Raw genomic sequence first — 54,637 nt, 5'->3', positions numbered from 1 at the left:
ATCCATCCTTCCACGGCCATTTCAATGTCTTGCGCGGCTACGTCGCGCCACTCGATACAGCGGGTGTGAAAATCGTCGGCGACTACGTCGACAACTACCTGCACGGCCTGCCCTCGGAATTCGGCATCCTCAATTTGTTCGATCCGCGCACCGGTGTGCCGCGCGCCATTCTCGACGCCACCGTCATCACCGACATGCGCACGGGCGCCGTCACCGCCATCGGCGCCAAACATCTGGCGCGCAAGAATTCCAAGGTGCTGGCCCATATCGGCGCACGCGGCACCGCCTACTGGAACGTACGCCTGCTCGATCATCTCTTCGACTTTGACGAAATCCGCGTCCATTCGCGCCGCCCGGAGAGCCGCGACGGCTTTGCCGCCAAGCTCTCCGCCGATCTCGGCAAGAAGGTCACGGCCGTGGCCGACTGGAAGAGCTGCGTCGAAGGCGCCGACATCGTCGTCGAGGCTTCGCGCCTGCCGGAGCCGCAACCGCTGCTCAAGACCGAATGGATCAAGCCTGGCGCGCTGGTCGTGCCCTACGGCACGATGAGCGCGGTCGAGCTATCGCTGACCGACATCATGCAGAAGACGGTCGTCGACGACTGGGGCCAGTGCAAGGGCGGCAAGTTCGGCTCGCTGCGCGCCCATGTCGAGACCGGCCGGCTGAGCGAAAAGACGCTGCATGCCGAACTCGGCCAGATCGCCGCCGGCCTCAAGCCCGGACGCCAGAGCGATGACGAAACCATCCTGTTCTGGCATCGCGGCCTGTCGCTGTCCGACATTGCGCTGGGCAAGGCAATGCTGGCCAAGGCAGGAGAAAAAGGCATCGGCCAGAGGCTGCGCTTCGCATGAGCGCGCTCGTCCTCACCGGAACCGGCGTCAGCACAAGCGATGTCGCCACCGTCGCTCGCGAGGCGCGCAAGGTAGAGATCGGACCCGATGTCATCGGCAGGCTGGAGAAGGCGCGAAAGGTGCTCGACCAGGCCGCCGCCTCCGGCCAGCAGATCTATGGCCTGAACACCGGGCTCGGCGCCAATCTCGGCACGACAGTCGAGGGCGACGCCAGTGCCTTCCAGCGCCAGTTGCTGGAAGGGCGCAGCGCCGCGGTCGGCGAAGTGCTGCCGGTGGAAGCCGTGCGGGCAACCATGGTCGCCCGCGCCGCGATGCTGTCCACCGGCGGCTCCGGCCTGTCGCCTGCCGTGTTTGTCGCCCTGGTCGACGCACTCAATGCCGGCGTCCATCCGGTGATGCCATCGCTCGGCTCGATCGGTGCCGGCGACCTTGTGCTGATGACCGCACTAGCCCGTCTCTTGATCGGCGAAGGCGAGGCCGACTATCAGGGCCGCCGCATGCCGGCCGCCAAGGCGCTGATGATGGCCCGCCTCGCCCCGATCGGCCTGGCGCCCAAGGACGGGCTATCGCTGATCAACGCCTCGGCGGTTTCGGTAGGCAGCGGCGCGCTTGCGGTGACCGATGCGCTATCGGCGCTGGCCCAGCAGCAGCATGCAGGCGCACTGACCATGGAAGGTTTTGGCGCCAACCGCACCATCCTCGATCCGCGCCTGCACATGGCCCGGCCGGCCGCCGGACAAGCTGAAGCCGCCAAGGCGCTGCATGATCTCCTCGCCCGCGAAGAGGCACCGGCCCCGACCACCATACAGGACCCGCTGTCGATCCGCTGCATGCCGTCGATCCATGGCGCGCTGATCGAGGCTATCGGTCAGGCAAAGCGCGCCGTCGAGATCGAGCTCAACGCCGCCGCCGACAACCCGCTGGTGCTCGGTGACGACGAGCTCGTGCTGTCGACCGGCAATTTCCACACCGCCGCACTTTCGCTCGCCTTCGAGACGCTTGGCCTGGCAATCGCGCAATGCGCCGCCGCTAGCGTCGCCCGCTTCATCCAGCTCACTGGTTCGGGCCGCAACGGCCTGCCCAAATATCTGTCGCCGGTCGGCGGGGCCTCTGCTGGTTTCGTGCCGCTGCAGAAGACGGCGACATCGATCCTGGCCAGCATCCGCCACAAGGCCAATCCGGTGATGCTCGATTTCCTGCCTGTGTCGGAAGGCGTCGAGGATCATGCCACGCAGACGCCCCTCGCCGTTTCGAAATGCGCCGGGATCATCGCGCTGTGGCGACGGCTGATCACCTTCGAACTAATGGCCGCCGCCCAGGCCGTCGATTTACGCGACGGTTTGGTGCTCGCGCCGCGCACGGAGGCAGTCCACGCAGCGATACGCACGCTCGTCCCTTTCCTGAAAGAGGACCGGCCGCTCGGCATCGATGCCGAAGCACTCCATGCCGCGCTTGCCGGCGGACATTGGCAGCCGGGTCTACTTCCGGCCGACCTTGTCGAGGAACAGGCGTAGCTCGGCCGGATCCATGTGCACGACGTGCCTGTCCTCGGGATAGGCGCCGCTGTTGACGTCGGCGACATATTCGGAAAATGCCGCCACCCGCTCCGCCTGCAGCCGATCATATTCGGCGGCGAAATTGCGATAGACCTTGGAATGGCGGGGCATGTGGCCCCGGTTCTGGCCAAGAATATCGTCGGCGAACAGATATTGTGCGTCACAACCGGTGCCCGCCCCCATCGACAGCATGATCAGCGAGGTGCGCTCGGAGATCGCCTTGGCCACTTCGACCGGCACCACTTCGATCTCGGCGCCGATGGCGCCGGCCGCCTCCAGTTGCTTCACCGCCTCGAAGACCTGCATGGCGGCATCGGCGGTCTTGCCGACCGCCTTGAAGCCGCCGGTCCAGGTCGCGCGGGAGGGAATGAGGCCGACATGGCCGATGACGGGGATGGCGTCGTCGGCCATCCGCTTGATGGTGGCATAGCCGGCGCTGCAATAGACCGCGTCGGCACTTGCCTTGTAGAGCCTGAAGGCCCAGCGGACGAAGTCGTCCGCCGTACCGATCTCGAAGAAATTCTCGCCGGGCATGGTGAACAGGCTGGGTGCTGCATCGCGGTATTGAGGGTTGAGCACCAGTTCGGGCGGCACCGAGACGATGTCGACCCCCGCCCGCTCGGCGGCCTCCGCCTCGTCCAGGTTGAGCACGCGCAGCATGGTCAGCTGGCGCTTGCCCTTCATCGCACGCAGATCGGCGACGGTCGGTCTCTTTCGGCTCATTTAGATGTCCCCTGGATCGGTTGCCACACGTCAAATCTCGATCATCACCTTACCGGCCTCGATCTTCACCGGATAGGTCGCGAGATTGACGCAGACCGGCGCGCCCTTGGCCTGGCCGGTCTTGTAATTGAAGCGGCCATTGTGCTTGGGGCATTCGATGATGTCGTCCATCACCAGCCCGTCGGCCAGATGCGCCTTCTCATGCGTGCAAAAGCCGTCAGTGGCGAAGAACTCGTCATCCGGCGAGCGATAGATCGCAAAGGTGCGGCCGCCATGATCGAAGCGGATGACATCCTCTTCCTCGATGTCATCAACCGCGCATGCTTCAACCCAGTCGGCCATCTCTGTCTCCTCAGCTATTCGGCCGCCGCCGACATATCGACCTCGTGGAATTCGCCGCGATAGGGTCTCGCCGTCGGCGGCAATTCGCGCTTGAGATAATAATCCTCGTACTTCAGCTGCCTGAGCAGGACCGGCCAGACCTCGCGATAGGCATGCCACATGGAAGGGTTCGGCTCGGGCAGGTCGTGCTTGATCAGTTCGTGCAGCCTGGGCAGCGCGTGATAGGGCACCATCGGGAACATGTGATGCTCCACGTGGTAGTTCATGTTCCAGTAGATGAACCGGCTGATCGGGTTCATGTAGACCGTGCGGGTGTTGAGCCGGTGGTCGATGACATTGTCGGCAAGGCCGATATGCTGCAGCAGGCCGGTCGTCACCATGTGCCAGGTGCCATAGAGGCGCGGCAGGCCGACCAGCACCAGCGGCACCCATGACCCCAGCGCGATCGCTAGGGCGATCGTCGCGACATAGATGGCCACATGCCAGCGGGCGGCGACTACGGCCTTGTGCTGTTCCATTTCGGGGATGTAGCTCTTCTCCTCCTCCGACAGCGTGCCAAAGGCCTGGCGCACCAAGGTCGGCAGCGAATAGCGGAAATCGAGGATGCCGGTGAAGGCCAACGCCGCCTTCAGCAGGTCCGGCGGACGCATGACGGCGATTTCGGCATCGCGGCCGACGATGATGGTGTCGGTGTGGTGGCGCGCATGGCTCCAGCGCCATTGCACGGGATTGCGCATCAGCATGAAGGAGGCGACATGGTAGACCATGTCGTTCATCCAGCGCGTGCGGAAAGCCGTGCCGTGGCCGCATTCGTGCCAGCGCGAGTCGCTCGACGAGCCGTAGAGCACGCCGTAGACGAACAGGAACGGCACCACCCACCACGAGCCCCAGAACCAGACGATGCCGGCGGCGGAGCCCAGTATGACGGCGAGCCAGATCACCGTGTCGCGGATCGCCGGACCGTCGGAGCGCTGCATCAGCTCCTTCATCGCCTTGCGCGGCACATCGGTGTGGTACCACTCGGCCGAAGCCAGGCCGGTCTCGACCGCAAGCCGCGTGCTTTCGCCGACCAGACTGTAGTCGCGTTTTTTGCCCATCACACCGGCCTCCGCTTTCCGGCCCGCCAGCCGGAGCATTCCTGTCGCATCATGCCCTCAATCTCGCAAAATTTCCCGACGGTTGCGGATAATCCTGCCGCGGCTGCCTGGCGATAGAGGTAATCCTGCTTTCGGCCGCGGCAATCTCGCCGGCACCATCGAGGACGCGAAACACCGCATCGTAGCCCCGGCTTTCGCCATGCTCCAGCCAGATCATCTCGCCGCGTTCGCGCGCGGCGAGATCGCCGAGCACATGATGGGTCGAAGGCTCTATACCCAGCGCATACTGCCCGGCCTGGAAATTCTGCCATTGATAGGCGCAAGGCAATTGGTCCTTGCGCGTCACCACTTCGAAGCCGAGACCGAGCCGGTCGTTCACCACCGCCACCGGCACCTCCCCATTGGCGTCAGCCGTCATCTCATGCTGCCAGACCTGTTCGCTGAAACCGAGCTGCGGCGGCGGCACCGTGCGGTAGCCGACCTTCTGCGCTTCGTAATGCTCGCCGGCATGGCCGGCCCAGACAATTTCGCGGATCGGCGCCAGATAGCGCGACCCTTCGTCGAGCAAGGGATGGCTGACATTGACGTGGTAGAAATACATATGCGGCGTGCGGTTGAAGCCGTGATTGACGACACGGTCGGACAGCCGGATCTCGTTGCCGCCGACATCGGCCTCGATGCGCCGGATCAGATGCAGATCCTCGCCGAACACCGCCGATTGCTGGACGACACCTTCGGCCCACAGCACGCAGCGGTCGCCATCCCAGCGCTCGCCATAGCCGGTCAGCCGCGCCGGGATCGTGCCGACACGGCCATGCAGCGAATGGACCGCGGTCGTCTTGCCGGGGTAGTTGTAAGTGTCGACAGGTACTTCTTCCCGGCCCAGTATGTGGTCGAGCCCGCAGGTGACGAGCAGGCCGGAAAAGGAGCGCGCCCAGGCGAGCCCTCTCTCCCCCTCATACTCGTGCAAGCCCGGATGGCGAAAACCGCTCGGCGAATGCCAGCCGATCGCCTGGCCCCTATAGTCGCAGTCGGCGATGTCGAGCGCACGATCGACCAGCGCGGTGAAGCGCAGGCCCGAACCGGTACGGAACTCAAGCATGCGGATGCCGCGCTCCACCCCATCGCCAAGCGTCATCAGCCGCACCCCGGCGAATTGCGATAGCATGCCGGACCGCTCGGCGACTTGCCTTCGCGACAGCGTCTTGCCGTAAAGCTCTACCATGCGACGTCCTTCACTTTGCCCTCGCCTCCTTGAGCAAGGCCGACATGTCGGCGCCGGTGATGATGCTTTCCACGGTCAAGAGGTCGGTGTCGGCGACCGTCTGTTCGGCGACGATCTCGCCACGCCGCATGACGATAATGCGATCGGCGACCTGGAACACGTGGTGGATGTTGTGGGTGATGAGCAGCACCGAATGGCCGGCGTCGCGCACCTCCTTGACGAAGCGCAGCACGCCATGGGTTTCCTCGACACCGAGATTGTTGGTCGGCTCGTCCAAGATGATCACCTTGGCGGCGAACTGCATGGCGCGCGAAATGGCGATCGACTGGCGTTCGCCGCCCGACAGCGTCGAGACCAGCGCATCGGCGTCCAGTTTCTTCGAGATGCCGACGCGCTTGAGCAGTTCGGAGGCGGCCTTGCGCAACTTGGCAAGATCGAGCGGCGCGAACACGCCGAGCCAGCCGAAACTGACCGGCTCGCGGCCGAGGAAAAGGTTGCGCGCGATGCTGAGATCCGGCGCCAGCGAGGTATCCTGGTGGATGGTCTCGATGCCCAAGTCCATCGCATCGCGGGTCGAGCGGATCGAGACCTTCTCGCCGCGCACGAAGATGTCGCCACGGTCGACGGGGAACACGCCCGAGATCGCCTTGATCAGCGTCGACTTGCCGGCGCCATTGTCGCCGAGCAGCGCCACCACCTCGCCCTCCCTCAGCGTCAGCGAGGCATTCTTCAGCGCGCGCACGCTGCCGAAGGATTTTTGCAGATTCTGCAGCCGAAGCACTTCCATCGTCAGCCCCTTGCGGCGTTCTTCTGCAGCAGAGCGTGCAGGATAAGCATGGCGAGGATGATGAGGCCGACGAAAATATTGTAGGCAAGCCCCGGTACGCCGATCAGCACGATGCCGTTGCGGATGGCGCGCAGCATCAGCGCGCCGACGATGGTGCCCAGGATTGTGCCGCGCCCGCCGGTCAGCGCCGTGCCGCCGACCACCACCATGGCGATCACTTCCAGCTCGTAGCCGGTGCCGGCAACCGGCGAGGCGGCGGAGATGCGGAAGGCGCTGATCATGCCGGCAAGCCCGGCCAGCACCGAGGTCGCGATGAACAGCCAGATCTTGACGGCGTCCGCCGGCACACCGCGCGCCACCGCCGCGTTGCGGTTCGAACCGATGGCGCTGATCCAGTTGCCGAGCTTGGCGTAGCGCAGGATGTAGATGGCAAACAGCGACAGGCCGATGAACCACCACAGCGAGGTGTAGAAGCGGAACGAGCCGATGTTGAAGCTGCCGGCGAGCAGCGTCACGAAGAAGCCGGGCTGGTCCCAGGATTTCAGCGGAAATCCCTGCGTGATGTAGAGCGCTGCCCCGCGCACGACGAGCAGCATCGACAGCGTGACCAGGAAGGACGAGATGCCGATCTTGGTGACGATCAGCCCGTTGATCGCGCCGATCGCGATGCACAGGAGAAGCCCGGCCAGAAGGGCGACGCCGATATCAACCCCGCCGTTCTGCACCAAAAGCATGACCACGACCGGTGCCAGCCCGAACACCGCGCCGACGGAAAGGTCGAACTCGCCTGCCGTCAGGAGCAGCGTCATGCCGAGCGCGATGATGCCGAGCTCAGGCAGGAATGCCATCATGTTGGAGATGTTGAGAGGCGACAGGAAATTGGCGTCTGCGATGGCGAACGCCACCAGCAGGACGACGAGGATGACGAAGGAGGAGAATTGCGGCGAGCGCAGCAGGCTCGATCTGCCCTTCGCTCCCGGCGCGTCATCTTCTGCGGCGATTGTCATGACTGCTTGGACCATGCTTTGGAAAACGCCCGCCGCTTTTTCCGGCGGGCGCCGGTTTCTCACTTCTTGTCGTAGAGCTTCAGGATCGGGTCGACGCTGGAGGCGTCGTAGAGACCGAAGGTGTGGATGTCGTAGCCGATCGGCTCACCCGCGGCGGCGAGCCCGAGCAGCGCCACCGGCATGAAGCCCTGCGCCGACGGGTACTGCCAGGCGGCGGCGTTGACGAAGCCGTCCTTGACCGCCTGCGCCGTCTCCTTGGAATTGCCCCAGCCGACGACCGGGATCTTGCCGGCCGGCACACCCGCGCCGTCGAACACCCGCTTAACGCTGGCCGCCACGGAATCGCCGAGCGCGATGATCGCCGGCGGATTGTTGGCCACCATGTAGTCGGTCATCTTGGCGATGATGCCGGCCGGATCGGTGCCGCAATCGACCACATCGTATTTGATCCCCAGTGGATCGAACACGCTGGCGATGCCCTCGGTTTCAAGCTGCTGGTAGCTGGCGCCGGGCACTTCCACCGGCAAGAACACCTTGTCGCCTTGCTTTACCATCTTGTGGTCGACGAGATACTTGGCCCAGATCGCGCCGGCTTCCTTGAGGTCGGCCCCGACATAGGCCTGACGCCCCGTCGCCGGATCGTCGGTGTTGAAGAACACGATCGGGATGCCGGCCGCCTTGGCGGCCTTGACTTCCTCTGTCCACAGGCCCGGCTGCGCCGAGGTCGTGGCGATGCCGTCAGGCTTGGCGGCGAGCGCCGAGTTGAAGGCCTCCTTCTGCGCCGCCATGTCGCCGCCGCTGAAGGAGATCTTGCAGGTCACCTTGAGCTGGTCGCAGGCCTTGGTCGCGCCGGCGTTCCAGTCGATCCAGAACGCGTCAGACGGGCCGCCATGCGACAGGAGATAGAAGGTCTTCTGGCCATCTTGCGCCTGCGCTGCCGATCCGAACGCGACGCCGGCAAGCACTGTCGCGGCGGCCGCCAATTTCAATGCAAATTTCAACATTCTTTCCTCCCTTGTTTGGAACCGCGCCGCCGCGAATCGGCAGCGCGGAGTGATCATCAGAGGCCGTTGGCGCGGAACTTCCCGTCGAGGAATGTCTTGGCGCGCGGCACGTCGTCTTCGGACAGATGCTCGATGATCACCGGGATGTTCGGGTGCTTTTCCGCCAGCCGCTTGAGATAGAGATCGTAGTTGAGCGAGCCGAGGCCCGGCGCCGGCAGTTCGATTTCGCCGACGCCGCGGAACGTATGGCTTTCCATCGCATCGGCGTCGCCGATATCGGCGTGCTTCTCCGACTTGTCATCGCCAGAACGCTTGACGTCCTTGGCGTGCGCAATCCTGATCTTGTCGGTCAGCGTGTCGAACACCTGGTTCAGGATCTGGTCCATCCGGTCGATGTTGTGCGTCTCGAAATAGTTGGTCGGGTCCATCAGCAGTCCAAGGCCGGGATGGTCGACCTGCGCGAACATCCGCACCGTTTCCTCGACAGAGCCGACGACGTTGTTGACATAGGTTTCAAGCAGGAAGACCGCGCCGTGGTCATAGGCTGTCTGCGCGAGGTCCGCGATCACCTTGCGGCATTCCTCGAAACCTTCCTCGGTCTTGTTCTTGGGGTGATGCACCCAATCGGATTCGGTGTTGTAGGTCCCGGTCTCCGAGATCACGTAAGGCGAGCCGAAATGGCGGGCATTGCGGATGATCTCCTTGAGGTAGCCGACGCGCCTGTCGCGCTCGGCCTTGTCCGGATGGATGATGTTGGTGTAGCCCGACACGCAGCAGACAGGCAGATTGTGGTCGCGGAACACGTCGCGCACCTTCTTCGCCTTGTCCTTGGTGATCTGGCCTGCCGACAGGTCGACATCCCTGAAATGCAGGTCGAGCTGCACCGTGTTGAAACCGAGCCCGCGGATCTTCTTCGCCGTCTCTTCGAGACCGTACGGGAAATAGCCCGTGAAAATACCTGCCTGCATCATGACGTGAATTCCTCCCTGTAAGCGATTCAGTTGTCTGGTGTTTCAGTTGCGGTGATCAGGTAGCGATCTCGGACAGCTTGACCGTGCGGCCCTCGTCGATCGAGCGGTAGCCCGCTTCGACCAGCGCCATGGTCTTGACGTTGTCGGCGACCGACAGCGCCGGTGGCGTGCCTGTCTTCACCGCGTGCTGCAGCTGCTCCATCACGCCGATGAAGGCATGCGGGAACCACATCGTGTCCCAGCTTGGGCTCACCCATTCGCCGCCGGTGGTCTCGGTCGAGGCGTAGGTCAAGGTCGAGGCAGCGCCCGTCGGCCAGCCGATCGTGCCCTTGGCGACGCCCTTGGTGCCGTCGACGCGCCAGTTGATATGCTGGTCGTCCTTGTAGCCTTCCTGGCGCGGGCCGGACCAGACATCCTCCAGCGACACGGCGAGCACCCCGGACGGGAAGCGCAGTGTCGACACGGTGATGCCGTCGGAGTGATCGAACTTCGTGCGCGGATCCTTGCGCGTCAGCGTGGTGATTTCCTCGGGATCGCCGAACAGGAAGCGCAGCACGTCGAGATGATGCACGCTCATATTGGCGAGCGTCAGCCGGTCGTAATCCTCGAGGAATGTCTGCCAGTGCGGGATGGCATGCATGTCGATCTGCGCGAACACGATGTCGCCGAGCGCGCCGCTGTCCATGATCTGCTTCAGCACGCGCATCGACTGGTCGTAGCGCATGTTCTGGTTGACCGAGAGGATCTTGCCGGCCTTCGCCGCCTCGTCGCGCAGCTTGACGGCTTCCTCGACCGAAAGCGCCAACGGCTTCTGCGCCAGGATCGCCTTGATGTGCTTCTGCTTCAGCGCATGGCGGATCAGCGCCGGCTGCTGGTCCGGCGGAAAGGCAAGGTCGATGATCTCGACATCAGTGTCCTCGATCAGCTGTTCCGGTGTATCGTGGACGATCGGGATGCCCCAGCGTGTCGCCACCTTCTCGGCGCTTGCCTTGGTGCGCGAAGCGATCGCCACCACAGGAAACCCGGCCTCCTTGTAGGCAGCCAGATGGCACTCGGCCATGATCATGCCGGCGCCGACGCAGCCGATCCTGTATTCTTTCGTGCGGACCTTCACGTCCGGCTCGAAACCCTTGCCTGTCATGTCTTCCTCCCGAAACTCTGTCCTCGCGGCCGCAATCATCTCGCCAACGCGCCTCCGCTCTGCCCGAAATAATGCACCCGGGCCGGCTCGCAGGATATCGCCACCACCGCATCGGGCCTGATGTCGGGTTGACCGCGCAAGAGTGCCTTCAGCCGCGCCTGCCCGGCGGCGAGCGTCACCACGGTATAGCCGCCGAGCGGCTCGACCTCGAACACCCGCGCCGGGTGGCCCGGCCCTCCATCGCCCCACGGTCTAACCTTGATGTCTTCCGGTCTCAGCCCAATCTCGACGGCATCAACGGGGGCAGCCTTGTCGGCAATCCGGATCGTGCCTTCAGCCGCCTCGACGCCGCCCTCGCCGCGCGTCGATTTCAGGATGTTCATGACAGGCGAACCGAGCAACCGCGCCACATAGGTGCTGGCCGGGCGGTCGTAGATCTCGGCCGGCGCACCGATCTGCCTGATCGTGCCAGTGTCCAGTATGGCGATGCGGTCGGCGATCGACATCGCCTCTTCCTGGTCGTGGGTGACATAGATCAGCGTCTTGCCGAGCTCGCGCTGGATGCGCTTCAGCTCGACCCGCGTTTCCTCGCGCAGCCTGGCATCGAGCGCCGAGATCGGGTCGTCCATCAGATAGGCATTGGGGTCGCGCACCAGCGCCCGCGCGATCGCCACGCGCTGCCGCTCGCCGCCCGAAAGCTGCGCCGGCGGCTTGTGCAGGATGTGACCGATATGCAGCTTGGCGGCGACATCGGCGACGCGCTTTTCGATCTGGGTCTCGGCGACCCGGCGCTCGACCAGCGGGAAACGCACATTGTCCAGCGCGCTCATATGCGGGAACAGCGCCAGGTTCTGGAACACCATCGCCACATTGCGCTCGGCCGGCGATACCGTATTGACCGGCTTGCCGCCGATCAGGATTTCGCCGGCATCCGGCGTCTCAAGCCCGAGCACCAGGCGCAGGATCGTCGACTTGCCCGACAGCGGCGGCCCGAAGAAGCAGAAGAACTCGTTGTCGTTGACGGTGAACGAGGCGTCGTCGACGGCAAGCGTTGCGCCATAGCGTTTCGTGACATTGCGAAAGATGATGTCGGCCATGGCTCAGCCCATCCTCATCGCAAGGCCGCTGGCGGCGTCGAAGACACGCACCGACGAAGCCGCGGGCGCGACGACAGCCATCTGCCCGATCGACAGCCCGACATCATTGTCGAACACCGCCTTCACGGCGCCCTCGCCTTCGCCGAGATGGACGATGGTGCGCGCACCGATCCGCTCGACGAAGGTGACAGGCATGGCGAGCCCGCGCCCGTCCTGCGCCAACGCCACCTGCTCCGGCCGAAAACCGTAGAGCACGTCGCCGCGCGCGCCGCGCAACGCAGCCGCGAGATCGTCGGGCAAGGGCGGCGTCACACCCAGCGGTCCGAGATCGATGACCAACCCGCGGTCGCTCTCCGCGGGCTTGCCCTTGAGCAGGTTCATGCCCGGCGCGCCGATGAAGCGGGCGACGAAGACATTCGCCGGGTTGTTGTAGACCTCGAGCGGGGTGCCGACCTGCTGCAGCACGCCATGATCCATCACCGCAATGCGGTCGGCCATGGTCATGGCCTCGAGCTGGTCGTGAGTGACGTAGACCATGGTCTGCCTGAACTGGCGCTGTAGCTGCTTCAGCTCGGTGCGCATCACAGCCCGGAAGGCGGCATCGACATTGGACAGCGGCTCGTCGAGCAGGAAGATCGCAGGCTCCATGATGGCCGAGCGGCCGATCGCCACGCGCTGCAATATGTTGACCGAGAGCCGGTCGGCCTTGCGGTCGAGCAGCGGCGCCAGTTGCAGCAGCTTGGCAATGGCGCCGACGCGGCGGTCGATCTCGGCTTTGTCCGCGCCGCGCATCCTCGGGCCATAGGCAAGGTTCTGGCGCACCGTCATGTGGGTGAAGATGGCGTAGTTCTGGAACACGAAGCCGACGCCGCGCCGGCCCATCGGCACGCCGGCCATGTCGCGCTCGCCGAACAGGATCTTGCCGCTGGTCGGTTCTTCCATGCCGGCGATCATGTTCATCGTCGTCGACTTGCCGCAGCCCGAGGGTCCGAGCAGCGCCATGAACTCGCCATCGGATATTTCGAGGTCCATGGTCTTCAGCGCGGTGAAATCGCCGAATGCCTTGGTGAGGTTACGCAGCTGGATCGCGCTCATGCCAGCACCTGCCTTGCCCGCGCCATCCGCTTCATGGCGAACACGGCAACGATGGAGAGCACGATCAGGATGGCGAGTGCGATCGCCGCCACATAACCCCAGATCAGATCCTGCGTGGTGACCTTGTAGATGTAGACCGAGATCGTTTCCGTGGCGACGCCGGGGCCGCCGCCGGTCATGATGTAGAGCGTGTCGAAAATCTTGAAGTTCTCGATCACACGGATCGCCAGCGCGATGATGATGATCGTCTTCATCTTCGGCAGCACAATGGTGACGAAGCGCTGCCACGGATTGGCGCCGAGCAGTGTCGCCGCCTTGATCTGATCCTCCGGCACGCCGACCAGGCCGGCGAGCAGGATGAGGAACATCAGCGGCGTCCACTGCCAGATATCGGCGATCATCACCGCAACCAGCGCCAGCGTCGGGTCCGACAGCCAGGCAATGGTGACGCGTGTACCCGTGATGGTGGACAGGATATCGTTCACCGGGCCACCCGACTGGAACAGCATGAAGAACATGTAGCCGGCCACCGCCGGCACCACCATCATCGGCATCAGCAGGATCGAATAGAAGATGCGCTTGCCCGGAAAATCGTCGGCGAACAGCGTCGCCAATGCTAGACCCAACAGGAATTCGGCCGGCACGCAGACGACCATGACGATTGCCGTGCGCTTCAGCGCGCTCCAGAAGCGGGCATCGGCGGCAAGGTCGGTGTAGTTGGCAAAGCTGTTCCACATCTCCCAGGCGTTCCACCAGCCGATGCCCGAGAGCGGCGACCAGTCGGTGACGCTGATGTAGAGCTGCATCAAGAGCGGAAAGACGGAGATGAACAGGACCAGGATCTGCGCCGGCAGAGTCAGCCGGAATCCCAGCCGCGCGCCCTCGTCCCGCAGGGCCGGCTTCGCACGCGCGGCACCCATTTCGTCCTCCGAAACAGTCACTGTCACCGCGCTCATTGCTTGAGCGCCCCAAAAGTCAGCCCACGCACCAGATGGCGCTGGATGGCGATGCCCATGATGACGGGCGGCACGGCGGCGATGAGGCCAAGCGCTGCCTTGGCGCCATAGAGCTGGCCGGTCATCGAGGATGACAGCGAGGCCATGTAGACGGGGATCGTCACCCATTCGCGCGTCGTCAGAAGCAGCGCGATCAGATAGTCCGACCAGTTGAGGATGAAGACGAACAATGCCGCACTCGCAAGCGGCGCGCGCATCATCGGCAGCGTGATGCGGGTGAAGACACGCAGCCGCGAACAGCCTTCGACCAGGGCGGCCTCCTCGATCTCGCGCGGCATGTCGTCGAAGAAGGTCTTCATCAGCCAGAAGGCGAACGGCAAGGTGACGATGCCGTAGATCAGCGCCAGGCCCCACCAGCTGTCGGTGAAGTTCAGGAACGCCCACATGATCATCACCGGGATCATCACCGCCATCGGCGGAAACAGCCTGAGCTGGATCAGCGCCAGCGGCAGGTTCTGGCCCGAGCCGAAGCGCGACAGTCCGTAAGCCGCCGCCGTGCCCGCCGACATGGCGATCGCGGTGCCGAACACAGCCGACAGCAGCGACGACAGGATCGGCTTCAGCGCGGTGCGGTCGAGCGCCACGATCAGGCTGTTGGTGGACTCACCGAACACGAACTGGAAATTGCTGAGCGTCGGGTTCTTCGGCCACCATGTCAGGTCGGCTCCCGTCGCCGACCATTCGGCGATTGGCTTGAAGGCCATCGACACCATCCACAGGATCGGCACCAGCGTCACCGCCATTGCCGCGAGGATCGCGGCGTAGCGGAATATCTCGAAGGGGACGGAACGCTTCATCTGGCTGCTTCTGCTGGTGGCGTTGACTACGGAGGGGAAGAGCTTTCGCTCCTCCCCTTCGCTCCTGATCCAGGGAGATGGATCAGCTGATGGGATCGAGAACGGTCGGCCATGCCTCCTTGTTGGTCCTGATGGCTTCCAGCAGCTTGTCCTCGCCGATGCGCCGGGCGATCTTCTTCCACTCGGTCTCGGTATCGGCCATCGCCTGCTCTGCGGTCTTGGCCTTGGTCAGCGAGGCCATGAGGTTTTCGTCCAGTGCGTTATGGAAGGCGGTGGCGCCGGGATAGTTGATGGTCGGGACGGTGCGGGCGACCGTCTCGCGCACCACGTCCATGTGGTAGGCATGGTAGGTCTGGCGCACCAGCGGATCGGAGAAATCCGAAAGCCGGAACGGATCGAGATAGCCGCCGGGATTGGCGCTCATCCAGGCGTAGATGCGGGCCGAGCCCAGCCATTGCAGCAGGAGATAGGCGACTTCCTGGTTCTTCGACTGCGAGGAGACCATGCCGGTCAGCGAGAACCACAGCACGGAGCGGCTGATCAGCTTGCCATCGATCTCGCGGCCGGGTGGCAGCATCGTGCCGATCTTGCCGGTGACAGCCGAATCCTTGTTGCCGGCATTGTCGAGGAATTTCGGCAGGTTGGAGAAGGCGCAGGTCATCGCCGCACCGCCCTTGGCGAAATTGCCATACTGCTCCGGCCAGCCCCACGAGATCGCATCCGGCGAGTGATGGGCGAGCGATTCCACATATTCGTTGGTGGCGGCGATGCCGTGCTCGGAATTGATCAGCGGCTTGCCGTCGTCGCCGAACAGGAACTGGTTGGGCGAGGCCATCGAGACATAGCGCTGGTACCAGTTGGTGTAACCCCAGCCCTGGTTGCGCAGGTCGGTCGAGCCGAACAGGCCCTTGTCCGGACGCTGGAAGAAGGCGGCGATATCGCCGTGCTGCTTCCAGGTTTTCGGCGGCGCCAGATCGTAGCCGTATTTGTCCTTGAAGGCTTTCTGCTCGCCGGCGTCGCCGAACAGGTCGGAGCGGTAGACCCAGGTCTGGAAGTCGCCGTCCAGCGACACGCCATAGTTCGAGCCACGGTATTTGTTGAGCAGCGACACGCCTTTGGCGCCGTCGACATAGCCGGTCTTGGGGTCGTCCCATTCGGGCTTGTACTGCGCGACGAAGTCGTCGAGCTTGGCGATGCCGCCGGTCTCGGCGAGATCGCCGAGGCGGTTCCATTCGGTCGAATAGATGTCATAGGCCCCACCCTTGGTGGAGATGTCCTGCATCGTCTTGGTGAATTCCTGGCCGTTCGGCAGGCCGACGATCTCGATCGGAATGCCGGTTTCCTTTTCCCACAGTTCCTTGATCGACGGCGCGCCGGCCGGGAAAGGCTGCGTGAGCTGGCCGATCGAGCCGTCCGACAGGCCGAGCACGATCTTGGCCGGCGCCTTGCCGGCGCCCTTCAGCGCCTTGGCCGCCTCGATAGCGCGGCCTTCCGGCGTGTCGGCGCCATACTGGTAGCGCTCGGCGCCCTCGAAACCGGTCGGGCCGCCGATCATGCCCGGCGCCAGCGCGTCCGCCGCATAGGCACGGCCGGGACGGATGAATTGGGGTGCGATACCTGCCGCGGCTACGAACACCGCCGCCTTTCCTCCGGACGCCAACAATCGGCGTCGCGACATGCGGATCAGATCAGACATTGGAATTCCTCCCTCAGGCCCAATGTTTCCTCCACGAGCCCATGAGGGATATTGACGGCAGGATCGGAAGGCTGTCAACATCATAAATAATCAAAACACCTCACAACATCGCAATGGGGCGAGGAAATGCGTCACACCAAGATCCATACAGCGCTCTCCATGCCTCGATTTGATGGGAAATGTATCTTCCCGCTCCGGTGTCGTCGTGCCGGGCGAGTTGATTTAGCCCGACGGCTTGCGCATCGGCCAAGGCCGGATACATCATTTCCCATCAGAATCGCGGATAGCGAGGAGCCGTTGCCATCAGGCCGGCCGCGGACAATGTGTGATCCTGATGCGTCGAGGAGATGAAAGACGGTGCGTTCCACCCTGACTGACATAGCCCGGGAAGCCGGCGTCTCCGCCGCCACCGTCGACCGCGTGCTCAACAATCGGCCCGGCGTGCGGGCGCGCACCCGCGAGGTCGTGCTCGAAATGGCGCAGCGCCTCGGCTACATCGCCGACAGCCCGAACGGAGCGCCTCCACGGCCTTCGCCCAGCGAGATCATCCGGCTCGACTTCGCGCTGCCGGCCGGCACCAATTCCTTCATCAAGATGCTGCACCGCCACATCGAGTCGCAGGCCCTGGCGCGGCCCGATCTCGACGTCCACATCGCCACCATAGAGGGTTTCAATCCCGATCGGCTCGCCCGTCTGCTGCAGGATCTGCGCGGACAGACGCAAGGCGTCGGCGTCATCGCGCTCGACCATCCGACGGTGCGCGAGGCGATCCGCTCGCTGTCGGCCAACGACGTCAAGGTGGTGACCATCGCCTCCGACATCCTGCATGTGCCCAGGGTCGCCTATATCGGCATCGACAACCGCGCCGCCGGCCGGCTGGCCGGCTATCTGCTCAACCGCTTCATGGGGTCGGAACGTCCCGGCAAGGTGGCGCTGTTCGCCGGCTCGCTCTCCTATCGCGGCCATGAGGAACGCGAGATGGGGTTCCGGCACATATTGACCGAGGAATCGCCCAATCTCGAGATCGTCGAAATGCGCGAAATGCTGGACGACCGCGAAAAGGCCTATTCGGAAGCATCAGCGCTTTTGGAACGGCATCCCGACCTTGCCGCGATCTACAATGTCGGCGCCGGCAACACCGGCATTGCGCGTGCGCTCAAGGAGCGCGGCCACGCGCAATCCATGGTCTTCCTCGGCCATGAGGTGACCGACGGCACCAAGGACCTGCTGCTCGACGGCACGCTCGACGCGGTCATCGACCAAAACCCGCGCGTCGAGGCGCGCGAGGCGCTCAACACCTTGACCCATGCGGTCCGGGGACTGCCCTATGAATTGCACCAGCCGAGGCTGCAAGTGATCTTCAAGGAGAACATCCCGGAGATCTGAGCGGCTGCCCTTCTGTTTGAACCCTGGTGATCGCGCGGCCATCCTTGCCTGAGCCGATCGCGATCCTGTCACCAGTCGCAATGCCGCCAATCTCACACACCACCAACGGCATGCGTATCCCATAGAGAAATTCGGCAACGATGGCGCCGACCGCCAGGATCGGGTCCGGCCGCTCCAGAAGAATGCCGGCCGGCGCCTTGCCCTTGCGGATCGCCTCGGCCAGCACCGAGGAGGAAGATGACGAGCCGCGCCCGCTCGGCATGACCAGGATCTTGCCGGCGACATTCTGGCCGAGCCCCGGATGCGAATGGTCGACGATGTCTCCGGTCTCCGCATCGATCCCGCCCCAGAAACTGAGCGGCTGCGAAAACGCCAGCGCCCGACCTTCGGCCTCGCCGGCCAGCTGAAAGATGCCTGCTCTTTCAAACGCTTCCGCCAGTTGTGTCATGTGCCGCTCCGCACGACATGGCCGACCGCGGCGGAACGGATACAATCCTTCATGTCGGCAAAGGCGACGGTCACGCCGATATTGCCCGGCGCGTAATGCGCCCATTTGCCGGAATTGGTCATCACCACGCCGTCAAGCCGTTCCATGATCGAGGTGACATAGGTGCAGGTGTCGGCAACCGGAACCAGGCCGAACGCCTCCATCCCAGCCAGGGCGCCCTCTTGCTGCAGCCGTGTCAGTGTCGCGCGGCCGGTGTTGACATAGATCGGGATGCCCCTGCCCGGCGCTGCCTCGCGCAGCAGCGGCAACAGGCGCATCCATTCCTCATGGGAGAAATGCGGTGTGCCCAACGAGACCGCCGCGAGCCGCGAGCCATCCGGCACCGTCGATAGCCTGGCCAGCGCACGGTCGACATCGGAACGGCCGATGCGGATCGTCTCCTCCGGCGCCTCGCCATGAAACGCCTCGCCGAACGTTCCGGCTTCCGGCGTGATGCCGACCGCATGGAACAGCGCCACAGCACCCGTCGTTGCCGCCGCAGCACCGAGTGCCTTCAACTGGTCCTCGTCGCGCGGCTGCGGCAGGCCGGCAATCACCGGAATTCGATCGCCGCTGGCTTGTCCGATGATCAGCCCGACGCCGACGAACAGGCTGTCGCTCGGCTCTGGATCAGGAACGTCCAATTCGAACAGGATGCGGCCGCGCCGGTTCTCGCTCAGATGCAGGCCCCAGGCCGGCGCGCGTCCGGTCATGGCGCAGCACAGGTCGATGAAATCGCCATAGCGGTTCGTGCGTGCGCCGATCACCGAATTGGCGAAGACGATGGCGTTGGATTCGCCCCAGGCGATCTGCTGGCCGAATTCAGGCCGGAACCGTGTCTGGTAGGGCGCGCAGGTGAACGTCGCCTGGCAGCCGAGTTCCATATGCGCCTTCATCAGCCGCCGTGCCGGCACCTCCTCCGCTGACGGCATCTTCACCATTCCGGGATGGATGAGGTCGAACGAGCCGACATTGAGCGTCGTCGGCACCTTGACACGCCCGCCGCCCTCGGCGAGCCGTTCGACGAAATCGAGGCCGGCCTTGCCGTGGTAGAGGCATCCATCGATGTGGGCGCTGGTAATGTCGAGCAGGCCGTCCGCCCCGACGGCGTTGGAGAAGGCGACGAGAATCTTCATGGCGGCAGCCGCGGATGGACCTTGCTCGCCATCGAGCATGGATTGGTCGCGCGTGCTCAGTTCCAGGGTCATTGTAGCTCCGGGCTCGCAATCAGAAAGGACGGAGGGACAGCACCCCCCTCTGCCTTGCCAGGCATCTCCCCCGCAAGGGGGGAGATTGGCAGGCCTCACCGCTTTCGCAAATTTTCGACGTTGGAGAAAGGGCAGCGACGCTGAAACCGCCAATCTCCCCCCTTGCGGGGGAGATGTCCGGCAGGACAGAGGGGGGTGCGAAGGAACGCCACAGTCCCAGTTATCGAACCGCGCGGCCTAACCCGCCGCGATCAGCACCGTACTCTCCGGCGACCAGCGCAGCACCACATCCTGCCCTTCCGCCAGCCTGTCCGCGCCGGTGTTCTGCACGATGACCTTCAGCGTCTGGCCGGCCCGCTCGACGAAGTAGGTGCTGTTGTTGCCGGCGAAAATGCGCTTGGAGACCTGGCCCTTCAGGCTATTGGCATCGCCGTCCGAAATGCCTGCATCCGTGGCAATCCGAATGCGCTCGGGCCGAACGGCGCAGCTGGCCTTCGCGCCGGCCGCAAGCGTCGCGCCCACGCCGGCGGCGATCGCCGTGCCGTCCGGCAGCCGGATGCCGTTGCCGGTCGAATCGCCGCGAAAGATGTTGGCGTCGCCGAGGAAGGTTGCTGCGAATTCGCTTTTCGGCCGGTCGTAGATCTCCTCCGGCGGCCCTTCCTGCACCAGCCTGCCGTCGCGCAGTATGCCGATGCGGTCGCTCATCGTCAGCGCTTCTTCCTGATCGTGGGTGACGAAGATGGTGGTGATGCCGATCTCGCGCTGGATGCGCTTCAGTTCGATCTGCATGTCGACGCGCAGCGCCTTGTCGAGCGCGCCGAGCGGCTCGTCGAGCAAAAGCACGCGCGGCTTGGTGACGATGGCCCGCGCCAGCGCCACGCGTTGGCGTTGGCCGCCGGAGAGCTGATGCGACCGGCGGCCGCCGAGCTTGCCCAATTGCACGAGATCGAGCGCGCGCTGCACTTCCGTCGCGATCACCGCCTTGGCCTCGCCGCGCACCGATAGGCCGAAGGCGACATTGTCGGCGACGTTCATATTGGGAAACAGCGCGTAGTTCTGGAACACCATGCCGATGCGGCGCTTTTCGACCGGCACCCGTTCGACACTCTCGCCACCAATGGCGATGCGGCCGGAGTCGGGAAAATCGAAGCCGGCTATCTGGCGCAGCAGCGTGGTCTTGCCGCTGCCCGACGGCCCGAGCAACGCATAGAAACCGCCATCGGCGAAATCGATGGAGACGTCGTCCAGCGCCTTGTGCGCGCCAAAGCTGCGCGAGATGTTCGATACCTGCACGCCGGCCATTATTTCTCTCCGCCGAATTTGAAGAAGCGCGCCGTCAGCAACATCAGCGCCATCGACACCACGATGATGATCGTCGAGACCGCGTTGATCTCGGGCGTAAAACCCTTGCGGATCGCGGCGTAGATTTCGACCGGCAGCGTCGTCTGGCCAGGCGTCGCCAGAAAGTAGGAGACGACGAACTGGTCGAACGACACAGCGAAGGCAAACAGCCCGCCGGCGATGACGCCAGGCATGATCCAGGGCAGCGTGACGCGGTTGGTCACCTGCCACTGGTTGGCGCCGAGCGAACGCGCCGCCTCTTCCAGTTCGGGCGCGAAGGTCTGCAGCCGCGCCGAGACGACGACGATGACATAGGGCAGCGCCAGCGCGACATGGCCAAGCAGGATGGCGAACAGGCCTCGCCCGATGCCGACGCCGAAGAAAAAGATCAGCATCGCTGTTCCCGTGATCAGCCACGGGATGGCGATCGGCGGAAACAGCAGCGCCTGCAGGAACTTCTTGCCCCGGAATTCATAGCGGTAGAGCGCAAGCGACGCGGCCGAGCCAAGCACCACGCTGATGACAGTGGTGATGACGGCGATCTCAAGGCTGTTCCAGGTGGCCGAGATCAGCTGGTCGTTCTGCCACAGCGAGGCATACCACTCGGTCGTCCATTCGAACGGCAACTGGTAGAAGGGCGAGACGTTGAACGACATCAGCGCCATGATGATGATCGGCAAATAGAGGAAGGCGAGCAGCAGCCCGACATAGAGGCGGCCAAGTCCTTCGAGGATGCGGGTGGTCATCATCATCACGCGGCCCTCCGCAACACCGGAGAGGCAACCGCCAGGATGACCAGCACGACGGCCAGCAGGATGAAGGAGAGTGCCGCGCCCAGCGGCCAATTGAACACGGCGACGAACTGGTCCTCGATCACCGTGCCGTAAAAGGTTCCAGTACGGCCGCCCAGAATGCGCGGCTCCATGAACGAGCCGACGACCGGCACGAAGATGAGCGCCGCGCCCGCCACCAGTCCCGGCATCGACAGCGGGATGATCACCCGCTTCAGCACCTGCAGCCGTGAGGCTCCGAGCGAGCGCCCGGCCTCGATCAGCGAATCGTCGATCGCCTGCAGGGTGAGATAGCAGGTCAACACCATGTAGGGCACGTAGGAGTGCACCAGCCCGATGATGATGGCCGGGTAGGAATACATCAGATCGATGTTGATCTTGAACGGCAGCACCGCGTTGAGCGCCGTATCGAGGATGCCGCCCTCGCGCAGCACCATCGCCCAGGAGAAGATGCGCACCAGCCCATTCGACCAGAACGGCAGGATGACGAGCAGGAAGATCGCCTCGCGGCTGCGGCCCTTCAGCACCTTGGCCAGCATATAGGCCGCAGGATAGCCGATCACGATGCACCACAGCGTCACCTCGAGGCCAAGCCGCAGCGAGGCGAGCAGCAGTGTCAGATAAAGGCTCTGCGAGAAGAAGGCGGCATAATTGCCAAGGGTGAAGGCCCACGGCTTTCCCGACAGCGGCAGGTCGATCATGAAGGAGAAGAAGACCATGGCCGAGAGCGGCAGGAAGATCGCCACCGTCAGCCAGAGATAGGCTGGCGCCAGTAGCGGCAGCGCCGATTTCAGCCCGCTGCGCGACGCGGCCGCACCTGCCATCATGCACTCCTCCCCAGGGCTGAAGAACCAGCCGGCGAAGATCGTCGGCCGGCCCTGACGTCTGCTATTTACTTCACGTCGACCTTGAGCTGCTGCCACAGCGCCAGATAGGCTTCGCGCTGTTTGTCGGTGATCGGCGCCTGGAATTGGATGCGCTTGGCGACCTCGGGATCGCCCATCACCTTGCGGTTGAAGGCATCCTCGGGCAGCGCGTCCACCGCCTTGGTGTTGGCCGACACGGGCGCGCCGACCTTGGTGACCCATTCGACATAGAATTTCGGGTCGATCATGTAGTTGATGAAAGCCTCCGCGCCCGCGACATTCTTGGAACCGACCGGAATGGAAAACGCATCGAGCCAGGCGACGGCGCCTTCCTGCGGAATGACCAGCGAGACCGGCAGCTTGAAGTGCGTCTTGGCGCGGTCGGCCGAGCCGCTCCAGTAGGTGCCGATGTCGATCTGGTTGGAGGCGACCATCTGGTTCCAGTCGTTTTCCGAACTCCAGAAAGTCTTGATCTGCGGCATCAGCGAGGTGAGCTTCGTCTTGACCGCGTCCATGTCCTTGATGTCGTTGATGTTCTGGCCGGTGGCGATGGCGCCGAACTGCACCGCCTCGACGGCGTCGTCGCGGATGACGACACGGCCCTTGTGTGCGGGATCCCACATTTCGGCGATGCTGGTCGGCGGCTTGTCGAAGGATTTTTCATTGATGGCGAGCGCCGTCAGGCCCCACACCCACGGCACACCATAGACCTTGCCGTCATGGTCGAGCATTGGCGAACCGGCCTTGTCCTTGCTGATGTCGGCATAGTTCGGCAGCTTCGAGGTGTCGATCGGCTGGATCAGCTTTTCCGCCATCGCCTGGTCGTTGAAAGCGGCGTTGATCATGACCACGTCATAGAGACCGGGATTGGTCCGGATCTTGGTCAGCATTTCCTGTTCGGAATTGAAGAAATCGTTGACGACCTTGTTGCCGGTCGCCTTTTCGAAGGCCTCGACGGCCCACGGCTCGTCAGCGCCATAGCCCTTCCAGTTGAGCACATGCACTTCGGCGGCACTGGCGGCCAGCGTGAGCGCGGTGGTGAAGACGGCGGTCGCCGTCAAGAGAGCAGTCAGTCTTGGCATGCGCATGTTGGTTCCTCTCTTTGGTTTGCCCGCTTCCCGGGCTTGTCAGGCTGTTCAGGCTGTCTGATGGGCCTTCTGGTTCTGGCCCGGCGTGCCGGTCGCGGCGGCCTGGCTCAGGAAAGTCTGGATTTCCGCATCGTTTGGCGCCGACGAGCCGCCATGGCGGGTAACCGAAATGGCGGCCGCCGCATTGGCGTAGCGCGCTGCCTCAAAGCAGTGCACGCCGCGCGCCAGCGCACTGACGAAAGCGCCGATATGGGTGTCGCCGGCGCCGTTGGTGTCGACCGCCGCCACCTTGAAACCTGGAATGGTTTGGGCCGAACCCGTTGCCAACCTGATATGGCAGCCCTTGGCGGCGCTGCGGATGACGACACCATCGGCGTTTGGACAATGATCCGTCAGAAGCCGTGCCGCGAGCGCCTCGACATCGCCTGACCCGGCAATGTCGGCCGCTTCCGTTGTATTGCAGCTCAGCCAGGTGGTGCGGGCGAGCACCCGCAACAGGACGGCACGCGGAATGTCCGCTATGACCGGTGTCGGATCGAAGACGAAAAATATCCCCGCCGGCAACGCCTCGATCCAGTCGGCAAGCGCATCGCGGCTGTTGGGATAGCTCAGCGTATAGCCTGACGTGAACACCCAATCCCCCGGTCCCACCGACACCGGCGTCATCATGTCGAGGCTGAGAATGCTCTCCGCCCCCGGCCACGACACGAACGTGCGTTCGGCGTCGCTCGAGATCATGGCGACGCAATTGCCGCTGTCCATGACCGGCGATGGCGGTGTCAGCGTCTCGATGCCCTCCGTGGCGAAGGCAGCGCGCAGGAAGTCGCCATTCGGCCCGCTGCCGAGCTGCCCGCCGAACACCACCTTCATGCCCGTGCGGCTGGCCGCGACCATCATGTTGAAACCGCCGCCGGCGACCTGCGTGTAGCTCGACGCCGTCTTCTCGGTGCCTGGCGCCGGCAAGGCATCGATGCGGTAGACATGATCGACCACCGCGCTGCCGACATGGACCAGACGCCGGCTCATGCCGCGGCGTCCTTGCCGGAGCCGGTTTTCTGCGCACCGCTCCTGGCCACCCTCGCCGCGACAAGGTCGGCGGCCAGCGCCCGAACGTCCGCCATGTCGATGCCCTTGAGATCAGCGACACGCTGCCGTGGCAATCGCGAGAAGCCGGCACAGGCACCTGCCATACCGGCCGCGATGGCGCCGATCGTGTCGGTATCGCCGCCGAGATTGGCACTGATGACCGCCGCCTGCCAGGGATCACCGCCCGCGACTTCCAGAACAGCGAAGGCTGCCGGAACCGATTCCTGGCTGGCGACGCCGGTGCCGACCAGATCGATGATCATCCGGATCGCATCCCTTTTCGTCTTGCCGCGCACGATATCCTGCGCCCAGACGATGCGAGCTGCGATGTCGCCACCGGTCACCCAATGGCCGAGCGTTGCCCCTCGCCTCGCCGCCGCGACGGCGCTGTCGGATGCGGCGCGCCAGTCGCCACCGGCGATGCCACGGCTGACGGCCGCCGCAACGGCAGCGGCCGAGGCGATGGCGATCGACGTGTTATGCGTTGCGCGGCAGGTTTCGGCTACCTTGGCGACGAACGCGTCCAGCGGTTCCAGCGGCATCATGATGCCGACCGGGGCGATGCGCATGGCCGCGCCATTGGTATCGCCACTGCGCCCCGCCTCTTCCGCCGGCACGCCATTGTTGATGGCGTCGATGGCGCGCTTGGTCGACGGCCCCAAGAGATCGTAGCTGCCGCGTGCCTTGACCTCGCGCTCCCAGTCGAGCAGCGCGTTGACCCAACGCGCATGGTCGAAGCGCTCGCCCGATTCGACGAGGATGCGGCCGAGCAGCAGCGCCTGTTCGGTATCGTCGGTAATGGTTCCGGCCAGAAGTCCCTTCGACACCGGATGGTCGGCGAAAGGCGCGATGAAATCCTCGACATGGCCGTGGAGTTCGGCAATCCGGGCCGGTGACAGAAGCTGCGTCGGCATGCCGAGCGCGTCGCCCAGCGCTCCGCCGACAAACGCGCCCATCGCCCGATCGAGTGTCGTGCTATCCGGCATCGCTCAGAACCTCATATGCAGCGCGAAGTGCGCCGGGTTGAGCAGGCTGGTGACATATTCGATCGGCCGGTCATCGGCGGCGCGGGTCAATCGGCGGCCGCGCAGGAAAGGCGTACCTTGCGGGCAGCCGAGGATGGCGGCGTCCTCCGCATTGAGCATCTCGATGCCCACCCATTCCTCGCCATGGTCGGGAATGAGGCCGGCGGCGCGCAGCGTCTGGTGCAGCGAGCCTTCGCGCAGGCCGCGAAGCGGCACGTCTTCCAGCTCGGGCGATAACGGCAGGCGGCTGCGCTCGATGGAGATCGCATGGCCGTCGCTGGCATTGGTGCGCACCCGGTCGACGGCAATGAAGAACGGGCTTTCGATCTCCAGCATGGCAGCCAGATCGGCGTCCTCGATAACCTCCAGCCGCAGCGTCCGCGTCTCGGCATTGGCGCCGGCATTGGCCAGCGCCCGCGACCAGCCGATGGCATCGTCGACCGGCTTGCCATCGAAAGTGACGAAGGAACCGATGCCGACCTTTGTGGTGATCAGCCCGCGGCTGGACAGCTCCTCGAGCCCCTTGCGGACCGTGTTGCGGCTGACGGAGAAGCGCTGGACGAGCTCGTTCTCGCTTTGCAGCCGGTCGCCGAAGCCGAGCACGCCGGAACGGATTTCATGTTCGAGAACGGTGGCGATCTGCTCGGGCTTTCCCGTGCCGGGAGACAATTGAACCGCGCGCCGCTTCATATGCGTACCTGTTCAGTAAACCTGTATAGTCCTGTTCAATATCTCAATGCGGCAATTGTGTCAACGATTGGCAGGTGGATGTTTCTCGACGATACGGACCGCCATGAAGGAAGGCCTCGTAGCGCTCTGCCAGAAAGTGTCCGCGATCGCGGACGACACACCGCTAGGCGAAAAAAGAAAGCCCGCTCCGGGATGCCGGGGCGGGCCTTGGAGGAGGACAAGGGGTGGGACCCTCTCCTCTTGTTTCCACGGGGGGTGTGGACCGAAATCACCATACCTCAGTCGCACGAAATGCCGGATCACAAGCCGGCCTGCTTCCATCACAATGCGGTGCGCGGCCCTGCCGATGGGGTCACGAGAATGCGAGCGACTGACGACGGCGGAACCGCACCGCTAGATACGCCCGAGCAGAACAAGGATGATGATGATCAGCAGCACAAGGCCGAGCCCGCCGCCACCATAATAACCGGTTCCGTAGAACGGTCCGCCGCCGAGCCCGCTGAAGCCGCCAAGCAGCGCAATGACAAGAATGATGATGAGTATGGTGCCTAAGCTCATGGTTCCCGCTCCCTGTGCGCCTGCGTGCCGATCTCACGTCACGCTTGGCGATGTTGCCTGGAGATGAACGCCTCTGGGGCATTTGCGTTCCGCCGGATGGCTTGATGCCACGACAACAACCGGCATCGAGAAACGCAGAGAGCCCGCCTGGGCGGCGGGCTTTCCAACCGGCGGGCCAGGATCCCGGCACTCTGGCCTCAGCGGTGTGCGATCAGCAGGCAGAGCTGACGCGGGCGCCATGTCCTTAGGCACCGCAAGCGCGGAAAACGCTTTCCAATGCCGGCCAGGGCAAAAGATTCCAAACGGCCTCAGTCAGTCCGAAGCAGTTTGGCTTCCGTCTGGGACGGGAACTATCAGGCGATCCCGTAGAACAGCCTGTAGCGCACGCGGCTCATGTAGTCGCGGTATTCCGGCAACGCCGCCAGCAGGGCCTCTTCACGCAGGATTCGGTAAAGCTGAAGATAGGTTATCACGGCGTAGACAGCGAGATTGTAGAAGGAGAAGGCCGACAGCAGGAACAGGATATGGCCGGCAAGGTAGCCGGCATAGATTGGATGCCGTACCAGGCGGTAGGCACCGCCGGTCATCACGCCGCGATTGCCGGGCAGCAAGGCAAACGAACGCCCCAGCGATGCTTTCCCCCAAATGACAAACGACACCGCCAGTATCTGCAGCGGGGCTGCGACATACACCGGAATGATGGCCGCTCCCGGTTCCAGCGTGATGAAGCCGGCGCCAAAACTGGCAATCATGGTGACAATCACGGTGAGCGGGTTCCAGTCGCGTGTCACCGGGCGCCGCGACAGCATCAGCCATGTGAAGGTGAGCACCTCGGAGATTGCCAGCAACGCGATGTTGAGTCGGGTCGGATCCTCGATGAGATGGGATACGCCGCGGTAGACGAACATGCCAGCAAAGGCCAACGCACACACACGAAAGAAGCCTTCGCGCAGGTCGATCAGGATTTCACGCTTTCGGGCCGCGGACAGAATCCCGCTCTCATTGGCGCTCGAAAGGGTTTCACTTTTAGACATGAGCAAGCCAAGCACCCCAATGATCCCTCCGGGTGACCTTTGCACGCAACCATTGCCGGGCCGTTAACCGAGAAGCTCAGATCGGCACTAAATAGGGCCTCCGAAAGGGGTGCGAGCACCAGGAAGTGCCGATCGTCTCAGCTGTATTGCAATTTATGCTTGCATTTTTGGAACAAATAAAGAACAATAAGTCGATTGTCATTGAAACGGATCAAAGGTTTTCGGGGGAGGACCGGCGAATGGTGAGCTGGAAGGCTGCGGGGCTGGTCGCCGCCGCGATCGGATCGTGCTTGCTGGCGAGAGCTTTGCGCCGAGGGTGGCCGGCAGGCCTTGCCGCTTTTCTCGCACTGAACACGGCCGCGCTCGGCGCCGGCAAGGACTACGCCGTCTGCTTCAGCGACGGCAAGGTCGATGCCGACCAACTCATTGCCGCCTGCACGCCGATTGCCGAGGACAAGACGGAGTCGTCGCGGAACCGCGTTATCGCCTATTTCAACCGCGGGACTGCCTGGTACAACAAGGGGGAAAACGACCGCGCCATTGCTGACTTCAACGTCACCATCAGTCTCGAGCCGGACTCGAGTGATCCCTACTACAGCCGCGGCCTGGCCTTCTTCCGCAAAGGCAAGACCGACGCGGCCATTGTCGATTTCGAACAGGCGATCGCGGCCGATCCGAACAATGGCAAAGCGCACAACAATCTTGGCGTGGTCTGGCAGCAAAAGGGCGACCATGACCGGGCGATCACCGAATATGGCGAGGCGATCCGGAGCGATCCGCGGGATGTCCAGGCGTATGTCAACCGCGGCATAGCCCGCGCTTCCAGGGGCGACTTCGACCTTGCCATCGCCGATTTCGACGCGGCCACGGGCTTCGATCCCGAGAGCGTGGATGCCTATGCCAGTCGCAGCGCCGCCTGGATCGCCAAGAGCGACTGGGCTCGTGCCTTTGCAGACGCCGATCGGGCGGTCGGGCTCGATTCCACCAGCATCGACGGCTATTACAACAGAGCCGTTGCCTTGACCAACAGCGGCGACGACGACCGCGCCATCGCCGATTTCGACAAGGTGATCGCCCTCAAACCGACGGACGCCGACGCCTATTTCGGCCGTTCGCTCACGCGCGCTCGCAGCGGCAACACCGTCGGTGCAGTCGCCGATTGCCGTAAGGCCATCGAGCTCGATCCGAAGAAGGCAGGTCTTTGTGACCCAGGACCGGTCGGCACAAAGGCGCCGGCTGTGTCGCAATCGCTCAATCCTGGCGCATCCCCGGTGTACGAACCGCTACAACTATACCCCAAAGAGGATCACTCCGAACGCGTTGCCTGGAACCTCAAACGGGGGCTGGAGCAGCAGATGCACGGCGACGTCGCGGGCGCGATAGACTCATTCAGCTTCGCGATCCAGCTGGATCCTTACAATGCCGAAGCCTTTTACGACCGGGCGTTCGCCGAGGCATCGCAAGGAAACCACGCCATTGCCGCCACAGACTGTCGGCGCGCCGTCGAACTCGACCCGAAGCGCGCAGGCTCTTGCAGCCAACGCGCTCCTGGCGAAACAGCTCCGCCGGCTGTCACGGAGACAAGAAACCCGGCAGCCGCAAAAGCCTTGCTTGAGCGCGCCGAGACGCGGCTTGCAAAGTATGGTGTCGAAGGCGCGCTTCTCGATTTCGACAAGGCGATCAGCCTCGATCCGGAGAGCGCTGAAGCCTATTTCAGCCGGGCCGGCGCCAGGGCACTGAAGGGCGATACGGCCGGTGCTGCGGCGGATTGCCGTCGCGCCGCCGAACTCGATCCAAAGCGGGCGGCAAGCTGCAGTGAACGGGTTGTGGGCAATGAGAGCAAGTCGGCTCCACCGCCAGACACACAACGGCCGAAGCTTCGAGCCGTCGTTCCGAATATCACGGCCACACAAGACACGCTGGCCGCGAGGGCCATGGAGGCGACCGATCCGCAAACCCTGGAAGCGGTCCTTGGCGGCGATGCCTTCCTGGACATGGGCAAGTACGATCAGGCGATCGGCGCCTACAACCAGGCGATCTCGCTCGATGCGAACGACCGGTTTGCCTATTTCGGCCGCGGCAAGGCCTGGGCTGCCAAACGCGCTTACAAGCAGGCGATCGCAGACTACGACAAGGTCATCGAACTCGCCCCCAATTTTGCCGCGGCGCATTTTCGCCGGGGTCTCGCCAAGGTTACGTCAGGCGATGCCGAGGGCGCGCTTGCCGATTGCAGCCGGGCTGCAACACTCGATGCAAAGGCGCGTGACGCATACTTCTGCAAGGGCATGGCATGGCAAGCGAAGGGCGACGCTGCCCGCGCGGTTGCCGCTTATTCGGTGGCGCTCGAGATCGATCCGAAGGATGACGCGAGCTATTACGGGCGCGGCATGGCTAGGGCCGGCAGGAAAGACTATGACGGCGCCATTGCCGATTTCGACAAGGCGATCGGGCTTGATCCAGGCAATGCGGACTATCTCGCCAGCCGCAGGGCAGCGGTGGCGACGAAAGCCGAGCTGCAACCCGGCGCCGAACCTGCGGTCCTGCAGGACGTCGACAATGATAGCCAGCCCGAGGCCAGGCTTTCGACCGCTGAGATGGCGAAGCTCATTCAGGCGACCGACCCGCGCGTTCTGGCCGCGGTACGGCAGGGCGACAGCCTGTCGGATGCCGGCAAGTATGACCAGGCAATCAGCGCGTATGGCAAGGCGATCGCGCTCGACCCCGACAGCCCCCTCGCCTATTTCGGCCGCGGCAACGCCTGGAACGACAAGCGCGCCTATGATCGGGCGATTGACGACTATGACCGCGTGATCGAGCTCCTGCCAAATATGGTCTCTGCTTATGTTCGCCGAGGCATGGCCAAGGCCACCACCGAGGATGCCGAAGGTGCCCTCGCCGATTGCGGTCGGGCCGCCGCGTTCGATCCGAAGCTGGTGGATGCCTATTTCTGCATGGGCATGGCATGGCACGTGAATGGCGATTCCCAGCGAGCGATCACAGCCTATTCGGCGGCGATCGAGATCGATGCCAAGGATGCCCCCAGCTACTACGGGCGCGGCATAGAACGGGCCGATAGCAAGGATTACAGCGGCGCGATTGCCGATTTCGACCAGGCGATAAGACTCTATCCGGGCAATCCGGACTACGCGGTCGCCCGCAAGGCGGCCGTGGCCGCCTTGAAGAAAGGCGGCGCCGCGCCGCTCGCCGTCGGTTCGGATCCCAGGAACCTCCAAGCCTTCATGGATCGTGGCAATGCGTTCTACGGGAAGCGCAAATACGATCGTGCCATCGCCGAGTACAGCCGCGCGATCGCCCTCGATCCAAGGAAAGCCTCGGCCTATGTCGGCCGCGGTACGTCGCTTGTCGCGAAAGGCAAATATGACGCAGCCATCACGGACTATGGCAAGGTTATTGAACTCTATCCCGCTTATGTCGACGCTTACATCGGCCGCGCCGTCGCCTGGAGCAAAAAGAACGAACTGGATCGTGCCATCGCGGACTACAGTCGCGTGATCGAACTCGACCCGCAATATGCTCCGGTTTATTTCGGGCGCGGCAGCGTCTGGTTCACCAAGGGCGAGTACGACCAGGCCATTGCCGACTACGATCAAGCGCTGAGGCTCGATCCAAAGCTTGCCCTCGCCCGCAAGGGCCGCCAGATCGCCATGGCGGCGAAAGCGAACGCCTCGAAGAGGCCAGGCAAAGCCGTTGGCGAGGCGCCGGCCAAGCCAAGCAGCGCTTCGCCAGCCGCGCAGGCGTTCAGCAAGGGCTGGACGCTGCATGAGAAGAACGACTATGACGGCGCCATAGCCCTGTACGGCAAAGCGATTGCATTCTTTCCGGCGTTCCACGACGCCTATCTGGCCCGAGCAATGGCCTGGGAGGCCAAGCGGGACTACGCTCATGCCGTCGCTGACTACAGCCAGGCGATCGCGCTCAATCCGAATCTTGCCGAGACCTACTACGACCGCGGCCAGAACCTCGGTTTCCAGGGAGATTACGACGGTGCGCTTGCGGACTACGACAAGGCCATCAGTCTCAATACCAGGGACGCAAAGGTCTATGCCGATCGGGGCCTCATATGGATGGGTAGACATGAGGACGCCGCAGCGCTGCGCGATTTCGAAAAGGCGCTCGGCCTCGACCGCAAGAACCCTTTCGCCTATTTGGGCCGGGGCGTGATCCGGATCAGCAAGGCGGACTATGACGGGGCCATCGCCGATCTGAGCCAGACGATAAAGCTCAAACCAGATTTCGCCACCGCCTACAAAGTGCGCAGCAAGGCGTGGGCCGCCAAGGGTAACCACAAGCGTGCCGAGGCCGACCGCAAGAAAGCGCTGAGCCTCGGCGGGAAATAGACAGTTTAGGGAGGGTCGGCGATGGCGCGTTGGAGAAGCTTGGGCGTGGCGGCGGTCGCCGCTTTGTCTTTCGTTGCGGTAAAGATATTGCCTTGGGCGCTCGGCTTTGCCGGCGGCAAATATCTCTACCAGACAGTGGCGGGCTCGCCCGATCCGCAGACCCTGACCACAGCTCAGGTGAGCGAACAGATTCAGAGCCAGGGAAGCCAGATATTCATGGCAATCCAGCAGGAGTTTCCAGACGACTATGACGCCGTCGTGGAAAAGATCACTGCCGCGGCCAGACTTGGAAGCGTGGAGCAAGTGCGAAACACGAGCAGGATGGCGGTCGCCGGCCTCAGGCAAAGATACGCATCCCTGCTGTCTTCGTCCCCAGACAGCAATGCCGCCGAGGCGCTGCGTGCACAATTGGCCATGCTCAACCATGTCATGGCGCGGGAAGCCCCAGTCACTTGCAACAACTACCTTCGCAACGGGCCGGACGCGCTCAGCATGCCGGATCGGGATTTCCTGACCGACATGGACAAGATCGGAGCCACCCTGTTCCACGCCTTCGGCGCGGCGAAGAAGAGCGGTCTGGCTGCCGCTTCAGCCAGCGATGAGGACTGGTCACTGCTGGCCGACGCCTTCATCAACGCTGGCGGCACTCCCACCGAGATGAATGCAATTGCCAATGTCAGCCCGGAATTCGAAGGTCTCTGCCCGGCAGTCGCGAAACTATATACATCCGCTCTTTCACTGCAGGGCGAGCCCGGGCGGCACGTCAAAACAACTTTGCTCTATGAGATCGCCCGGAATTAGCCGAGGTCTGCGCATCCGCGCGATTGATGAGGACCCATCAGTTCCGAGAGCCGGATTGGCCGCCTAGCCCAGAGTTGAATTGCTGAAATACTTCGTGAAATCAGGGTGTTGCGTCAGAACCTTGCCATCGGCGTCATGCAGAATGCCCGCAGTGAAGAGATAGTCGCCGATCGCGTCCATCTTGGCCGGATCCATCCCGCCGATGGCGCCGTTTTCCGCGCGCAGATAGTGCCCGTCGATCAGCGCCTTCAGCGAGGCCTTGATCAGCGCCGGATTGGTCAGCGCATCCTTGTTGGCGGTGATGAGCAGCGCGGCCGCTTCATCGGGATGCTCAACGGCGAACCGGTAGCCGCGCTGCGTCGCCTCGATGAAGGCCTCCGCAAGCTTAGGGTTCGCTGACAGATACGCCTCGCTCGACGAGATCAGCATCGTGTGCTCGTCGGGCACGCCATAGTCGGCATAGACGAAGCTGCGCTGATGGACGCCTTTGAGTTCCGCCTCGACGCCCTCCCAGGTCAAAACCTCCAGCGTGAAGTCGACGGTGCCGTTGGCAAGGGCTTCGTAGGCGGAGGTGCCGAGCGTCACCGTTTCGAAATTGCCCTTGCCGCCATCATGGCGGATGATGGTCGAGATCAGCGCGTTTTCCCAGGCGCTGCCAAAACCGCCATAGGTCAGGCCTTCAAGGTCCTTCGGGCTCTTGATGTCGCTGCGCGCGGCATTGAACACCAGCCGGCCGGTTTCGGATTGCACCACGGCGTAGACGGCTTTCAAGTCCGCTCCGGCGGTTTTCTGGGTGAACAGGCTGATGGTGCCGTTGATGCCGAAATCGGCGACACGGTTGGCGACCAGCGTGCCGGCGCCGGTATCGCTGTAGGGCAGAATGTCGACCTCGAGGCCGGCGTCGGAATAAAACCCCTTGTCGCGGGCGACGAACAGCCCGATGTGGTTGGTGTTGACCGTCCAGTCCAAAGCGACGGTGATTTTCTGCATCGCCGCGAAAGAGCGGCCCGGTCCGGCGATCAGCGGAAGACCGCTGGCGAGGGTAAGCAGCAAGGCCTGCCGGCGCGTCAGATCAGTCATGGTCATGTCCTTTGGAGGGTTGAGGGTTGAGCAAAATGTCGAGGATCTCGGCCTCGAGTGCGATGGCCTGGCGCGCGGCGGCACCGGTCGGGTCGCGCGGACGCGGCAACGGCACCCTGATCTCACGCAGCACACGGGCCGGGCGCGCCGACAGCACATAGATGCGGTCGGACAGGTATACGGCTTCGCGCACATCGTGGGTGATCAGCAGTGCCGTCCAGCGATGGTGCCGCCACATCTGCTCGAGCCAACGCTGCATGGCGGCGCGGGTCAGTGCGTCGAGCGCGCCGAAAGGCTCGTCGAGCAAAAGCATGTCGCGCTCCTGCACAACCGTGCGCAACAGCGCCGCGCGCTGGCGCATGCCGCCCGAAAGCTGCGCCGGAAAATGCCGCTCGAAGCCGGCAAGTCCGAATTCGGCGAACAGCGGCGCGACCCGCGCCCGTGCTGCCTTGCGCTTGATGCCTTGCACTTCGAGCCCGAGTGTCGCGTTGTCGAGGATGCGCCGCCACGGCATCAACGCATCGCGCTGCGGCATGAAGGCAAAATGCCGGCCGTGATCGTCGAGCGGCACGCCGTCGAACAACATCTCGCCTTCGCCATGTTCGGCGCCGGTCAGAAGCTGGAACAGCGTCGACTTGCCGGCGCCCGACGGTCCGAGGATCGAGACGAATTCGCCGGCACCGACGTTGAGCGAAATGTCGGCAAGAACGTCGAGCCCGCCAAACGCCTTGCGCACATGTCGCAATTCGAGCCGGCTCATCTCCGCGCCGCCTCTGCCGCGGCTTGCTTGCCCGCGGCCCGTTCCCAGGGCATGGCCAAGCGCTGCAGCAGCACCGTCAATCCGAACAGGATGAGAGTAAGCGCGGCGCTGACGCCGACGGCGGCCAGCACCAGGTCGGGGCGAAAATTGTTCTTGGCGTTGAGCATGTAGATGCCCAGCCCCTTGGCGGCACCCGCATATTCGGCGAAGATGGCGCCGACGACGGCATAGGTGATGGAGATCCGCAGGCCAGCGAAGAAATATGGCAGCGCCGAAGGCAGCCGCGCCAGCACGAAGACGCGCCAGCGCCCTGCCCCCATGGCGCGTAGCATCTGGCCGATCTCGGGCTCGGTTGCCTCATAGCCCTCGACCAGCGCCACCAGCATCGGGAAGAAGGTAACCAGCGCCACCAGCATGATCTTCGGCGCCAGCCCGAAGCCGAACCACAGCACCACCAGCGGCGCGATCGCAACCAGCGGCAAGGTCTGGCTGATGATGAAGACGGGAAAAAGCGCGCGCCGCAGCGGCTGGAAGAAGTCTACCAACATCGACAGCGCGAAAGCGGCGCTGAGCGAAAAGGCAAAACCGATGAGCGTGGCGCGGATGGTGGGAATGGCGTTGTCGACCAGCGCGTCACGATTGAGCATCGCCTGCTCAAAGACACGCGAGGGCGCCGGCAGAGTCGTCGGCTTGATGCCGGAATAGGTAGCGTAGAGTTCCCAGGCCACGAGCAGCAACCCGACCGACATTACGGCCGGTACTGCCTTGGCGAGGATGCCCGCGAGGTGACGCGGGCGGCTGAATGACGATGAGACCACGAGAGGACAACCTTGACGGTCGCGCATCGGCGCGAGCGGTTCAGACAGCAGTGGGGCTGTTGGCGGAAACCGTGACGTCGAGGGTTACGTGGCCGGCACCCGGCCCGAAGCGGCAGAAAGCTTCGTTGAGCGCCGAAAAGATCGCGCCCGTATCGCCGCGCAGTTTGGTGCAGAAATTTTTGGAGCGATCGTAGACGCCGGACTGTTTCAAGAAATCGATGCAACCATAGATCTCGTCCATGTGGTCACCGGTACCCATCACATAAAGCGAGAATTGCGCCGCCGCCGGCTGGCCGGTGGCGACCGCGCCATGCACGGCTGCGATGGCGGCTTCCTTGCGCGGGCCGAGCGGCCCGACAGGTCCGCCGAAGGCCTCGGAGCGGCAGATCGGATCGTCCGGCTCGCCTGGGCAGCCACGCGAAATGGCGGCTGACAAAACGCAATGCTTGCCGCTGCGCGCGGCCGCCACGAACAGGTCGCGCAGAGCCGGGAACAGCACTTCGGGCGGCCCGACCAGCAAGGTCGAGATGTCGTCGGTCTCGATCCTGAGCCGGTCACGATAGGGATCGAGCGCACCGAGCGCGCCCAAAATGACGCCGACGAAATCGTCGGCCATGGGATATAGGGAAATCTGTGCGCCTGAAAACATAGCCCGCCTCGCTCCGCTGGTATTACCCAGATCAGCTTCTAGGGTCTGTGGGCTTGCCGCCCCCGTCTCAGCCCCGACCGTACGGAGCACCCCTGTGGATGGGCGCGTTAAAGCACTATTCGATCGATTGGGGAAGCCGTTTTTTTCAGCGAACTGCGCCAAAAGCATTGCGCCAGAGTGGGAGCGATTGGCTCTGGCGGCGCGAGAATTTATCGGGAACCTTCATCAGACCGAGAGGTTGTCCCACCAGTCGCTACGCGACGAGTTCACAGAAATGGAGACAAACCATGTTCATGAAAATCCTCGCAGCTTCGACGCTCACCATCGGCCTGGCCGCATCGGCCATGGCGCAGAGCAATGACACAAGCGGCACCAACGGAGCCGGTAGCGGCAGGTCGGTCACGGTCGATCCGAATACGCCAGCTTCGCCCAACACCGTCGACCCGTCGGTGACCAACAGCACGACTGGCACGCTGGATGATATGAACTCCAACGCGGATCGGAATTGTCCTGCCCATCCGCAGGGCGCGCAGCCCGATGCCAATGGCATGTCGCCGGGTACCACCGCGCCGACGGTTAACGACAAGCATTGCGGCAAGTAGGATTTGCAATGAGAAGAAACCGCGGAGCGAGCGCTCCGCGGCTTCTCAAATCCTGTCGTATGACTGAATCTACGGTACCGCTTTTTCTCGAACCGGCAGCTTCCAGCCTGGCCTGACGAAATGGCAGGTGTAGCCGTTGGGATATTTCTCCAGATAATCCTGATGCTCCGGCTCGGCCTCCCAGAAAGCACCGACCGGCGCGACTTCGGTGACGACCTTGCCGGGCCACAGGCCCGAGGCATCGACATCGGCGATGGTGTCTTCGGCGACGTTCTTTTGCTCGTCGCTGGTGTAGTAGATCGCCGAACGGTAGCTCATTCCGACATCGTTGCCCTGTCGGTTGCGTGTCGTCGGATCGTGGATTTGGAAAAAGCGCTCCAGCAGCGTGCGATAGCTGATCACGGCCGGATCGAAATTGATCTCGATCGCCTCGGCGTGCGTGCCATGATTGCGATAGGTGGCGTTTGGCACATCGCCGCCCGAGTAGCCGACACGGGTCGAGATGACGCCGGGATAGCGCCGTATCAAATCCTGCATGCCCCAGAAACAGCCGCCGGCAAGTACTGCGCGTTCGGTCGAAGTCGCCATGTCACCTCTCCTCAAAAGCAATTCACGGAAAACGGACCGCGATTTCCGTCTTGAATTGCACGACAACAAATTGGATTTCCCATAAATGGGCACTGTCGGCGACTTCGTCCAGTCGCCCGAGCGCGGCGCCGGCGGTGCGTGCGGCCATGCCCCGACGAAATGGCACGACGCGGAACCGGATCCGTGGACTTCAGCTGTGCGGTTGTCCAGCCGGGCTGTCGACAGCAAGCGGCAGGCGCGTGCCGGGCGGGATGGCGGCAAAACTGATCGCCACCGGCGGCGCCTCTTGCGACCAGTTGAAAAGAACGGTCTTGACCGGAATGTTGTCCAGCCATGAGTGCAACTGCGGTGGCACGCCATGGCCCAGCCAAACCATCAGCATGCCGTGGTCGTGCAACCGCTGCAGTGTGATCCAGGGCGCGAACCGCATATCGAGGTCGGTGAAAATCGACGGCTTGTCATAGGCATTGAGACCCGCCAGCATCGCCAGATTGGTGTCGCCGCCGACGATGTCGAGTCGGCCGGGCACAGCCGCGTGCCAGACTGCCTCGGCCTCGTCCGAGATCGGTCGTGCCGGCCAGCAAACGGCGTCCATGCGCCCGCGCACATTGCAGTCCGTCCAGCGGATGGCCGCATAGGCGCCTGACATGCCGACGATGCAGATGAATGCGCAGATCGTCAGTTTTCGCATCTCTGTGGCGCCGAGCCGATGGCCCAAGAACGCCAGCGCGACGACGCCGACAAGATTGTACATCGGCGCGCCCCAGGCTTCGCCTGTGCCGGTAAACAGCGAGGCGACCATGACCAGCGCCGCGGGCCCAAGGCCCATCCACATGAGATAAACACGCGAGCCGCGCTCGACGGGCTCTTGCGGAGCCGGCGAGCGCCGCAGCAGCCCTGATATCGCCAGCACCAGAAAAAAGCCGGAGAGCCCGGCCATCTGGACACCGGCATAATAAAGGCGCGCTCGGTGTTCAGTCACCCATTCGTCACGGCCGGCGAAATAGGTCAGCGGCAGGAAATCGATACGGTAGAGCTCGACGGCCAACGGCGTGGCGACGGCGAGAAAGACGGCAAGGCCAAGCCACGGCCAAGGTGTCGCCAGCCGGCTGCGCGCGCGCGCATCGGACAACAGCCACAGAGCGCCGAAGGCGAGCAGCAGGCCGGTGGAGAATTTGGCATAGAGCCCGACGCCCGAGACCAGCCCGAGCGCGAGCCACCAGCCCGGCCCGCCACCACGGCCGGCGCGCCAAAGCAGCCAGCAGATCGCCGCCCAGAACGGCATCTGCGCATAGTCGTGATTGAATTGCGGGGTGGGCCAGCCAAAGAAATAGACCGATGGCATCAAAAGCACGGCAGCCAGCGCCCGGCTATGACCCAGCATGTCGCGGGCCAGCAGATAGACCAGGATGAAGGTCGCGGAGATGGTCAGCTGGGCGAGCAGATATTGCGGCCAGCGGAACGATCCGGTCAAAAGATGGCTGGTCTCGAGCAGCCAACCAGGGAGCTGCGGGTGCTTGTAGGTCAAAAGCACCCATTCGCGGCCCCACATGAAGCCCTCCACGACATCGCCGGGCGGCGCGGGATCGACGAGCGCTGGCACCACCGTCCAGCACAAGATCTGCGCCAGACACAGAAGCGCCAGCAAATACCGGGGTTGGCGAAGCAGGCCGGACCAGACAGATGACGAACTCAAGCCCGGGGCAGGCAGCCCCGCCGGCACCCAGCGATCCAAGGAGTCATCGATCCCCACCATGCGGCGCTTAAATCACATCGTCCGGTTCGCCGAACAGCCCAAACGCCAAAGCTTACAAAAAAGTATACTTGCGTGCCATTGCAACACCAAGATTGAACCGGAATTTCAACGCTCCGCGGCCCGCCTTCCCCAGGCACACGGCCTGAAGCCCTGTCTGAACATCCGGATTCCAGATGCGCCATCAACATGCCGTCATTCACTACCGCGCGCTCGACTTCTGGCTGGCGCGCGCAGCCGTTCTCGTCATCATCTGCCTGCAGCTTCTGGTCATCAACAATCTCTCATTCGGTCCGCGCTGGCTGGCACCGGGACTGGAAGCGGCCCTGCTCGTGCCGCTGTCCGTGGCGACGGCATGGACGCAGGTCGCCACCAGAAAAGCGGTCGAGGACCACGAATGGCATGCCATCGGCCAGTTTCGCGCCATGATCCGCCGAACCGCCCTGACGATGACCGCCGTCATCAGCGTCATGAATTGCGGCTCGCTGGTCTTGCTGGTGCATGCCTTGCTGGAGGGACACGCCGGCAACAGCGGCACGACACTGCTGATCGACGCACTCAACATCTGGGTGACAAACGTCATCGTCTTCGCCTTGTGGTTCTGGAGCACCGACCGTGGCGGGCCGCCGACCTGCGGACTGGTGAAGCTCGCGCAGGCCGATTTCCTGTTTGCACAGATGACCCTGAACGACCGCGAGCTGGCCCAATGGCTGCCCGGCTTCGTCGACTATTTCTTCCTCGCCTTCACCAATGCGACGGCGTTTTCGCCGACCGACACCTTGCCGCTCTCCCAGCGCGCCAAGCTGCTGATGATGGCGGAAGCCATGATCTCACTGCTGACGATCGCGCTGGTCGCGGCGCGAGCCGTCAACATTCTGGCCTAGGGTAAAAGCGCGAAATAGCCCGCTCCGGCGAACCGAAGCGGGCTATTTCGTTGACTTCGATGGTCGCGATGCCGCGCTTGCTGAGCTTGTAGCTGTTGCCGCTGTGCTCAATCCGCGCCGAGGTCGCGTTCGAAGACCACCTGGTCGCGCAGCGGAATGCCATTCACGAGCAAGCCTTCGGGATAACCGGTCGATGGCCCGAACGCATCCTGCACGATGCGACACATCCGAAAGCCCTGTCTCTGATAAAACCTGAGATTGCCGATATCGGCCGTAGCGGTCGAGACGATCAGGCGCCGGCCGTTGCACTCACGGCAGCGGATGATTGCCGCCGCGACAAGGGCACGCCCCAACCCTTCGCTCTGCCTTGCAGGACGGACCGCGAGGCTCTTGAGTTCGAAGACACCGCCCTCGCCCGTCTCGATGATCTGCACATGGCCGACGATCCGGCCGCCCTCGCGAGCGACCATCACCTCGCCCCGACCGATATAGCCGGAAATCTGCATGGAGGAATCGTCTGCCAGGGCAAACAGAGGCCGTAAAGCCTCGCGGTTTCCATCGTATCGTTCAATAAGCATTCATAAGTCCGGACTGGATCAACGCCACCGCGAGTTCGGCATTCCTGCGCTGGGATATAGCAGCGGCTGGCCATGAGCCACAAATGCAAAAAGCCCGCCCCGGCGCGAGCCGAGGCGGGCGTTGGTTCAATCGAGCCGTCGGACGCAGATTCTCGATACCGGCAAAGCCGGGAGTTATTTCTCCGTTGACAGCTTGAATTTGCGCACGATTACCTCGAACAAAAAATCCGAAATCCACATGGCGCAGATGCCGATGAGAAAGGCCGCCGCGAGCGTCGTCGTGTCGTCATTGGCCAGCGGCAGGCCGGTGGCGCGGGAATATTGGACCACGGGCAGTGTGAGATAGGCAGCGGCAAGCGCGCCACAGATTGGTGACGCCACCATTTCGCGCAGTTTGTAGCGGTGGCGCGACAGCGCGCGCAGGACACCACCGGCAAGACCGGCGGCGACGACAGGTCCCTTGATGCCCAGCAGGTCGAAGAGATCGTGCATCATGTCACCACCCTTGCGGCGAGGAAAACGAAGATCGACCCGGCGCCGAAAGTGACCAACTCGCCGAGCAGCAGGGCCGAGCCCAACGGAAGCAAGACAACCGTCAAGGCTTCCACCCGCACAGTTTTTCGCCTTTGCGGTTGTGCGCCAAAAGCGCCTTGACCTCGGTGTCCGACAGCGCGTCCACGGCGGCCGTCGACAGGCGCAGCGGGCTGGACACCGCACAGAACCCACCCTTGACGGTTGTGCATCCGGCCATTGCGGCCAGGACCGACACCAGCATCAATCCCTTGCCCATGATTTGAGCTCCTTCCGGGCGGCGGCGGCCGGCAGCGCGCCGATATCGTTCTGGACCTGGTCGGCGACGTCGCGCGCCGCGGCCTCTGCGGCGGCCTGCCTGGCGCGCTCGCTGCGTCCGCCGGCAAACCGCTGGCGAAGCCCCCAGCCGAGTGTCGCGAGGATGGCGGCACCGATGCCCAGGATGGTTGGATTGCCGAGCAGTAAGGCGAGAAGCGCGCTCATCGCGGCATGCCCTTTGCATAGAGCGACAGCACCCATACCCCCAGGCCGCCGAAACCAATGACGGCGACGCTGACGGCGGAGGCAATCAGGACATCGCCGATGGTGATAGCATGGTCCATCTCATGCCCTCCGGTTTGGGACTTGATAGACGCCGCCGGCCACGAGAGCCCCGACGATCAGATCGCGCACGATATCGGCAAGGCCGGGGATTTCCACGCCAGCGTGTTGCAGGCCAATAAGCGTGCCGATGCCGACAAGGGCAACGATGAATTTCGCATAGCGTGCCATGGTCAGTTCCTCTTGAAGATGGCTTTGGCGATTGCGTTGAGCAGCCGCCACAGCCATCTGGTTTCGACGGTTGCAGGCGCTCCGGTCGGGGTTGGAGCAGGATGGATGATCTCCGGCGCGGCCGGAGGCTCGGGAGCAGCGGGAACCGGCGTGGACGCCTGCGGAACCGTGGCTGGCTGGGCTGGCGTCGGCGGGGCTGGGTGTGCCGTCATCTTGAGCGCATCGGCGCGAACCGACCTGACCCGGTCGCTCCACCCCCTGCCAAACGTGGCCCATGTCGGCAGGCGCTTGAGAAACGCCAGCCGCGCGTCGCAAAGCTGATCGATGACGACGCCCGCCGGTTTTGCCCTGGCTTCGCCGAGCGTGGCCGGCCCGATGCGACCGTCCTGCACGGCGCCCACCGCGGCCTGCAGATATTTGGCCGCCCTGCCCGGGCCGCTGTTCACGGCGAAATCGAACACGGCGTAATCGATGCCATCGGGCAGTTCGGCACCGAGCACCGCGTCCCAATAGAACCGCCGATAGACGGTCGCGACCTGGTCATCGCTGATTTTGCGCAGATCGGCCTTGATGGCATCCGCTCTGACATAGCGGCGGAAATTCGCCAGCGTCACCCCCTTCATGGTGGCGCCGCCCGGATCGGCCGCGTTGTCCGACCAGCCCCCCTCCGATTTCAAGACAAGCGCAAGCGCCAGCGCGAAGTTGCGGTCCATGGGGAGTTTCTTTCGGAGGAATTTGGATAGTGATCGGCCAGGGCGTGAGCCGAAGGGGTTTTACGATGAGGGATGATCATCAAAATGGCGACTGGTTGACGCTGCCCAAGCCGTGGTCGGACTACATCGCGGGTTGTGCGAGGAAGTCGCCAGCAACGCTGGCGAAATCCACGCCTATGATGGCGGGCAGCTTGTGCGCATCGATGGCAAGCGGCGCCAACCATGATGCCGACCTCATTATGAACGCGCTGCGCAAGCCGAACTGATCGCCACATTAATCACAAGCATTCGAAGCTTGGCCCAACAGCCCACGATCACTTACGCTCGCAGAAAGTTGACTGCCAAAGGGCGCCCGTATAGAGCTGAAAGTGGCGGCAAAAACTACCTGTGAACTTCACGGCCATGTGGGGGCGAAGTAGAAATCGCTGATTTGCTTTCATGCAGTGCGGGGCGACAAGTGAAGTGTTACGTGATCAATCTTGATCGGGCAATCGATCGCCTTGCGGCTGTCACGGTGGAATTTTCGCGGATCGGAGTTGCTTTTGAGCGCGTTGCCGGTGTCGATGCACGCGCCGGGGCTCCGTTCGCGGCGCTCCCTCTGACAGAGGCGGAAGTCTGTTGTTTTCTCAGTCATCGGCGCTGCTGGGAAATCATCGCCGACGGGCCTGATCAGTATGGTGTAGTGTTTGAAGACGATGTCGTTTTCAGCCACGACGCCGGATCCATGCTTGTCGATGACAGTTGGGTTCCGCTAGACGCAGATTTGGTCAAGATCGAAACATTCTATAATCGCGTGAGAGTTGGTAGTCGGCACACACCGGCCAAGAATGGATACTCCGTAACGCGACTGTTCGGGCAGCATCTAGGCTCATGCGGATATCTGATTTCAAAAGGGGCTGCCCGAAGACTGCTCAAGAGCACTATGCGTCTTAAGGCACCGGTTGACGTCGCACTCTTCAGTCCGGGACAAATGACGAGCGCGCGCAACAACATCTACCAGCTGATGCCAGCGCTCTGCGTCCAGGCTCTTTTCATTTCCGGGAATACCGCTTCTCCGACCCAGATCCAATTCACACCGCCACTCCACAGAAACAAGCGGGCAATCGACAGAATCCGGGTCGAGGCCACCCGTGCCTTTGGGTATCTTCGAAACTGGAACTTTTTCGCGACCGCGGCGGTTGATGCCGTGCCGCTACGCTTTGATGAGGCAGCAGCCGAAGCTGCCAAGCCTCCCGTCGTTTAGGGCGCGCGAAGTAGATCGGGTTTGCTGTCAAAGCTGTATAGGCGGCGCCCATCATGCCGGCGTCGATGATGCGTGCCTGGACAACGGATTCGCCACCTGCTGGCGGGCCGGCGGGGGCGGCACATAAGCTGCAACCGAGGAGTCCTTGGTAATCTCTTCATAAAGCTCCCTGCCGAGCGGCTCCGGATCATCCGGCGACGCGGTGAAGGGTATCCACCCGAAATCAGCGTGATCGATCTCCACGTCAATGGTGCCGGCCTGGTTGTAAGTAGCGTTGCGGTATTCCATCACGAGACCCTCAAGAATACTGCCACGCCGGCAGCACCACCAGTAGAACTAGTCGCGCTCATACACTGCCAACTTCCAGGTGGAGATGTAGTGCCGCTAGGGTTGCCGGCGGCATGTGAATATTTAAGCGTGCTTCCCGCAACCACCTGACCGGTGCCCAGGGATGCAGCCGGACTGGTCGCGCAGAGGCTGTAAGTACCGATACCGCCTGCCACCAAGGCGGCATTGCCCGTGCTATAGTTGATACTGGACGCCACAAAAGCCGTGGTCGCTAGTTGCGTGGTGTTGGTGCCTGGCGCGGCGGTGGGAGCAGCGGGCGCCCCGGTGAATGTCGGACTGGCGATCGGGGCCAGTAGACCGAGTGCCGCCGCAATCTCCGCCAGCGTGTCAAACGTCGTTGACACCCCACCCAGCACGACATCGATCGCCGCCTTGACAAACCCCGTCGTCGCAAGCTGCGTCGTGTTCGTGCCGGGCGCGGCTGTCGGAGCGGCTGGAACACCCGTAAACGTCGGGCTGGCTTTTGGCGCCAGGCTCGACACCGCCACGCCGCTGTCTTTGGCGATCTTGCCTGTGGTGCCATTGAACGTGGCGATGTTGTCGGCAACGGCCGACGCAGGCCCGGCGATCAGGTCGCTCGCCTTGATGCCGCTGTCTTTGCCCGCCTTGCCCGATGTGCCGTTGAAGGTGACGATGTTGTCGCTCACCGAGGAAGCCGGCCCTGTGAAATCACCGGCCCCAAGCCCATCCGCCCCCTTGTCCCCTGTCCGGTCGAACATCAGCCAGATGCCGCCTGCCGTTGTCGGCAAGGCGCCGGAGCCGCTGACATAGGCGAGCGTCAGCTTGCGGTAGCGCGTCGCCGCCATCAGATCGTCCTTTAGCTTTACAACTTGGCCGTCTTTTCGGTGGAAAAGCCTGAACTCCTCCCACCATTCTACAAGCGTGGAAAAGACCTTGAAGCGGCCGGACTGCATGCGGTCGAGCATGTCCATCAACCCGGCCTCGACCGAGACCGAACCGTCGGGGAATTGCGCATGGCGCGTCAGCATGTTCAGCCCGTGTGCTGAGTACTGCCGGGCAAGCGCCACGCCCGCCCCTTCCAGCGTCTCGCGGCGGCCGTCGCGCGGCCAGGCAAAGGGCAGCCATTCGCCCCATGGTTTCAGCGTCAGCGTCTGCATCGCCGGCGTCTGCTGCGAGGCGCGGACGGCCTTGCTGACATAGACGACGTCGGCCTCCGTATCCCAGGCGAGCTCGACCGCGGCCGACGGATGGTCCCAGCCGAAATCGAGCGCCCCTAGCCTGGGCCAGTAGCGCGGCAGCCGGAACGGCTCGCAGGCGATCAATTCTTCCGCCACCGGAAAGATGCGGCCCGAGCCCAGCACCGGTATGCCGCGCGCGCGGGCCTCACGCTCATGCGCGGGATACGCGGCAACGATCGCCGCGCGCTCGTCGGGCGAATAATGCCCGGCATCGTCGATGGTCATGAAGGTGACGTGACGGGACATGGGGCGGCCTGAATCAGCTTGGGAGAGATGTCGTATCAGTTTGGGGCGAGATTTTCCGAGCGAGCGCGGCGGCCTTGCCTTCTCTCCTTGCGGGAGAAGGTGGCCGAGCGAAGCTCGGTCGGATGAGGGGTGCTCCAGCTTGGCAATGACGGCGCGGCCAGCACCCCTCAACCGTCTCGGCGCTGCGCGCCGATCCACCTTCCCGCAAGGGGAGAAGGGAAGACAGTGCTCTCACCCCTTCCCCATCTTCTCCACCTGCCCCGCCGACAGGAACAGCAGCACCACATCGCTCATCCCGAGCAGCGGTGTGAAGGTGACGATGGTAATCCCACCCGTCGCATTGGTGCGGGTCAGGCCTTCTGAATAGATGTCTAGCGGCGGTTCCTCGTCGAACCAGACGCCGTGCAGCGTCTCGCCCTGCCATTTCTCGCGGCCCTTCTCGAAGCTCTTGAACGACAGCACGCTCTCGCCGGCCTGCACGTCGCCGCCGCCGCCATGGCGCACCACGACGCTGTCGAGCGCGCCGGGTGCGCCGCGGCCCATTGTGGTCTGCAGAATAGCATCGGCCGGGATCATGCCGGTGCCCCAGGCCGCCTGCTGCTGCGGCGGGCCGATCAGCACGCGCTGCGGATTGTCGCGCGTGCCCTCGCCGGTGACGCCGGCGGCCCACAGCCGCACGGGCGTGTCGAAAACCTTGCCTTGCCACCAATCGGGATAGCGGCCGGTGAGGTGCATCGCCCATTCGGCGCCGCCGGCCCTGGTCTTGCCGAGCTGATTGCCGGCCATGAACAGGCGTTCGCGGTTTATCGCACCCGCGGCATGGAATTCCGCCTGCCTTGGATAAGGCTTGTACGCCGCCAACTGATTGGTGCGGCGCCGGCGGTCAAGCTCCGCCAGCAGCGCCAGATATTCGGTTCTGGCCGAGATCAGCGGGCTCTTCGAGGAACGGTCTGAGGACGGTTTCGAGGGCGCGGATGCGGCTGCGGATTTCCTCATCGCTCAGCCCGTCCAATTGGTTGATGGAGACATCGAAATCCTTGGGCAGCACCGAAAGCACGATCTTCAGATATTGGTCCGGCTTGTCGGCCCGCACCTCGGCAATGACGCCGGCGCCATGGGCCCGGAAATCGGCGCGCACGGCGGCGAGAAAGTCGTCACCCAGCGTCTTCTTCGCCCGCTTCGGTCGGGGCTTTTGGACTATCGCCGGGCTGGCGGCAGGTTTACGCCTTGCCGGCCTCGCCTTGCGCCGCGCCGGCACGGCATCGGCTTGGTCAGCCATCGGCTTGCCCCACGGTGCTGGCGTCGCCGGAGGAAACCGCCGCCTTCGGCAGCGCCGGTCTGGCCCGCCTCGCCGGCTTCTTCGAGCGGGTGATTTTCTTCCTGGCCTTCCTGGCGCGCTTCGGCCTTGCGGCCTCGGCAGGCTTCGCCGACCGGGCCGGTTTTGCAACACCGGCCTGTGCCTTGAGCCTCGCCATGGCGAGCCCGACAGCGCGGCCATCGACGCCAGCTTGCGGCAAACAAAAGCCACCGGCCGCATCCCGCACCATGCCGATCAGCACGCCGGGCGCGACCTGCTCGACCCGGCCCAGGCGCACCTGCGGCGCCGCCCCCTCGAATTCCCCGATGGCGCTGACAACCTCGCGGCCGTCATCGCCGGTGATGATGGTGGCGTAGCGTGGCATGGTTCGTCTCTTGCGGAAGGCGTGTGTGGTTCGAGATGTTTGATGAGAGAACTCGCGTTCCTTCGCACCCCCCTCTGTCCTGCCGGACATCTCCCCCGCAAGGGGGGAGATCGGCCGCAATCAAAGGTTTCGCCAATCTCCAATGTTAGCATCTCGCCAGTTTCTTGGCCGAGATGTTCTCTGGCAACGAAGGAAGAAGAGCGCCGCCAACGAAGCTGCCAATCTCCCTCCTTGCGGGGGAGATGTCCGGTAGGACAGAGGGGGGTGCTGTCCCGCCAACGTTTCAATCTCGAAACAAGGGCTGCTTTCGCTTGACGGAGAGCCAGAATCAAAAACCCGCCTCGCGGCGGGTCGTTGGCGCAAATCAGCACCATGGACAAATATGTAGCATAGCTGCCCTCACCGGTCAACGACTTTCTGGGAAAAAATTCCTATTTCGTTTTTCCCGGCAGCGTTGCCCTCAAGGCCCTCCAGTCGCCCGCACGTTGCCTAATGCATCCATTGATGGGAAGCTGCGCATGAGGATGGAGGACGCGCCGTGAGCAACGTCACCACGCACTACGGCAGCGACGGCATAGTCGAGCGCATATTGGCCGCCATCCCCGATGCCAAAATCGACGCTCTCGATGCCAGGCAACTCTATCCGTTCGACCAGCTTCATGGCCGCGAACTGATAGCCACGAAGGACCATGCCGCCCGCTTGGCGCCTTCATCTTCCGACCACATCCTGGATATCGGCAGCGGCATCGGCGGTCCGGCGCGGTTCCTGGCCTCCACCTATGGCTGCGCCGTCGACGGCGTAGACCTGACACGGGCTTTTGTCGACGCGTCCGCCCAACTGACCAAGCTCAGCGGGTTGAGCGAGAAGGTCCGCTTCCACGAGGCGGACGCGACCAGACTGCCTTTCGCCGACGACAAGTTCGATGCGGCGATCTGTTTTTATGTCGGCATGAACATCGCCGACAAACCCGCGGTCATCGGCCAGGCTTTTCGCGTGCTCAAGCCCGGAGGCAAGTTGATCTGGACCGAAGCGGTGCTTACTGGCGGAGAGCCGTATTATCCCTTGCCCTGGGCGGTCTCACCGGCGACGAGCCACCTCGTAGACCGCAGTGCCCTGAAAACCCTGTTCGTGGACGCTGGATTCCGGATCGACGAAATCATCGACGAAACGGGCGAACACATCGAACTGGCGCTCAAAAGGGCCAATTCCGGCATCTTGCCGTCGCCCGCCCAGCAGGCCAATGAGATCGTGCTCGGCGCCGAATTCGTGCAGCGGCGCAAGAACTACATTCGCAGCCTGAGTGAGGGCAAGCTCGCATCGCTGGCCGTGATCGTCTCGAAGACTGGCTGACCGGAACCGATCCGCCGGGGGCCCAGAAGGTCGTCTCCAGAATCAAAAACCCGCCTCGGCGGCGGGTCGTTGGCGCAAATCAGCACCATGGCCAAATATGTAGCATGGCTGCCCTCACCCGGTCAACGATTTTCTGAGAAAAAATTCCTATTCTGTTTCCCTCGGCGCAGCGCCGAGGAGTGAACGGCATCGCTTGAGGAGGCTGGAAAAACACAAAACCCGCCAAGGCGGCGGGTCTTCGGCGCAAATCAGCACCATGGCCAGATCATAGCATAACTGCCCTCACCCGACAAACAGGCCAAGCGGCCACCGATGCCCGCGTTTGCCAGCCGGCTTTTCATCGGTCCGCACCTGTGGGATCATCAGCTGAAGCTCATGGAATGATTCGCGTCTCGGCCTTTGTGGGAGAGGACGTTTGGACAGGCCAGCCATGGCATCCGTCTTCAGGATGCGGCATGCTCCGGCAACGGTTTCCGGTGTGCGCAGCACCGGCCAGGGCCAGGCCGACCCGGTGATCCGGGTGCACTCGCTTGGCGAAGCGATCCGCTTCGTCGCCCATGCTTTTGCCAACTACGACATCAGCGCCGTCGCCATCACCTGCGGCGATCCCTCGATCCCGCGCCTCGGCAGCCTGGAGGTCAAGGCGCTGTGGCGCGAATATGGCGAGCGCCTGACGCAGGAATAGCCCCTACCCGGCGCCGACCTGCGCTTCGGATCGGAAATGCCGCTGGTGCGTTTCAACTGCGGTCAATGGAGGGAAAAAGCACCATGAACGTCGCCAATTTGCAACTCGAGGGCCTGCTGATGGCCGTCGCATCGATCAACCACGTGCTGGTTCGAAAGGGCGTGCTGACGTCGGAGGAGATCGACATCGCCTTGCGCAAGGCCGAGGCCGGCGAGACCGGTGAGGAACGGTCCGGCGGCATGTCGGCGTCGAGCCGCGACGCCGTCAACTTTCCGATCCGGCTGCTGGAACTCGCCAATCAATGCCAGCCGGAGGCGGATATGCCGTCCTTTTCGAAACTGGCCCGCATGGTCGGCCAGATGAAGGAGCCCTACAACGACCAGATGTGAGGCCACGACCGAAGCCGGGCTGGCTCACGCCCTGCCCGGCCATCCCAGGTTCAGTGCCAGCGCCGTTCCCGGTCCATGCACCGCGGCGAACAGCAGCCCGGCCACGAAGGAAAAATGGTCGACGAAGAAACCGAACTCGGCCTGGTTGCCGGCCCAGTGGCTCGGCCCGTGGAAGGCGAAGGCCAGGAACAGCACATAGGCGGCGGCGACAAGGGCCGCCTGCGTGAAGAAGGCGCCGCTCAGGAAACACAGCACCAGCGCGACCTCCAGTATCGCCGCGCACCAGGCGAGGAAGAGCGGGAACGGAAAGCCGGCGGCGGCGATGTAGCCGGCCGTGGCCTCCATGCCCATGAATTTGAAGGTCACCGCCATCAGGAAGACGGCGGCGAAGATCAGGCGGGCGACGAGAAGGGCCGCTGTCTGCCAGGACGATTGGGTGATTTGCGAGGGCATGGGTTTGTCTCCAGTTTCATTCGCCCCAAAGGACGTGCCGCCTGGCGCCGATCCGACATATCGGGTGAAGTTTTTTCCAAAGCCTGCCATCGGATGTTGCAAACCCGCATAAACCGATTTCGGTCCATCGCTGCCAACACGCTCGCTCCAGCCGCTGAAACTGGCCTTGAGCAGCTCGCCCAGGGCCTCCTCCTGATATTCCACAAGTGCTTAATTTAATTAATAAATTTTGCGACGCCTCGCAGCGGAATCGTGAAACTTGTTCGTAACCATGATCGTGCTAATATTAAGCTGGGGCTAATGCACTGGTGTCCAGTGCAGCGATTTCGGGTGGGTTCAAAGTGGGCGTGGGTATCAAGTTAGGGGCAAAATCTTATCTGGTCCGGTCACCGGTTCTGGAGTGTATTGGCTGCGGCGGCACCGGGCAGGTTTTCCAATGTCCGCGCTGGACGAGTTCAAACGGCCTTTGCTGCCCGGCCGGCACGCACCAGCGCGGCTGTCCTGGCGCCAGCACCCGTTGCGCCGAATGTGGCGACGCCGGCAGCCACGACGCCGGACCGGTCCATCCCTCGGCCTGAACCGGCGGCCTGCGCTCCGCGCCGGGCGGGCCTTGTGCACGCGTCCGTCGCATGTCATGGAACCAGCAGCGCCGATCGCTGTTATGTCTGACCGCGGCATCGCTTGCCGAACCACGGTGGTTCGATGTCCGCGCGACCATGCGGCTGACAGAAAGTGAGGCCCGGCATGCCCGACGATAAATCCAAGACCAAGCAGGACCGCAAGCTGGTTTCCAGCGAAGACACCTATGAGGTTGCCGCCTTCGCGCGCAAATACGGGATCCCGCAGAGCGAGGCCCAGACCATCATCAAACGCTATGGCCCATCGAGGAAGAAGCTCGACAACCACATGGCCGCGCGCGGATAGGCCTCGGCGGTACGGTGAACTGCCAAACTGACGAGGCCAGGCAGGCCGCGAAGCCGGACTGGCGAGAACGGAGGCTGCAACCATGTCCCACACCATACGCAGGACCGGCAGCTGCCTGTGCGGCGGCGTGCATTTCGTCGTCAGCGGCCAGCCGTCACGGATTGGCCTTTGCCACTGCAAGGATTGCCGCAAGGCGGGCGGCTCGGTCTATTCGGCCTTTGCCATCTGGCCGCGCGACGCCTTCGAGACATCGGGCGTCGTCGCCACTTACGGCACCCGCAGTTTCTGCCCGACCTGTGGCAGCCGGGTCGCGTGGGTCAACGACGACGAGGCCGAGGTGATGCTCGGCAGCCTGGATGTCGCGCCGACCGACCTCGCGCCCGAATATGAATTGTGGATCGGCCGGCGCGAAACCTGGCTGCATGCTTTGCCCGGCACCGAGCAGTTCGACCATGACAGGCCGCAGGCGCAGGACGCCGATCTGCCGCCGCCGAGGCCTCTGTCGGACGCCGTCGCGCGCGATTGAAAATTAATCTATCGGGCTTGGAACCCTCCCTTGTCGGCGACGTTATCCGGCGCCCCTTTCGTGGCGGCATGCACCAGTCACGGAGACGACCGTTGAACGACAAGATCTTTCCCCGACCCGTCCACCTCAAATTTGCCCCCGAGCGGGTGCGCGTGGTGCGCAGCGCCTGGGAGGGCCTCGAATGCCTCGGCGACTGGCCGTTCGGCCACGGCCGGCGATACCGGGCGGCATTGCGCAGCTGTCGAGATGCCCTGGATGGCTGGGCGCCGCCGGCAAAGGCAATGCGGGCGATGATCGACGCGGCACGCGAAGCGCATATCCTCCAATAGCCCCAACATCGCGAACCGATGCAGGTGCGCGCCTTAGATCTTTTGTTTTATGCGTTCTATCAAAGCCAAAGCCACTTCTGGGCGACATGTATCGCACTGTTTGTGCGGCAAAGTCGTGATTACCGGGCCTGCGGATCGCCATTCACAATCGGGTGGGAAGCCTCGAACCCAAAGCTCTTCGGCGCCATCAGCATCAGGGCGATGACAATGGCGATCGAGGCAATAATCATGGCAGTGCTGGCGACATCTTTCACGAGCATCTCCTAAGATTAGAAGTTGCGAAAGAAACGTTTCGCCAACAGTCGAGTTCCGCCGCGCACCAGAATACCGGCTTTCGCCGCATCATTTTGCCGGTGGCTGGGCCGGCACCTCGCCCGGCTTGATCACCGGGGTCTTGCCCTCGTCCGGAGCCGGTGCGGCCATTCCTTGGTCGCCGGTGGCCGGTGGCTTCAGCACCCCGCCGCAGTCGTCGAGCTTCTCCGTCAAATTGCCGTTGCCGGCCTGCTTCTTGGCGCCCGGATCCGTCTGGGCCCGACATTTGTCTGTCTGCTGGGCCGGGTCCTGCTGCTGATTTGTCTGTGCTGCCGCCGGCACGGCCAGCATCAGGGCGCATGATGCGATGACGAGAGATTTCATCTCGGTCTCCTTCTCTTACGGGCCGCGTTGCCGCGGCCTTCCCTTCGCAGGGACAACGCCTTTCAGCGAAAAAGGTTGGCAGCCAAAAGAGCTGGCATGGCCCCGCAACCAAATCAGGCTTCCGCCGTTGCGCGTGGCGGAGGCACCGCCATGTTCGATGATTTTCAAAGCACCAAGGTCGAGGTCGGCGAAGCCAGCCTGTTTGTCCGGCATGCCGGCAGTGGCGCGGCGGTTTTGCTCCTGCACGGCTTTCCGCAAACACAATTGATGTGGCGCGACGTGGCGCCAGGGCTGACCGACCGCTTCACCGTCGTCTGCGCTGATCTGCGTGGCTACGGCGCCAGTTCCTGCCCCGTCTCGGACGCGGACCACGCCCCCTATGCCAAGCGCGCCATGGCCGCCGACATGGTGGCAATGATGGGGAAGCTCGGATTTGCCAGCTTCATGGTCGCCGGCCATGATCGCGGCGGGCGCGTCGCCTACCGCATGGCGCTCGATCATCCCGACAGCGTCGACAAGCTGACCGTGCTTGACATCGTCCCCACGGCCGACGCCTGGGACCGGGCCGACGCCCGGCTGGCGCTCGGCTATTGGCCCTGGTCCCTGCTGGCGCAGCCCGAGCCTTTGCCGGAAAAGATCCTCGCGGCAGCCGCCGAAGCGATCGTCGACAACGCACTGGGCGGCTGGGGCTCCTCGCCTGCGGTATTTCCGGCCGATGTTCGCCAGGCCTATGTCGATGCCTTGCGCGACCCCGCCCACCTCCACGCGATCTGCGAGGAATACCGGGCAGCAGCCACGCTCGACCGCAAGCACGATCACGCCGACAAGGCTGCGGGCCGAACGATCCGTTGTCCTGTGCTGGCGTTGTGGAGCGAACAAGGGGCACTCGCCGAGTGGTATTCCGATGAGGGCGGCCCGCTGGCCCTTTGGCGGGGCTGGGCCGATGACGTGCGTGGCCAGGCAATGCCCGGCGGCCACTTCTTTCCCGAAGAGGCACCGGCGCAAACCGCGCAGGCATTGGCAGCCTTCTTCGGCTGATGGGATCCTTCCTAGCATCCGCACCGCCTGGCGGGGGCGCTGTCCGTCCGAGTCGCCTGCTTGCCCGCCTTGTCATGCTTGCCCCCCCTTGTCATGCTTGCCCCCTTGTCTTGCTTGAAAGCATGTTTGACCCTCAGCGGGGTTTTCCCTCATCGTCGGTGGGCCGCTCGGCAGCCTGATCGGTCCTTTGCGGGCAATCGTCATAGCGGTGGTCTCGGCCGCCGCAGAAGGAACAGCACATGGCTTCGCGGCGCTCGTTTCCGGGCCACCATTGCGGCGTCTCGTAAGGCTTCCTGTTTTGCATTCCCAGCAATGCGCGACGCATCATTTGGTTGCGCAAGCCTGCGCCCCGCCTCAAAGAAGAAACTGTCGCGGAACCGCCGGACAGGATAGTGGTTTTGTGGGAACATGCATGCCTGCCGGATGAACTCCAGCGGGGAGTCGTTTTCTACCCGTCGGACTCCGCAAATCGCGTCAAACAAAGAGAAGCCCTCATGTCTATTCGTATCGTGTTGATGGCTGTGGCGACGCTGCTCGCGACGACCGCTCTCGCCGATGCCCGCCCCGACAGCCGCCGCCTGAACTGCGACGAGATCCGCGCCATGATCCAGAGCCATCGCGCCGTGGTTCTGACCACCGGCCCGAACACCTATGACCGCTATGTCAGGCAGTTCGGCAACGAGTGCGACTGGCCGGAAGTGCCGATGTCGGCCTATATCCCGTCCCGCGACGGTCAC

62 protein-coding genes, 2 pseudogenes and 1 riboswitch (2 of these 65 running past the window's edge) are annotated in these 54,637 nt (G+C 63.5%); of the genes and pseudogenes, 17 read left to right on the top strand and 47 right to left on the bottom strand.

The genetic code is table 11. The features are described 5' to 3' along the window. Both LB568_RS24740 and LB568_RS24735 read left to right on the top strand, forming a co-directional pair. On the top strand, positions 1 to 851 hold the 3' portion of the coding sequence (locus LB568_RS24740) for an ornithine cyclodeaminase family protein (protein ID WP_224731508.1). 151 nt of this gene lie to the left of the window's left edge; only the last 851 of its 1,002 coding nucleotides appear in the window; its start codon lies off the left edge, out of view; it ends in the stop codon at positions 849 to 851. Then, complete coding sequence (locus tag LB568_RS24735) at positions 848 to 2,365, top strand: HAL/PAL/TAL family ammonia-lyase (RefSeq protein ID WP_224731507.1); 1,518 nt, start codon at positions 848 to 850, stop codon at positions 2,363 to 2,365. Before LB568_RS24740 ends, LB568_RS24735 begins: the two co-directional genes overlap by 4 nt. Here the strand turns inward: LB568_RS24735 and LB568_RS24730 are convergent. The 14 genes from LB568_RS24730 to LB568_RS24665 form a co-directional block, all read right to left on the bottom strand. Beyond that, the gene (locus LB568_RS24730) at positions 2,330 to 3,130 is read right to left on the bottom strand and encodes a 3-methyl-2-oxobutanoate hydroxymethyltransferase (RefSeq protein ID WP_224731506.1); all 801 of its coding nucleotides are present in this window, start codon (positions 3,128 to 3,130) and stop codon (positions 2,330 to 2,332) included. The two genes, LB568_RS24735 and LB568_RS24730, sit on opposite strands and share 36 nt — an antisense overlap. A gap of 30 nt (positions 3,131 to 3,160) precedes the next feature. Next, positions 3,161 to 3,472, bottom strand: coding sequence for a MocE family 2Fe-2S type ferredoxin (locus LB568_RS24725; protein ID WP_013894544.1), 312 nt, complete (start codon positions 3,470 to 3,472; stop codon positions 3,161 to 3,163). 14 nt (positions 3,473 to 3,486) lie between these two features. Next, complete coding sequence (locus LB568_RS24720; RefSeq protein ID WP_224731505.1) at positions 3,487 to 4,569, bottom strand: fatty acid desaturase family protein; 1,083 nt, start codon at positions 4,567 to 4,569, stop codon at positions 3,487 to 3,489. 49 nt (positions 4,570 to 4,618) lie between these two features. Beyond that, on the bottom strand, positions 4,619 to 5,794 hold the full coding sequence (locus tag LB568_RS24715) for an aldose 1-epimerase family protein (protein WP_224731504.1): 1,176 nt from the start codon (positions 5,792 to 5,794) through the stop codon (positions 4,619 to 4,621). A gap of 10 nt (positions 5,795 to 5,804) precedes the next feature. Continuing rightward, positions 5,805 to 6,587 carry an ATP-binding cassette domain-containing protein gene (locus tag LB568_RS24710; protein ID WP_167313598.1) on the bottom strand — a complete coding sequence of 261 codons (783 nt, stop codon included), beginning with the start codon at positions 6,585 to 6,587 and terminating at the stop codon, positions 5,805 to 5,807. Beyond that, a complete protein-coding gene (locus LB568_RS24705; RefSeq protein WP_224731503.1) occupies positions 6,584 to 7,588 on the bottom strand; it encodes an ABC transporter permease in 1,005 nt (334 codons plus the stop codon). Before LB568_RS24705 ends, LB568_RS24710 begins: the two co-directional genes overlap by 4 nt. A 59-nt stretch (positions 7,589 to 7,647) precedes the next feature. Then, positions 7,648 to 8,592 (bottom strand): substrate-binding domain-containing protein, encoded by a 945-nt coding sequence (locus LB568_RS24700; RefSeq protein ID WP_224731502.1) that lies wholly within the window; start codon positions 8,590 to 8,592, stop codon positions 7,648 to 7,650. A gap of 56 nt (positions 8,593 to 8,648) precedes the next feature. Then, positions 8,649 to 9,563, bottom strand: a complete 915-nt coding sequence (locus tag LB568_RS24695) for a sugar phosphate isomerase/epimerase family protein (protein ID WP_224731501.1) — start codon at positions 9,561 to 9,563, stop codon at positions 8,649 to 8,651. A 55-nt stretch (positions 9,564 to 9,618) separates the two neighbouring features. Continuing rightward, entirely contained in the window at positions 9,619 to 10,704 is a 1,086-nt protein-coding gene (locus tag LB568_RS24690) for a Gfo/Idh/MocA family protein (RefSeq protein WP_224731500.1), read from the bottom strand. A 35-nt stretch (positions 10,705 to 10,739) separates the two neighbouring features. After that, positions 10,740 to 11,801 (bottom strand): ABC transporter ATP-binding protein, encoded by a 1,062-nt coding sequence (locus tag LB568_RS24685; protein ID WP_224731499.1) that lies wholly within the window; start codon positions 11,799 to 11,801, stop codon positions 10,740 to 10,742. A gap of 3 nt (positions 11,802 to 11,804) precedes the next feature. Continuing rightward, positions 11,805 to 12,896, bottom strand: coding sequence for an ABC transporter ATP-binding protein (locus LB568_RS24680; protein ID WP_224731498.1), 1,092 nt, complete (start codon positions 12,894 to 12,896; stop codon positions 11,805 to 11,807). After that, positions 12,893 to 13,852 (bottom strand): carbohydrate ABC transporter permease, encoded by a 960-nt coding sequence (locus LB568_RS24675; RefSeq protein ID WP_224731497.1) that lies wholly within the window; start codon positions 13,850 to 13,852, stop codon positions 12,893 to 12,895. Before LB568_RS24675 ends, LB568_RS24680 begins: the two co-directional genes overlap by 4 nt. After that, positions 13,849 to 14,709, bottom strand: coding sequence for a carbohydrate ABC transporter permease (locus LB568_RS24670; RefSeq protein WP_023779805.1), 861 nt, complete (start codon positions 14,707 to 14,709; stop codon positions 13,849 to 13,851). The genes LB568_RS24675 and LB568_RS24670 overlap by 4 nt, the downstream gene beginning before the upstream one ends. Before the next feature lie 82 nt (positions 14,710 to 14,791). Further along, entirely contained in the window at positions 14,792 to 16,405 is a 1,614-nt protein-coding gene (locus tag LB568_RS24665) for an extracellular solute-binding protein (RefSeq protein ID WP_224731496.1), read from the bottom strand. A 357-nt stretch (positions 16,406 to 16,762) separates the two neighbouring features. On the opposite strand from LB568_RS24665, the gene LB568_RS24660 reads away from it, so the two are divergent. Beyond that, complete coding sequence (locus tag LB568_RS24660; protein ID WP_224731495.1) at positions 16,763 to 17,791, top strand: LacI family DNA-binding transcriptional regulator; 1,029 nt, start codon at positions 16,763 to 16,765, stop codon at positions 17,789 to 17,791. Here the strand turns inward: LB568_RS24660 and LB568_RS24655 are convergent. The 11 genes from LB568_RS24655 to LB568_RS24605 all read right to left on the bottom strand — a co-directional run bounded on the left by LB568_RS24655 (position 17,766) and on the right by LB568_RS24605 (position 27,980). After that, positions 17,766 to 18,239 (bottom strand): aconitase X swivel domain-containing protein, encoded by a 474-nt coding sequence (locus tag LB568_RS24655; protein WP_224731494.1) that lies wholly within the window; start codon positions 18,237 to 18,239, stop codon positions 17,766 to 17,768. The two genes, LB568_RS24660 and LB568_RS24655, sit on opposite strands and share 26 nt — an antisense overlap. Continuing rightward, on the bottom strand, positions 18,236 to 19,486 hold the full coding sequence (locus LB568_RS24650; protein WP_224731493.1) for an aconitase X: 1,251 nt from the start codon (positions 19,484 to 19,486) through the stop codon (positions 18,236 to 18,238). The genes LB568_RS24655 and LB568_RS24650 overlap by 4 nt, the downstream gene beginning before the upstream one ends. 237 nt (positions 19,487 to 19,723) lie before the next feature. After that, positions 19,724 to 20,788 carry an ABC transporter ATP-binding protein gene (locus LB568_RS24645; RefSeq protein WP_224731492.1) on the bottom strand — a complete coding sequence of 355 codons (1,065 nt, stop codon included), beginning with the start codon at positions 20,786 to 20,788 and terminating at the stop codon, positions 19,724 to 19,726. Then, the gene (locus tag LB568_RS24640; protein ID WP_224731522.1) at positions 20,788 to 21,576 is read right to left on the bottom strand and encodes an ABC transporter permease; all 789 of its coding nucleotides are present in this window, start codon (positions 21,574 to 21,576) and stop codon (positions 20,788 to 20,790) included. Before LB568_RS24640 ends, LB568_RS24645 begins: the two co-directional genes overlap by 1 nt. 2 nt (positions 21,577 to 21,578) lie before the next feature. Beyond that, positions 21,579 to 22,442, bottom strand: a complete 864-nt coding sequence (locus LB568_RS24635) for an ABC transporter permease (protein WP_224731521.1) — start codon at positions 22,440 to 22,442, stop codon at positions 21,579 to 21,581. Positions 22,443 to 22,510: 68 nt separating this feature from the next. Next, positions 22,511 to 23,572, bottom strand: a complete 1,062-nt coding sequence (locus LB568_RS24630) for an ABC transporter substrate-binding protein (protein WP_013894525.1) — start codon at positions 23,570 to 23,572, stop codon at positions 22,511 to 22,513. A 48-nt stretch (positions 23,573 to 23,620) separates the two neighbouring features. Further along, positions 23,621 to 24,598, bottom strand: a complete 978-nt coding sequence (locus LB568_RS24625; RefSeq protein WP_224731490.1) for a PfkB family carbohydrate kinase — start codon at positions 24,596 to 24,598, stop codon at positions 23,621 to 23,623. Further along, entirely contained in the window at positions 24,595 to 25,644 is a 1,050-nt protein-coding gene (locus LB568_RS24620; RefSeq protein ID WP_224731489.1) for an ADP-ribosylglycohydrolase family protein, read from the bottom strand. The genes LB568_RS24625 and LB568_RS24620 overlap by 4 nt, the downstream gene beginning before the upstream one ends. A gap of 3 nt (positions 25,645 to 25,647) precedes the next feature. Then, a complete protein-coding gene (locus LB568_RS24615; protein WP_013894522.1) occupies positions 25,648 to 26,373 on the bottom strand; it encodes a GntR family transcriptional regulator in 726 nt (241 codons plus the stop codon). Positions 26,374 to 26,766: 393 nt separating this feature from the next. Continuing rightward, positions 26,767 to 26,931 carry a DUF3309 family protein gene (locus LB568_RS24610; protein ID WP_013894521.1) on the bottom strand — a complete coding sequence of 55 codons (165 nt, stop codon included), beginning with the start codon at positions 26,929 to 26,931 and terminating at the stop codon, positions 26,767 to 26,769. A gap of 353 nt (positions 26,932 to 27,284) precedes the next feature. Further along, entirely contained in the window at positions 27,285 to 27,980 is a 696-nt protein-coding gene (locus LB568_RS24605; protein ID WP_013894520.1) for a methyltransferase family protein, read from the bottom strand. A 224-nt stretch (positions 27,981 to 28,204) separates the two neighbouring features. Between LB568_RS24605 and LB568_RS24600 the strand changes: the two genes are divergently transcribed. Together LB568_RS24600 and LB568_RS24595 are read left to right on the top strand one after the other, a co-directional pair. Next, positions 28,205 to 32,323 carry a tetratricopeptide repeat protein gene (locus LB568_RS24600; RefSeq protein WP_224731488.1) on the top strand — a complete coding sequence of 1,373 codons (4,119 nt, stop codon included), beginning with the start codon at positions 28,205 to 28,207 and terminating at the stop codon, positions 32,321 to 32,323. Between the two features lie 45 nt (positions 32,324 to 32,368). Continuing rightward, positions 32,369 to 33,124, top strand: coding sequence for a hypothetical protein (locus tag LB568_RS24595; RefSeq protein ID WP_224731487.1), 756 nt, complete (start codon positions 32,369 to 32,371; stop codon positions 33,122 to 33,124). Positions 33,125 to 33,187: 63 nt separating this feature from the next. Here the strand turns inward: LB568_RS24595 and LB568_RS24590 are convergent, their stop codons facing one another. From LB568_RS24590 to LB568_RS24575, 4 genes are all read right to left on the bottom strand, one after another. After that, positions 33,188 to 34,204, bottom strand: coding sequence for an ABC transporter substrate-binding protein (locus tag LB568_RS24590; protein ID WP_224731486.1), 1,017 nt, complete (start codon positions 34,202 to 34,204; stop codon positions 33,188 to 33,190). Continuing rightward, a complete protein-coding gene (locus tag LB568_RS24585; RefSeq protein ID WP_140576228.1) occupies positions 34,197 to 34,964 on the bottom strand; it encodes an ABC transporter ATP-binding protein in 768 nt (255 codons plus the stop codon). The genes LB568_RS24590 and LB568_RS24585 overlap by 8 nt, the downstream gene beginning before the upstream one ends. Beyond that, positions 34,961 to 35,809, bottom strand: a complete 849-nt coding sequence (locus LB568_RS24580) for an ABC transporter permease (RefSeq protein ID WP_412033927.1) — start codon at positions 35,807 to 35,809, stop codon at positions 34,961 to 34,963. Before LB568_RS24580 ends, LB568_RS24585 begins: the two co-directional genes overlap by 4 nt. 13 nt (positions 35,810 to 35,822) lie before the next feature. Further along, complete coding sequence (locus LB568_RS24575; protein WP_140576230.1) at positions 35,823 to 36,431, bottom strand: YkoF family thiamine/hydroxymethylpyrimidine-binding protein; 609 nt, start codon at positions 36,429 to 36,431, stop codon at positions 35,823 to 35,825. After that, a riboswitch (TPP riboswitch) is annotated at positions 36,422 to 36,535 on the bottom strand. (Overlaps the previous gene by 10 nt.) Positions 36,536 to 36,718: 183 nt before the next feature. Between LB568_RS24575 and LB568_RS24570 the strand changes: the two genes are divergently transcribed. Beyond that, a complete protein-coding gene (locus LB568_RS24570) occupies positions 36,719 to 37,033 on the top strand; it encodes a hypothetical protein (RefSeq protein ID WP_013894514.1) in 315 nt (104 codons plus the stop codon). 69 nt (positions 37,034 to 37,102) lie between these two features. On the opposite strand, the gene msrA is transcribed toward LB568_RS24570, so the two are convergent. The 3 genes from msrA to LB568_RS24560 are packed head-to-tail and all read right to left on the bottom strand — an operon-like array spanning position 37,103 to position 39,239. Continuing rightward, positions 37,103 to 37,621, bottom strand: a complete 519-nt coding sequence (gene msrA, locus LB568_RS24565) for a peptide-methionine (S)-S-oxide reductase MsrA (protein WP_013894513.1) — start codon at positions 37,619 to 37,621, stop codon at positions 37,103 to 37,105. A 22-nt stretch (positions 37,622 to 37,643) separates the two neighbouring features. Beyond that, entirely contained in the window at positions 37,644 to 37,769 is a 126-nt protein-coding gene (locus tag LB568_RS33575; RefSeq protein WP_263497206.1) for a hypothetical protein, read from the bottom strand. A 42-nt stretch (positions 37,770 to 37,811) separates the two neighbouring features. Then, positions 37,812 to 39,239: a glycosyltransferase family 39 protein gene (locus LB568_RS24560; RefSeq protein WP_224731485.1), complete on the bottom strand. Its 1,428-nt coding sequence runs from the start codon at positions 39,237 to 39,239 to the stop codon at positions 37,812 to 37,814. Between the two features lie 311 nt (positions 39,240 to 39,550). Here LB568_RS24560 and LB568_RS24555 point away from each other — a divergent pair, with 311 nt between their 5' ends. Then, complete coding sequence (locus tag LB568_RS24555; protein ID WP_013894511.1) at positions 39,551 to 40,258, top strand: hypothetical protein; 708 nt, start codon at positions 39,551 to 39,553, stop codon at positions 40,256 to 40,258. A gap of 107 nt (positions 40,259 to 40,365) precedes the next feature. On the opposite strand, the gene LB568_RS24550 is transcribed toward LB568_RS24555, so the two are convergent. From LB568_RS24550 to LB568_RS24525, 7 genes are all read right to left on the bottom strand, one after another. Continuing rightward, positions 40,366 to 40,764 carry a GNAT family N-acetyltransferase gene (locus LB568_RS24550; protein WP_224731484.1) on the bottom strand — a complete coding sequence of 133 codons (399 nt, stop codon included), beginning with the start codon at positions 40,762 to 40,764 and terminating at the stop codon, positions 40,366 to 40,368. A gap of 246 nt (positions 40,765 to 41,010) precedes the next feature. Then, complete coding sequence (locus LB568_RS24545) at positions 41,011 to 41,328, bottom strand: hypothetical protein (RefSeq protein WP_041164749.1); 318 nt, start codon at positions 41,326 to 41,328, stop codon at positions 41,011 to 41,013. A gap of 103 nt (positions 41,329 to 41,431) precedes the next feature. Then, positions 41,432 to 41,626: a hypothetical protein gene (locus LB568_RS24540; protein WP_013894508.1), complete on the bottom strand. Its 195-nt coding sequence runs from the start codon at positions 41,624 to 41,626 to the stop codon at positions 41,432 to 41,434. Continuing rightward, on the bottom strand, positions 41,611 to 41,850 hold the full coding sequence (locus tag LB568_RS24535; RefSeq protein WP_013894507.1) for a hypothetical protein: 240 nt from the start codon (positions 41,848 to 41,850) through the stop codon (positions 41,611 to 41,613). Before LB568_RS24535 ends, LB568_RS24540 begins: the two co-directional genes overlap by 16 nt. Continuing rightward, positions 41,847 to 41,969, bottom strand: coding sequence for a hypothetical protein (locus LB568_RS33570; RefSeq protein WP_263497202.1), 123 nt, complete (start codon positions 41,967 to 41,969; stop codon positions 41,847 to 41,849). Before LB568_RS33570 ends, LB568_RS24535 begins: the two co-directional genes overlap by 4 nt. A gap of 1 nt (position 41,970) precedes the next feature. Further along, the gene (locus tag LB568_RS24530) at positions 41,971 to 42,138 is read right to left on the bottom strand and encodes a hypothetical protein (protein ID WP_013894505.1); all 168 of its coding nucleotides are present in this window, start codon (positions 42,136 to 42,138) and stop codon (positions 41,971 to 41,973) included. 2 nt (positions 42,139 to 42,140) lie between these two features. Beyond that, positions 42,141 to 42,851 carry a glycoside hydrolase family 108 protein gene (locus LB568_RS24525; protein ID WP_013894504.1) on the bottom strand — a complete coding sequence of 237 codons (711 nt, stop codon included), beginning with the start codon at positions 42,849 to 42,851 and terminating at the stop codon, positions 42,141 to 42,143. A 65-nt stretch (positions 42,852 to 42,916) separates the two neighbouring features. Here LB568_RS24525 and LB568_RS24520 point away from each other — a divergent pair, with 65 nt between their 5' ends. Both LB568_RS24520 and LB568_RS24515 read left to right on the top strand, forming a co-directional pair. After that, the gene (locus tag LB568_RS24520) at positions 42,917 to 43,117 is read left to right on the top strand and encodes a hypothetical protein (protein WP_150111206.1); all 201 of its coding nucleotides are present in this window, start codon (positions 42,917 to 42,919) and stop codon (positions 43,115 to 43,117) included. A 203-nt stretch (positions 43,118 to 43,320) separates the two neighbouring features. Continuing rightward, the gene (locus tag LB568_RS24515; RefSeq protein ID WP_318013300.1) at positions 43,321 to 44,094 is read left to right on the top strand and encodes a glycosyltransferase family 25 protein; all 774 of its coding nucleotides are present in this window, start codon (positions 43,321 to 43,323) and stop codon (positions 44,092 to 44,094) included. A gap of 51 nt (positions 44,095 to 44,145) precedes the next feature. On the opposite strand, the gene LB568_RS24510 is transcribed toward LB568_RS24515, so the two are convergent. From LB568_RS24510 to LB568_RS24490, 5 genes and pseudogenes are all read right to left on the bottom strand, one after another. After that, entirely contained in the window at positions 44,146 to 44,382 is a 237-nt protein-coding gene (locus tag LB568_RS24510; protein WP_013894501.1) for a hypothetical protein, read from the bottom strand. 848 nt (positions 44,383 to 45,230) lie between these two features. Further along, positions 45,231 to 45,875 (bottom strand): annotated as a pseudogene (locus LB568_RS33860) (terminase large subunit domain-containing protein); the annotation flags it as partial. A 279-nt stretch (positions 45,876 to 46,154) separates the two neighbouring features. Next, positions 46,155 to 46,883 (bottom strand): annotated as a pseudogene (locus LB568_RS24500) (terminase large subunit domain-containing protein); the annotation flags it as partial. Next, positions 46,771 to 47,166 (bottom strand): hypothetical protein, encoded by a 396-nt coding sequence (locus LB568_RS24495; protein ID WP_224731481.1) that lies wholly within the window; start codon positions 47,164 to 47,166, stop codon positions 46,771 to 46,773. The pseudogene LB568_RS24500 and the gene LB568_RS24495, both read right to left, overlap by 113 nt. Next, positions 47,159 to 47,569: a hypothetical protein gene (locus LB568_RS24490; RefSeq protein ID WP_224731480.1), complete on the bottom strand. Its 411-nt coding sequence runs from the start codon at positions 47,567 to 47,569 to the stop codon at positions 47,159 to 47,161. Before LB568_RS24490 ends, LB568_RS24495 begins: the two co-directional genes overlap by 8 nt. A gap of 538 nt (positions 47,570 to 48,107) precedes the next feature. Here LB568_RS24490 and LB568_RS24485 point away from each other — a divergent pair. From LB568_RS24485 to LB568_RS24475, 3 genes are all read left to right on the top strand, one after another. Beyond that, entirely contained in the window at positions 48,108 to 48,920 is an 813-nt protein-coding gene (locus tag LB568_RS24485) for a class I SAM-dependent methyltransferase (protein ID WP_224731479.1), read from the top strand. A 430-nt stretch (positions 48,921 to 49,350) separates the two neighbouring features. Then, the gene (locus LB568_RS24480; protein ID WP_013894493.1) at positions 49,351 to 49,605 is read left to right on the top strand and encodes a hypothetical protein; all 255 of its coding nucleotides are present in this window, start codon (positions 49,351 to 49,353) and stop codon (positions 49,603 to 49,605) included. An 83-nt stretch (positions 49,606 to 49,688) separates the two neighbouring features. Beyond that, positions 49,689 to 49,994, top strand: a complete 306-nt coding sequence (locus tag LB568_RS24475) for a hypothetical protein (RefSeq protein ID WP_013894492.1) — start codon at positions 49,689 to 49,691, stop codon at positions 49,992 to 49,994. 24 nt (positions 49,995 to 50,018) lie between these two features. Here LB568_RS24475 and LB568_RS24470 read toward each other — a convergent pair whose 3' ends face one another. Further along, positions 50,019 to 50,447, bottom strand: a complete 429-nt coding sequence (locus LB568_RS24470; protein ID WP_023779775.1) for a DoxX family protein — start codon at positions 50,445 to 50,447, stop codon at positions 50,019 to 50,021. A gap of 744 nt (positions 50,448 to 51,191) precedes the next feature. Between LB568_RS24470 and LB568_RS24465 the strand changes: the two genes are divergently transcribed. The 3 genes from LB568_RS24465 to LB568_RS24455 all read left to right on the top strand — a co-directional run bounded on the left by LB568_RS24465 (position 51,192) and on the right by LB568_RS24455 (position 52,226). Then, on the top strand, positions 51,192 to 51,371 hold the full coding sequence (locus LB568_RS24465) for a DUF3606 domain-containing protein (RefSeq protein ID WP_013894490.1): 180 nt from the start codon (positions 51,192 to 51,194) through the stop codon (positions 51,369 to 51,371). An 82-nt stretch (positions 51,372 to 51,453) separates the two neighbouring features. Further along, positions 51,454 to 51,897, top strand: a complete 444-nt coding sequence (locus tag LB568_RS24460; RefSeq protein WP_013894489.1) for a GFA family protein — start codon at positions 51,454 to 51,456, stop codon at positions 51,895 to 51,897. A 92-nt stretch (positions 51,898 to 51,989) separates the two neighbouring features. Continuing rightward, positions 51,990 to 52,226, top strand: coding sequence for a DUF982 domain-containing protein (locus tag LB568_RS24455; protein WP_013894488.1), 237 nt, complete (start codon positions 51,990 to 51,992; stop codon positions 52,224 to 52,226). Between the two features lie 119 nt (positions 52,227 to 52,345). Here LB568_RS24455 and LB568_RS33565 read toward each other — a convergent pair whose 3' ends face one another. Then, complete coding sequence (locus tag LB568_RS33565) at positions 52,346 to 52,480, bottom strand: hypothetical protein (RefSeq protein WP_013894487.1); 135 nt, start codon at positions 52,478 to 52,480, stop codon at positions 52,346 to 52,348. Positions 52,481 to 52,568: 88 nt separating this feature from the next. Next, positions 52,569 to 52,862, bottom strand: a complete 294-nt coding sequence (locus LB568_RS24450; protein ID WP_013894486.1) for a hypothetical protein — start codon at positions 52,860 to 52,862, stop codon at positions 52,569 to 52,571. 150 nt (positions 52,863 to 53,012) lie between these two features. On the opposite strand from LB568_RS24450, the gene LB568_RS24445 reads away from it, so the two are divergent. Together LB568_RS24445 and LB568_RS24440 are read left to right on the top strand one after the other, a co-directional pair. Then, positions 53,013 to 53,900, top strand: a complete 888-nt coding sequence (locus LB568_RS24445) for an alpha/beta fold hydrolase (RefSeq protein WP_013894485.1) — start codon at positions 53,013 to 53,015, stop codon at positions 53,898 to 53,900. Between the two features lie 494 nt (positions 53,901 to 54,394). After that, on the top strand, positions 54,395 to 54,637 hold the 5' portion of the coding sequence (locus tag LB568_RS24440; protein WP_140576252.1) for a hypothetical protein. The gene runs 48 nt beyond the window's last position; the window shows 243 of its 291 coding nt (coding positions 1-243); its start codon is at positions 54,395 to 54,397; the stop codon falls past the right edge of the window.

Source organism: Mesorhizobium sp. B263B2A, from assembly GCF_020165775.1.
In the GTDB taxonomy this organism is placed as follows: Bacteria; Pseudomonadota; Alphaproteobacteria; order Rhizobiales; family Rhizobiaceae; genus Mesorhizobium; species Mesorhizobium opportunistum.
Note: the sequence above shows the minus strand (reverse complement) of the source record. Positions and strands in the feature narration are given on the sequence as shown.

Coding starts and splice junctions, on each gene's coding strand:
- LB568_RS24685 (WP_224731499.1), bottom strand. CDS start 11,801: ATGGCCGACATCATCTTTCGCAATGTCACGAAACGCTATGGCGCAACG.
- LB568_RS24615 (WP_013894522.1), bottom strand. CDS start 26,373: ATGAAGCGGCGCGCGGTTCAATTGTCTCCCGGCACGGGAAAGCCCGAG.
- LB568_RS24575 (WP_140576230.1), bottom strand. CDS start 36,431: ATGTTTTCAGGCGCACAGATTTCCCTATATCCCATGGCCGACGATTTC.
- LB568_RS24735 (WP_224731507.1), top strand. CDS start 848: ATGAGCGCGCTCGTCCTCACCGGAACCGGCGTCAGCACAAGCGATGTC.
- LB568_RS24620 (WP_224731489.1), bottom strand. CDS start 25,644: ATGCCGGATAGCACGACACTCGATCGGGCGATGGGCGCGTTTGTCGGC.
- LB568_RS24555 (WP_013894511.1), top strand. CDS start 39,551: ATGCGCCATCAACATGCCGTCATTCACTACCGCGCGCTCGACTTCTGG.
- LB568_RS24690 (WP_224731500.1), bottom strand. CDS start 10,704: ATGACAGGCAAGGGTTTCGAGCCGGACGTGAAGGTCCGCACGAAAGAA.
- LB568_RS24520 (WP_150111206.1), top strand. CDS start 42,917: ATGAGGGATGATCATCAAAATGGCGACTGGTTGACGCTGCCCAAGCCG.
- LB568_RS24715 (WP_224731504.1), bottom strand. CDS start 5,794: ATGGTAGAGCTTTACGGCAAGACGCTGTCGCGAAGGCAAGTCGCCGAG.
- LB568_RS24675 (WP_224731497.1), bottom strand. CDS start 13,852: ATGAGCGCGGTGACAGTGACTGTTTCGGAGGACGAAATGGGTGCCGCG.
- LB568_RS24450 (WP_013894486.1), bottom strand. CDS start 52,862: ATGAAATCTCTCGTCATCGCATCATGCGCCCTGATGCTGGCCGTGCCG.
- LB568_RS24700 (WP_224731502.1), bottom strand. CDS start 8,592: ATGTTGAAATTTGCATTGAAATTGGCGGCCGCCGCGACAGTGCTTGCC.
- msrA (WP_013894513.1), bottom strand. CDS start 37,621: ATGGCGACTTCGACCGAACGCGCAGTACTTGCCGGCGGCTGTTTCTGG.
- LB568_RS24495 (WP_224731481.1), bottom strand. CDS start 47,166: ATGGCTGACCAAGCCGATGCCGTGCCGGCGCGGCGCAAGGCGAGGCCG.
- LB568_RS24545 (WP_041164749.1), bottom strand. CDS start 41,328: ATGCACGATCTCTTCGACCTGCTGGGCATCAAGGGACCTGTCGTCGCC.
- LB568_RS24535 (WP_013894507.1), bottom strand. CDS start 41,850: ATGAGCGCGCTTCTCGCCTTACTGCTCGGCAATCCAACCATCCTGGGC.
- LB568_RS24490 (WP_224731480.1), bottom strand. CDS start 47,569: ATGCCACGCTACGCCACCATCATCACCGGCGATGACGGCCGCGAGGTT.
- LB568_RS24645 (WP_224731492.1), bottom strand. CDS start 20,788: ATGGCCGGCGTGCAGGTATCGAACATCTCGCGCAGCTTTGGCGCGCAC.
- LB568_RS24720 (WP_224731505.1), bottom strand. CDS start 4,569: ATGGGCAAAAAACGCGACTACAGTCTGGTCGGCGAAAGCACGCGGCTT.
- LB568_RS24590 (WP_224731486.1), bottom strand. CDS start 34,204: ATGACTGATCTGACGCGCCGGCAGGCCTTGCTGCTTACCCTCGCCAGC.
- LB568_RS24650 (WP_224731493.1), bottom strand. CDS start 19,486: ATGACCCTGGAACTGAGCACGCGCGACCAATCCATGCTCGATGGCGAG.
- LB568_RS24585 (WP_140576228.1), bottom strand. CDS start 34,964: ATGAGCCGGCTCGAATTGCGACATGTGCGCAAGGCGTTTGGCGGGCTC.
- LB568_RS24460 (WP_013894489.1), top strand. CDS start 51,454: ATGTCCCACACCATACGCAGGACCGGCAGCTGCCTGTGCGGCGGCGTG.
- LB568_RS24475 (WP_013894492.1), top strand. CDS start 49,689: ATGAACGTCGCCAATTTGCAACTCGAGGGCCTGCTGATGGCCGTCGCA.
- LB568_RS24705 (WP_224731503.1), bottom strand. CDS start 7,588: ATGACAATCGCCGCAGAAGATGACGCGCCGGGAGCGAAGGGCAGATCG.
- LB568_RS24630 (WP_013894525.1), bottom strand. CDS start 23,572: ATGCGCATGCCAAGACTGACTGCTCTCTTGACGGCGACCGCCGTCTTC.
- LB568_RS24635 (WP_224731521.1), bottom strand. CDS start 22,442: ATGGCAGGTGCGGCCGCGTCGCGCAGCGGGCTGAAATCGGCGCTGCCG.
- LB568_RS24600 (WP_224731488.1), top strand. CDS start 28,205: ATGGTGAGCTGGAAGGCTGCGGGGCTGGTCGCCGCCGCGATCGGATCG.
- LB568_RS24610 (WP_013894521.1), bottom strand. CDS start 26,931: ATGAGCTTAGGCACCATACTCATCATCATTCTTGTCATTGCGCTGCTT.
- LB568_RS24730 (WP_224731506.1), bottom strand. CDS start 3,130: ATGAGCCGAAAGAGACCGACCGTCGCCGATCTGCGTGCGATGAAGGGC.
- LB568_RS24540 (WP_013894508.1), bottom strand. CDS start 41,626: ATGGGCAAGGGATTGATGCTGGTGTCGGTCCTGGCCGCAATGGCCGGA.
- LB568_RS24670 (WP_023779805.1), bottom strand. CDS start 14,709: ATGAAGCGTTCCGTCCCCTTCGAGATATTCCGCTACGCCGCGATCCTC.
- LB568_RS24470 (WP_023779775.1), bottom strand. CDS start 50,447: ATGCCCTCGCAAATCACCCAATCGTCCTGGCAGACAGCGGCCCTTCTC.
- LB568_RS24680 (WP_224731498.1), bottom strand. CDS start 12,896: ATGAGCGCGATCCAGCTGCGTAACCTCACCAAGGCATTCGGCGATTTC.
- LB568_RS24550 (WP_224731484.1), bottom strand. CDS start 40,764: ATGCAGATTTCCGGCTATATCGGTCGGGGCGAGGTGATGGTCGCTCGC.
- LB568_RS33570 (WP_263497202.1), bottom strand. CDS start 41,969: ATGGACCATGCTATCACCATCGGCGATGTCCTGATTGCCTCCGCCGTC.
- LB568_RS33575 (WP_263497206.1), bottom strand. CDS start 37,769: ATGGCCGCACGCACCGCCGGCGCCGCGCTCGGGCGACTGGACGAAGTC.
- LB568_RS24625 (WP_224731490.1), bottom strand. CDS start 24,598: ATGAGCCGGCGTCTGGTCCATGTCGGCAGCGCGGTGGTCGATCATGTC.
- LB568_RS24510 (WP_013894501.1), bottom strand. CDS start 44,382: ATGGAATACCGCAACGCTACTTACAACCAGGCCGGCACCATTGACGTG.
- LB568_RS24570 (WP_013894514.1), top strand. CDS start 36,719: ATGTTCATGAAAATCCTCGCAGCTTCGACGCTCACCATCGGCCTGGCC.
- LB568_RS24445 (WP_013894485.1), top strand. CDS start 53,013: ATGTTCGATGATTTTCAAAGCACCAAGGTCGAGGTCGGCGAAGCCAGC.
- LB568_RS24480 (WP_013894493.1), top strand. CDS start 49,351: ATGGCATCCGTCTTCAGGATGCGGCATGCTCCGGCAACGGTTTCCGGT.
- LB568_RS24640 (WP_224731522.1), bottom strand. CDS start 21,576: ATGATGACCACCCGCATCCTCGAAGGACTTGGCCGCCTCTATGTCGGG.
- LB568_RS24695 (WP_224731501.1), bottom strand. CDS start 9,563: ATGATGCAGGCAGGTATTTTCACGGGCTATTTCCCGTACGGTCTCGAA.
- LB568_RS24465 (WP_013894490.1), top strand. CDS start 51,192: ATGCCCGACGATAAATCCAAGACCAAGCAGGACCGCAAGCTGGTTTCC.
- LB568_RS24665 (WP_224731496.1), bottom strand. CDS start 16,405: ATGTCTGATCTGATCCGCATGTCGCGACGCCGATTGTTGGCGTCCGGA.
- LB568_RS24580 (WP_412033927.1), bottom strand. CDS start 35,809: ATGCGCGACCGTCAAGGTTGTCCTCTCGTGGTCTCATCGTCATTCAGC.
- LB568_RS24525 (WP_013894504.1), bottom strand. CDS start 42,851: ATGGACCGCAACTTCGCGCTGGCGCTTGCGCTTGTCTTGAAATCGGAG.
- LB568_RS24530 (WP_013894505.1), bottom strand. CDS start 42,138: ATGGCACGCTATGCGAAATTCATCGTTGCCCTTGTCGGCATCGGCACG.
- LB568_RS24655 (WP_224731494.1), bottom strand. CDS start 18,239: ATGACACAACTGGCGGAAGCGTTTGAAAGAGCAGGCATCTTTCAGCTG.
- LB568_RS24725 (WP_013894544.1), bottom strand. CDS start 3,472: ATGGCCGACTGGGTTGAAGCATGCGCGGTTGATGACATCGAGGAAGAG.